At 41.2% G+C, this 49,731-nt stretch carries 45 protein-coding genes, 1 tRNA gene and 2 pseudogenes; 39 read left to right on the forward strand and 9 right to left on the reverse strand.

Features of this window, described 5'->3' with window-relative positions; genetic code table 11:
* Positions 1–114 precede the first annotated feature (114 nt).
* On the reverse strand, positions 115–684 hold the full coding sequence (locus PCORN_RS13750) for a TetR/AcrR family transcriptional regulator (RefSeq protein ID WP_036081792.1): 570 nt from the start codon (positions 682–684) through the stop codon (positions 115–117).
* Between the two features lie 168 nt (positions 685–852).
* On the opposite strand from PCORN_RS13750, the gene PCORN_RS13755 reads away from it, so the two are divergent.
* The 9 genes and pseudogenes from PCORN_RS13755 (at position 853) to PCORN_RS13790 (ending at position 10,127) form a co-directional block, all read left to right on the forward strand.
* Positions 853–1,614 carry an SDR family oxidoreductase gene (locus PCORN_RS13755; RefSeq protein ID WP_036081730.1) on the forward strand — a complete coding sequence of 254 codons (762 nt, stop codon included), beginning with the start codon at positions 853–855 and terminating at the stop codon, positions 1,612–1,614.
* A 176-nt stretch (positions 1,615–1,790) separates the two neighbouring features.
* Positions 1,791–2,210 (forward strand): MarR family winged helix-turn-helix transcriptional regulator, encoded by a 420-nt coding sequence (locus PCORN_RS13760; RefSeq protein WP_420912042.1) that lies wholly within the window; start codon positions 1,791–1,793, stop codon positions 2,208–2,210.
* A gap of 8 nt (positions 2,211–2,218) precedes the next feature.
* Positions 2,219–3,943: an ABC transporter ATP-binding protein gene (locus tag PCORN_RS13765; RefSeq protein WP_036081734.1), complete on the forward strand. Its 1,725-nt coding sequence runs from the start codon at positions 2,219–2,221 to the stop codon at positions 3,941–3,943.
* Positions 3,940–5,781, forward strand: coding sequence for an ABC transporter ATP-binding protein (locus tag PCORN_RS13770; RefSeq protein WP_036081736.1), 1,842 nt, complete (start codon positions 3,940–3,942; stop codon positions 5,779–5,781). The genes PCORN_RS13765 and PCORN_RS13770 overlap by 4 nt, the downstream gene beginning before the upstream one ends.
* Before the next feature lie 444 nt (positions 5,782–6,225).
* Positions 6,226–6,732, forward strand: a pseudogene (locus tag PCORN_RS13775) (shikimate kinase); the annotation flags it as partial.
* 195 nt (positions 6,733–6,927) lie between these two features.
* The gene (locus PCORN_RS20910; protein WP_277620205.1) at positions 6,928–7,053 is read left to right on the forward strand and encodes a hypothetical protein; all 126 of its coding nucleotides are present in this window, start codon (positions 6,928–6,930) and stop codon (positions 7,051–7,053) included.
* A complete protein-coding gene (locus tag PCORN_RS13780) occupies positions 7,004–7,609 on the forward strand; it encodes a L,D-transpeptidase family protein (protein WP_149024368.1) in 606 nt (201 codons plus the stop codon). The genes PCORN_RS20910 and PCORN_RS13780 overlap by 50 nt, the downstream gene beginning before the upstream one ends.
* Positions 7,610–7,744: 135 nt before the next feature.
* A complete protein-coding gene (locus PCORN_RS17540; RefSeq protein WP_051999492.1) occupies positions 7,745–9,385 on the forward strand; it encodes a M6 family metalloprotease domain-containing protein in 1,641 nt (546 codons plus the stop codon).
* A 100-nt stretch (positions 9,386–9,485) separates the two neighbouring features.
* A complete protein-coding gene (locus tag PCORN_RS13790) occupies positions 9,486–10,127 on the forward strand; it encodes a MarR family winged helix-turn-helix transcriptional regulator (RefSeq protein WP_051999493.1) in 642 nt (213 codons plus the stop codon).
* A gap of 98 nt (positions 10,128–10,225) precedes the next feature.
* On the opposite strand, the gene PCORN_RS13795 is transcribed toward PCORN_RS13790, so the two are convergent.
* The 3 genes from PCORN_RS13795 to PCORN_RS13805 all read right to left on the reverse strand — a co-directional run bounded on the left by PCORN_RS13795 (position 10,226) and on the right by PCORN_RS13805 (position 12,185).
* Positions 10,226–10,603 (reverse strand): hypothetical protein, encoded by a 378-nt coding sequence (locus PCORN_RS13795; protein WP_036081737.1) that lies wholly within the window; start codon positions 10,601–10,603, stop codon positions 10,226–10,228.
* Between the two features lie 344 nt (positions 10,604–10,947).
* Positions 10,948–11,883, reverse strand: coding sequence for a flotillin-like protein FloA (gene floA / locus PCORN_RS13800; protein WP_036059155.1), 936 nt, complete (start codon positions 11,881–11,883; stop codon positions 10,948–10,950).
* On the reverse strand, positions 11,880–12,185 hold the full coding sequence (locus PCORN_RS13805) for an NfeD family protein (protein ID WP_036081740.1): 306 nt from the start codon (positions 12,183–12,185) through the stop codon (positions 11,880–11,882). The genes floA and PCORN_RS13805 overlap by 4 nt, the downstream gene beginning before the upstream one ends.
* A gap of 169 nt (positions 12,186–12,354) precedes the next feature.
* Here PCORN_RS13805 and PCORN_RS13810 point away from each other — a divergent pair, with 169 nt between their 5' ends.
* Together PCORN_RS13810 and PCORN_RS13815 are read left to right on the forward strand one after the other, a co-directional pair.
* Positions 12,355–12,687, forward strand: a complete 333-nt coding sequence (locus PCORN_RS13810) for a MerR family transcriptional regulator (RefSeq protein ID WP_036081742.1) — start codon at positions 12,355–12,357, stop codon at positions 12,685–12,687.
* A 3-nt stretch (positions 12,688–12,690) separates the two neighbouring features.
* Positions 12,691–13,149 (forward strand): hypothetical protein, encoded by a 459-nt coding sequence (locus tag PCORN_RS13815; RefSeq protein ID WP_036081744.1) that lies wholly within the window; start codon positions 12,691–12,693, stop codon positions 13,147–13,149.
* 232 nt (positions 13,150–13,381) lie between these two features.
* Here PCORN_RS13815 and PCORN_RS13820 read toward each other — a convergent pair whose 3' ends face one another.
* Positions 13,382–14,008: an FMN-dependent NADH-azoreductase gene (locus tag PCORN_RS13820; RefSeq protein ID WP_036081745.1), complete on the reverse strand. Its 627-nt coding sequence runs from the start codon at positions 14,006–14,008 to the stop codon at positions 13,382–13,384.
* A 173-nt stretch (positions 14,009–14,181) separates the two neighbouring features.
* Here PCORN_RS13820 and PCORN_RS13825 point away from each other — a divergent pair, with 173 nt between their 5' ends.
* The 16 genes from PCORN_RS13825 to PCORN_RS21410 all read left to right on the forward strand — a co-directional run bounded on the left by PCORN_RS13825 (position 14,182) and on the right by PCORN_RS21410 (position 24,419).
* Positions 14,182–14,730, forward strand: coding sequence for a GNAT family N-acetyltransferase (locus tag PCORN_RS13825; RefSeq protein ID WP_036081747.1), 549 nt, complete (start codon positions 14,182–14,184; stop codon positions 14,728–14,730).
* Positions 14,720–15,346: a GNAT family N-acetyltransferase gene (locus tag PCORN_RS13830; protein ID WP_036081750.1), complete on the forward strand. Its 627-nt coding sequence runs from the start codon at positions 14,720–14,722 to the stop codon at positions 15,344–15,346. Before PCORN_RS13825 ends, PCORN_RS13830 begins: the two co-directional genes overlap by 11 nt.
* Before the next feature lie 111 nt (positions 15,347–15,457).
* Positions 15,458–15,547, forward strand: a tRNA-Ser gene (locus PCORN_RS13835).
* 260 nt (positions 15,548–15,807) lie between these two features.
* The gene (locus PCORN_RS13840) at positions 15,808–16,266 is read left to right on the forward strand and encodes a hypothetical protein (protein WP_036081752.1); all 459 of its coding nucleotides are present in this window, start codon (positions 15,808–15,810) and stop codon (positions 16,264–16,266) included.
* A gap of 2 nt (positions 16,267–16,268) precedes the next feature.
* Complete coding sequence (locus PCORN_RS13845) at positions 16,269–16,898, forward strand: hypothetical protein (RefSeq protein WP_036081754.1); 630 nt, start codon at positions 16,269–16,271, stop codon at positions 16,896–16,898.
* Positions 16,899–17,012: 114 nt separating this feature from the next.
* Positions 17,013–17,327 (forward strand): hypothetical protein, encoded by a 315-nt coding sequence (locus PCORN_RS13850; RefSeq protein WP_036081756.1) that lies wholly within the window; start codon positions 17,013–17,015, stop codon positions 17,325–17,327.
* A 2-nt stretch (positions 17,328–17,329) separates the two neighbouring features.
* Positions 17,330–17,641 (forward strand): hypothetical protein, encoded by a 312-nt coding sequence (locus PCORN_RS19080; protein ID WP_036081758.1) that lies wholly within the window; start codon positions 17,330–17,332, stop codon positions 17,639–17,641.
* Positions 17,628–19,097, forward strand: a complete 1,470-nt coding sequence (locus PCORN_RS19450) for a T7SS effector LXG polymorphic toxin (protein WP_051999494.1) — start codon at positions 17,628–17,630, stop codon at positions 19,095–19,097. Before PCORN_RS19080 ends, PCORN_RS19450 begins: the two co-directional genes overlap by 14 nt.
* An 18-nt stretch (positions 19,098–19,115) precedes the next feature.
* Positions 19,116–19,562 (forward strand): SMI1/KNR4 family protein, encoded by a 447-nt coding sequence (locus PCORN_RS13865; protein WP_036081760.1) that lies wholly within the window; start codon positions 19,116–19,118, stop codon positions 19,560–19,562.
* Positions 19,563–19,566: 4 nt separating this feature from the next.
* On the forward strand, positions 19,567–19,992 hold the full coding sequence (locus PCORN_RS13870; RefSeq protein ID WP_036081762.1) for an SMI1/KNR4 family protein: 426 nt from the start codon (positions 19,567–19,569) through the stop codon (positions 19,990–19,992).
* A gap of 12 nt (positions 19,993–20,004) precedes the next feature.
* A complete protein-coding gene (locus PCORN_RS19455) occupies positions 20,005–20,175 on the forward strand; it encodes a hypothetical protein (protein ID WP_159102601.1) in 171 nt (56 codons plus the stop codon).
* Positions 20,151–20,627, forward strand: coding sequence for an immunity protein YezG family protein (locus PCORN_RS13875; RefSeq protein WP_036081764.1), 477 nt, complete (start codon positions 20,151–20,153; stop codon positions 20,625–20,627). The genes PCORN_RS19455 and PCORN_RS13875 overlap by 25 nt, the downstream gene beginning before the upstream one ends.
* Positions 20,628–20,639: 12 nt before the next feature.
* Positions 20,640–21,110 (forward strand): SMI1/KNR4 family protein, encoded by a 471-nt coding sequence (locus PCORN_RS13880; protein WP_036081766.1) that lies wholly within the window; start codon positions 20,640–20,642, stop codon positions 21,108–21,110.
* Positions 21,111–21,158: 48 nt separating this feature from the next.
* Positions 21,159–21,557, forward strand: a complete 399-nt coding sequence (locus PCORN_RS13885; protein ID WP_051999495.1) for a DUF4274 domain-containing protein — start codon at positions 21,159–21,161, stop codon at positions 21,555–21,557.
* Between the two features lie 584 nt (positions 21,558–22,141).
* The gene (locus PCORN_RS13890; RefSeq protein WP_036081768.1) at positions 22,142–24,298 is read left to right on the forward strand and encodes a hypothetical protein; all 2,157 of its coding nucleotides are present in this window, start codon (positions 22,142–22,144) and stop codon (positions 24,296–24,298) included.
* Positions 24,240–24,419, forward strand: coding sequence for an LPXTG cell wall anchor domain-containing protein (locus tag PCORN_RS21410; protein ID WP_077913921.1), 180 nt, complete (start codon positions 24,240–24,242; stop codon positions 24,417–24,419). Before PCORN_RS13890 ends, PCORN_RS21410 begins: the two co-directional genes overlap by 59 nt.
* A gap of 237 nt (positions 24,420–24,656) precedes the next feature.
* Here the strand turns inward: PCORN_RS21410 and PCORN_RS13895 are convergent, their stop codons facing one another.
* Positions 24,657–25,475: a LysR family transcriptional regulator gene (locus tag PCORN_RS13895; RefSeq protein WP_051999496.1), complete on the reverse strand. Its 819-nt coding sequence runs from the start codon at positions 25,473–25,475 to the stop codon at positions 24,657–24,659.
* A gap of 77 nt (positions 25,476–25,552) precedes the next feature.
* On the opposite strand from PCORN_RS13895, the gene PCORN_RS13900 reads away from it, so the two are divergent.
* Positions 25,553–26,545, forward strand: coding sequence for a YeiH family protein (locus PCORN_RS13900; protein WP_036081770.1), 993 nt, complete (start codon positions 25,553–25,555; stop codon positions 26,543–26,545).
* Between the two features lie 54 nt (positions 26,546–26,599).
* Here PCORN_RS13900 and PCORN_RS13905 read toward each other — a convergent pair whose 3' ends face one another.
* Together PCORN_RS13905 and PCORN_RS13910 are read right to left on the reverse strand one after the other, a co-directional pair.
* Positions 26,600–28,372: an ABC transporter ATP-binding protein gene (locus PCORN_RS13905; protein WP_036081772.1), complete on the reverse strand. Its 1,773-nt coding sequence runs from the start codon at positions 28,370–28,372 to the stop codon at positions 26,600–26,602.
* Positions 28,372–30,093: an ABC transporter ATP-binding protein gene (locus tag PCORN_RS13910; RefSeq protein ID WP_036081774.1), complete on the reverse strand. Its 1,722-nt coding sequence runs from the start codon at positions 30,091–30,093 to the stop codon at positions 28,372–28,374. The genes PCORN_RS13905 and PCORN_RS13910 overlap by 1 nt, the downstream gene beginning before the upstream one ends.
* A 353-nt stretch (positions 30,094–30,446) precedes the next feature.
* On the opposite strand from PCORN_RS13910, the gene PCORN_RS13915 reads away from it, so the two are divergent.
* Both PCORN_RS13915 and PCORN_RS13920 read left to right on the forward strand, forming a co-directional pair.
* Complete coding sequence (locus tag PCORN_RS13915; RefSeq protein WP_036081776.1) at positions 30,447–31,310, forward strand: GRP family sugar transporter; 864 nt, start codon at positions 30,447–30,449, stop codon at positions 31,308–31,310.
* A 124-nt stretch (positions 31,311–31,434) separates the two neighbouring features.
* On the forward strand, positions 31,435–32,166 hold the full coding sequence (locus PCORN_RS13920; protein WP_036081778.1) for a WxL domain-containing protein: 732 nt from the start codon (positions 31,435–31,437) through the stop codon (positions 32,164–32,166).
* A gap of 96 nt (positions 32,167–32,262) precedes the next feature.
* Here PCORN_RS13920 and PCORN_RS13925 read toward each other — a convergent pair whose 3' ends face one another.
* The gene (locus PCORN_RS13925; RefSeq protein ID WP_077913922.1) at positions 32,263–33,801 is read right to left on the reverse strand and encodes an AcpB/EbpR/MafR family transcriptional regulator; all 1,539 of its coding nucleotides are present in this window, start codon (positions 33,799–33,801) and stop codon (positions 32,263–32,265) included.
* A gap of 1,212 nt (positions 33,802–35,013) precedes the next feature.
* Between PCORN_RS13925 and PCORN_RS13930 the strand changes: the two genes are divergently transcribed.
* The 9 genes and pseudogenes from PCORN_RS13930 (at position 35,014) to PCORN_RS13965 (ending at position 49,663) form a co-directional block, all read left to right on the forward strand.
* Positions 35,014–39,813 carry an immunoglobulin-like domain-containing protein gene (locus tag PCORN_RS13930; protein WP_159102602.1) on the forward strand — a complete coding sequence of 1,600 codons (4,800 nt, stop codon included), beginning with the start codon at positions 35,014–35,016 and terminating at the stop codon, positions 39,811–39,813.
* Positions 39,814–40,053: 240 nt separating this feature from the next.
* Complete coding sequence (locus PCORN_RS18670; RefSeq protein ID WP_149024369.1) at positions 40,054–40,365, forward strand: DUF4352 domain-containing protein; 312 nt, start codon at positions 40,054–40,056, stop codon at positions 40,363–40,365.
* 36 nt (positions 40,366–40,401) lie between these two features.
* Positions 40,402–41,685: a nucleotide sugar dehydrogenase gene (locus tag PCORN_RS13940; RefSeq protein WP_036081784.1), complete on the forward strand. Its 1,284-nt coding sequence runs from the start codon at positions 40,402–40,404 to the stop codon at positions 41,683–41,685.
* Between the two features lie 112 nt (positions 41,686–41,797).
* Positions 41,798–42,934 (forward strand): glycosyltransferase family 4 protein, encoded by a 1,137-nt coding sequence (locus tag PCORN_RS13945; RefSeq protein WP_159102603.1) that lies wholly within the window; start codon positions 41,798–41,800, stop codon positions 42,932–42,934.
* Between the two features lie 10 nt (positions 42,935–42,944).
* Positions 42,945–44,242: pseudogene (locus PCORN_RS13950) on the forward strand (glycosyltransferase).
* Complete coding sequence (locus PCORN_RS13955) at positions 44,239–45,372, forward strand: phage tail tape measure protein (RefSeq protein ID WP_036081788.1); 1,134 nt, start codon at positions 44,239–44,241, stop codon at positions 45,370–45,372. The pseudogene PCORN_RS13950 and the gene PCORN_RS13955 overlap by 4 nt, the downstream one beginning before the upstream one ends.
* Positions 45,369–47,312 (forward strand): CgeB family protein, encoded by a 1,944-nt coding sequence (locus PCORN_RS13960; RefSeq protein WP_051999499.1) that lies wholly within the window; start codon positions 45,369–45,371, stop codon positions 47,310–47,312. The genes PCORN_RS13955 and PCORN_RS13960 overlap by 4 nt, the downstream gene beginning before the upstream one ends.
* Entirely contained in the window at positions 47,270–47,518 is a 249-nt protein-coding gene (locus PCORN_RS18675; RefSeq protein WP_051999500.1) for a hypothetical protein, read from the forward strand. Before PCORN_RS13960 ends, PCORN_RS18675 begins: the two co-directional genes overlap by 43 nt.
* A 12-nt stretch (positions 47,519–47,530) precedes the next feature.
* Entirely contained in the window at positions 47,531–49,663 is a 2,133-nt protein-coding gene (locus tag PCORN_RS13965) for a glycosyltransferase (RefSeq protein WP_036081790.1), read from the forward strand.
* Positions 49,664–49,731: the final 68 nt, after the last annotated feature.

The following is a 49,731-nucleotide window of genomic DNA, read 5'->3' on the forward strand; positions in this document are numbered from 1 at the left end:
TCCTTTTTGATTTTGTTTGGCTCGTACCTAACATTATATCAAAAATGGGGAGGTTCCTCTTTTTTGTTGCTTTAAATCTCTTGAGCCGCAAGGCTTAGGAGTTATGAAATTAGTTCAAGTAGTAAAGGAAGTATCAGAATGTACGATTTGGAGTAGTTGTTCGGACATATAAGCAGGTGTGTATTCAAAGTCGGATTGTGCCCAGTAAACAATTAATCCAAAAATGGCGTGCGCTTGATAACTTGCATGGAGTTCCGGATTGGCACTCGAATTTTTTAAAACGTTGGCAAAATCACGAAGGGCAATGCGTTTTATCGCGTCGCATAGTTGGTTTTGAAAACCTGGTCGGAATTTATCATCGATAGCTTGTTTGTAGAATAGTTTTTGTGTGTAGACATGATCGAAAATTTTGACCATTGCTGGTGTCATTTTTTCAACAGAGAAAGGCGTCATTTTTTCATAAGGCTCTCGATAGGCAACATCTAAATCAGCCAGTACGTCGGCGATGACTTCATCCAGCAAATCTTCTTTTTCTTGGTAGTGCTTGTAGAAGGTTCCGCGGTTGACGTCGGCGCTTGTGACGATATCGGTGACGGTGATTTTCTTGAACGGTTTTTCATCTAGAAGTGTTAGCAGAGCTTGGGCGAAAGCGAATTTCGTTTTTCTGATGCGGCGGTCAGTCATTTTGTCACGTCCTTTTTCTTCGTTAGTATACATATACCGCAAAAGTGTCGCCAAAGCAACAAAAACCGCTTTCATTACCTATTGAAGTTAAACGATAAAGGGCTATACTGAGTGTATGGGGTCGCATGGAAGGCTCTAGCACAATCTAAATTCGAGGAGGAATAAATCATGGGTAAATTAGCTGGAAAAGTAGCAGTAGTAACTGGTGCAGCATCAGGAATGGGACGTCAAATTGCTTTACTTTATGCAAAAGAGGGTGCGAAAGTAGTCGTTGCAGATATTCAATTAGAAGCTGCTGAGGAAACGGTGACGGAAATCAAAGCTATCAATGGGGAAGCTTTGGCGGTTGTTGCTAATGTAATGAAGGAAGACGACGTGCAGGCGATGATTGATAAAGCGGTCGAGTCTTATGGCACGCTCGATATACTCGTAAATAATGCGGGAATCATGGATAATTTTGTTCCAGCTGGGGAAATGACGGATGAGCTGTGGGATCGCGTTTTTGCGATTAATACAACAGGTGTGATGCGCGCTACGAGAAAAGCATTGTCGATTTTTGAACCGAAAGAAAGTGGTGTGATTGTGAATATTGCTTCAGCGGGCGGTTTATTTGGCTCACGTGCTGGTGCAGCTTACACAGCTTCGAAACATGCGGTTGTAGGCTTCACAAAAAATGTAGGCTTCCAATACGCAACGAAGAATATTCGTTGTAATGCGATTGCGCCAGGTGCGGTTGAGACGAATATCGGGACAACACTCAATGCGCCAGATCCATTTGGTCAAGCTCGGGCAACGATTGGTATGGGAACGAATCCACGTGTTGGTCAAGCTTCAGAAATAGCAAAAGTCGCGTTATTCTTAGCATCGGATGATTCTAGCTTTGTAAATGGTACAGTTGTGACGGCCGATGGTGGTTGGACGGCGTATTAATATATCGAACGAAGAGTGGCTCCTAGCTTCATTGCTGGGAGTTTTTTTTGTGATGGTTTATGCTTGACTTTCTATATAAGAGTAATATACTTAGTTAAGTAAACTAAATAAAAAGGGGATGCAAGAGAGTGTACAATTCGGAGGAAGATTTAGGCCAATCCGTTGTAAAAGCTTTTATGAACTTTAAGCGGGCTGAACTGCAAAATTTTAAGGTTGCTGGTTTAAAACGGTCCGAAACACGATTCTTGTTTATGTTACACCAAGGGTTACGACATGCAGATCATGAACAAGGCATGAAAGTATCGGATGCAACCGCGATTCTCAGGGTATCAAAACCGAGTGTGACGCAACAAATCAATGCGTTAGAGGAGAAGAAGCTAATCATCCGAAGCCAGGATCCAGTGGACAAACGAGCCGCATATATTCAGCTTACGGAACAGGGCAAGAAGGTAGTAGAAGAAATTATTTCAACTTTTCACAAGAATTTTGAGGATATGACCTTGTTTTTGGGTAAAGAAGAAATGGAGAGATTGATTTCACTACTGGATAAACTAACAGAGTATCTCAACAAAAAAGCTGAGAACGAGGAGGTATAAACAATATTATGATGAGATTAATGAAGCGAATGGGTGCCTATAAATGGGGCATCGTACTAGTTTTAGTACTAACATTTCTGCAAGTACTTGGTCAGTTGTATTTGCCGACATTGATGGCAAACATTATTGACAAAGGTGTTGCGAAGGGTGACACGGCCTACATATGGAAAGTCGGATTACAGATGTTAGGTATTTCTGCGCTTTCAGGAGGGCTTTCCGTTATTATCGTGTACTATGCATCCAAAATTTCGATGGGATTTGGACGCGATTTGCGGGATAATATTTTTGGTCGGGTAGAGAATTTTTCGTTGCAGGAATTTGACAAAGTGGGGACAGCATCTTTGATTACGCGCTCGACGAATGACGTGGTGCAAATTCAAAATGTGTTGTACATGATGTTACGAATGATGGTAATGGCGCCAATTATGTTGATTGGTGGTGTAATCATGGCAGTTGGTAAAGATGCCAAACTGTCGCTTATTTTTGTGGTCGTATTACCGATTTTACTCGTATTGGTCGTGCTTATCGGTGGAAAAGCGATGCCGATGTTTAAATCACTGCAAAAGAAAATGGACAAACTGAACCAGGTCATTCGCGAAGGTTTGACGGGGATTCGAGTGATTCGTGCGTTTAACCGCGGCGATGATGAGTTGAAGAAATTCGATGTTTCCAATGAGGATTATGCGAAAACGGCGGTTGGTGTGAATAGACTGCTTTCCTTGATGAGTCCGATGATGATGCTGATTATGAACTTGACGACTATCGCGATTATTTGGATTGGTGCGAAATTTGTCGGTGACGGCAGTATGCAAGTCGGGGATTTGATGGCATTTATTCAGTATGCGACGCAAATTATGATCGCGTTTATGATGGTTTCTGCGGTATTTATTATGATTCCCCGTGCGGCGGCTTCGGCAGAGCGTATCAATGAAGTGCTGGAAATGGACACGGAAATTCATGACCCACAAGATGCAAAAAACGCGATGGCTCCTGTTTCGTTGGAATTTGATAACGTTTCTTTCCGCTATGCAGGTGCTGAAAAACCAGTCATTGAGGGGATTTCCTTTAAGGCGAAAGCTGGCGAGACAATCGCGATTATTGGTAGTACGGGGGCTGGGAAGTCAACGATTATCAATATGATTCCGCGTTTTTATGATGTGGCGGAAGGGTCTGTTCGCGTGAATGGCCTTGATGTGAAAGAAATGACGCAGGAAGATTTGCGGATGAAGGTCGGTTTAGTTCCTCAAAAAGCGATGTTGTTTACTGGTGATATTGAGGAAAATATGCGCTATGGTAATGAAACAGCGACGGAGGAAGAGCTTTGGGCGGGATTACGAACGGCTCAAGCGGAAGATTTTGTTTCGAAATTGGAGGATGGCTTAAACAGTCGTGTCGAACAAGGCGGAAATAACTTCTCGGGTGGTCAAAAGCAACGTTTGGCGATTGCGCGTGCGTTGATTCGGAAACCGCAAATTTATATTTTCGATGATAGTTTTTCAGCGCTCGATTTTAAAACGGATTCGTTGTTGCGTGCGGCCTTAAAACCGGAAACGCGTGAGTCAATCACGATTATTGTGGCGCAACGGATTACGTCGGTTGTTGATTCGGACCAAATTATTGTGGTCAACGAAGGTAAAGTCGCTGGAATTGGGACACATGAAGAGTTGAAAGAATCGAACACGATTTACCAAGAAATTATGAGATCACAATTGTCAGAGGAGGAGATAGCATGAGTCCAGGACCAGGATCAGGTGGACATGGCGGCGGCCCAGGTGGCGGAAGAACCGTGATGCCAGCAGCCAAGCCTAAGGAATTTAAAAAGTCCTTATTTCGCCTATTAGGATATATGAAACCGCGTGCTATCTCACTCATTGTAGTGCTCTTACTCGCGATATTGTCGACAATTTTCAACGTTATCAGCCCGAAAGAACTTGGGAAGGCAACGACGGAAATATTCGCTGGTGTGATGACGCCGGCTGGAATTAATTATGATAAGATTTTTGATATATTGTTTATCGTATTGATGCTTTACTTAGGTAGCTCGCTCTTTAGCTTCCTACAACAATATGTGATGTCGAGTGTGGCGCAACGTACGGTGTATGATATGCGTAAGGAATTGAAGGCCAAACTGGGTCGTTTACCGCTACGCTATTTTGATACGCGTTCGAATGGTGATATTTTAAGTCGTTCTGTGAATGACATGGATAATATCGCGAATACGTTGCAACAGGCATTGACACAAGCGATTACGGCGGTTGTACAAATTGTTGGCGTTCTGATTATGATGCTTACGATTAGTTGGCAGATGACGCTCATTGTTGTCGCGACGGTTCCGCTTAGTGTGTTACTCGTAGCCATCGTTGCAAGCCGTTCGCAAAAGTATTTCGGCGCGCAACAGAAAAACCTGGGTGTGCTAAACGATCATGTGGAAGAGACATTTGGCGGACACACGGTTGTGAAGGCATTTGGACAAGAGAAGAAGACGCTTGGGAAATTCGATGTGGTGAATAACGATTACTACGTCGCTGCGAAAAAAGCGCAATTCATCTCGGGTATCATGATGCCGTTAATGCAATTTGTCGGTAATCTTGGTTACGTGGCGGTCTGTGTTGGTGGTGGTATTTTTGTAACGAATGGTACGCTAACAGTTGGTAATATCCAAGCGTTTACGCAATATGTGCAACTGTTCTCCCAACCGATTTCAAGTGTGGCGAATATCTCGAATGTCATTCAATCCACGATGGCTTCGGCAGAACGTATTTTTGAAGTGTTGGATGAAAAAGAAGAAGAGGATATTATCCCTGAAAATGTAGAACACCGTGCGGGAGAGTCGGATCGGATTGTTTTTGATCACGTGAAATTTGGTTATACGCCAGATAAACCGCTGATGCACGATTTGAATATTGATGTCAAAGAAGGCCAGATGGTGGCAATTGTTGGTCCGACTGGTGCTGGTAAAACTACAATTATCAACTTGCTGATGCGTTTTTACGATGTGGAAGGCGGCGGCATTCGTCTTGGCGGTGTTGATACGCGTGATATGACGAAAAACGATGTACGTGATAAATTCGGGATGGTACTTCAGGATACGTGGTTATTCAACGGTACAATTGCTGAAAATATCGCGTATGGTCGAGATGACGCGACGACGGAAGAAGTTATCGCGGCGGCAGAAGCGGCTTATGCGGATGAGTTTATCAGACGTTTGCCAGATGGTTATGACACGATTCTGAATGAAGAAGGCTCAAACATTTCGCAAGGGCAAAAACAATTATTGACGATTGCGCGCGCGATTCTTTCTGATCCGAGCATTTTGATTTTGGATGAGGCGACGTCGAGCGTGGATACGCGGACAGAACTTAACATCCAGCTAGCGATGGGGAATTTGATGGAAGGCCGGACGAGCTTTGTGATTGCGCATAGATTATCGACAATTCGTGATGCGGATCTGATTCTTGTTATGAATCACGGGAATGTGATTGAGCAGGGAACGCATAAAGAACTGCTTGCTGAAAATGGCTTCTATGCGGATCTTTATAATAGTCAATTCTCAAACGACCAAGCCGTCTAGGTCTCTCAGGCGGACGACAAACGCTCAGCTGCGTCGTTAAAGCTGTGCGCTCATGTACAAGTCGTACATTCCGCTCCGTTGCTCGGCTTTGCCTAGCATCTAAGCATTTGTCGTCCGCCTGAGGTGTAGCGGTGTTTTCGATGCTTGGCGTGAAGAGATTAGAGAGTAAGAATTTTTAGAATCAGGAAAAACCGCTTTACATGATATTTCACCGAACCTCAGCGTGCCGACACATGCTTAGTTTCTAGGCAAAAGCGAGTACCAGGGCGGAGCGTACTAGAGTACGTGAGCACTGGAACGGAGCTTTTAACGACGAAAATGAGCATGTGTCGGCACGCTGAAAGAAGTGCTATTGGCTTCGGCTGGTGGTGCTTTTTTGTGATATCATGGTGAGGAGATTACTTTCATGAGGAGGAAATAGTGGATGGTTAGAATTCATGTGATGGGGCGTCGGGAGCTGGGACTTCAACACTTGGTAGGGCGCTGGCTGATAGGCTTGGGCTGGCTTTTTTTGATACGGATGATTATTATTGGGAGGAAAAGTTTTCTGTCAAAAGGGAGATTGAGACGCGATTAGCGATGATGGAGCGGGATTTTGTGGCACGTGAGGATTGGGTGTTGTCGGGAGCTCTTTCTAATTGGGGAACGCCGCTGGAGCCGCTTTTTGATGTGGTTGTGTTTTTGGAGGTTCCGCGGGATGCGCGATTGGAGCGTTTGCTGATTCGGGAACGGGCGCGGTATGGTGAGGCGATTTTGCCTGGAGGAAGCAGATATCAGGAGCATTTAGAATTTGTTGCATGGGCATCAAGATATGAGGACGGGGATGTGGATGTGAGAAGCAAGAAATTGCATGAGACCTGGTTTCAAAGTCTTAAATGTCCTGTCTTGCGGGTTACAGGAGATATGACAGTGGAGGAGGAAGTGAAGCTGATTTTGGCAGAACTAACCTGAGATATTGCGGCACTGATTTTGCTACAGAAATGCTGACGGGAGGTGGATTTAAAGTAAAAGAATACGCTAGAAATGAAAAAAGGTTAGAGAAAGCATCACGTGTTGAGAATTGCTTTTCCTAGCCTATTTATGTAGGGAAATGTTTGAAAACTGGGAAATGTGGAACCTTATAAAGATAGTTAGGGGGATTTTGTTGTGAAAAAAATATTTTGGAGTTTGGCTGTTGTTTTTCTAGCGTTTGGGATTGTTTTTGCAGTTGGGGGCAAGGCGGATGCGGCGACGAATGATGCGCAGCGTTTTAAAAACAGTTGGGGCCAATAAGCAACTGATTTTGGTGACGACGCCAGGTTATAAGTCCAACAAGGCGACGATTCAGACGTTTGAGCGGGATAGCAAGGGTATTTGGCAGCGCAAGGCGTTGATGTACGGCTTTATCGGCCGGGATGGTTTTGCGACGACGATGCGGGAAACGGTCGTTCAAAGTCCGCGCGGGAAGTTCACGCTAGGCACGGCATTTGGTCGCTATGCTAATCCGGGGACGAAGATGCCTTACCGCAAAACGAGTACGCGCGATGTTTGGGTAGATGATGTGAAATCGAAGCTCTACAATTCGTGGCAAGTTCTGCCGGTCAACAATCGCTGGAAATCCGCGGAAAAATTGTATCAATCCGCGTATAATTATGCATTCGTGATTAACTATAATCCACTGAGAAAACCAGGCTGGGGCTCTGCAATCTTTTTCCACGTGTCAAGTAGCTACACGATGGGTTGCACGGGAACAAGCCAAGCGAATGTTGTCAAAATTCTGAAATGGCTTGATCCGAAGAAGAAACCGGTGATTATTCAATCGCCACGGACGGAATTGAGTCGATACTAAGCGTGGGAGCCTTCCAAATTCGGAAGGCTTTTTTGATTGCTCACCTATGCGCATCGTTTAACCTTTTTTAAATACGGGTATTAATTACCAATCAAGAAGCGGTGAATTTTGCCGAAATTAAAGGAGGAACAAATCATGCGGCCTATTCTAAAATGGATGGCGCTGATAGTCATGATGGTTCTATCGATATGTACCGCAACGATAGCACAAGCAAGTTCCGCAGATTCCTTACAGGCAGCAAATCAAAAAACGACCCCCGTTACGGTAAGTAAATATCCGAGCGCATCATCTCTACCAGCGCAGGCACCAACGACGGCGATTCCTAAAGTGAGCGCTATGCCAACGACGAACCGCGTACTAGTTATTTTAGTGAGTTTCAAAGACGTGGCAATCAAGCAGAGCGAAGCAAGTTGGAATCAGAAGGTTTTTAGCACGACGAGTAAATCGGTAAGACTTTATTATGCACAAGCGACGAATGCCAAAATAAATCTCGTTCCTGCAAGCGAAACATCGGGGACAGTAAATAATGGCGTGGTTCGTGTGAAACTGAACCGCAATCATCCTCGGACTGGCACGGCGATTGATACACGCAACCAATATATTGTTCGGGATGCGTTGATTGCAGCGAATGGCTTTGTTAATTTTGCGCAATACGATACAAATAGAAATGGTCGCATCGATGCTGGGGAACTCCATGTGATGACGATTATTGCTGGGCAGGAGCGAGCCTATACGAATACGACGCTCTCAGTTTGGGGACATATGTGGGGCATGAACGCGAATATGACGCCGAAATTGGATGGAAAAACGTTCTTCACGTACACACAGTTCGGCGAGATGCACGGCACGCATATGGCAACAATTGGCGTTATCGCGCATGAATTGGGTCATGATTTAGGCTTGTCGGATCTCTATAACACGAGTGGCTCAGGAAGCGGGCTTGGCACCTACAGTTTGATGGCAAAAGGCGCTTGGGGAATCCAGCCTGGCGATAGCTATCCAGGTCAAACACCGGTACTTTTAGACGCCTATTCCAAAGTCAAAATTGGTGCTGTGACACCGCGAGTCGTGAGCACGACAACATCTTCCGTCCAGACGGTTTACACAGGTACGACAATTTTGCGTGTGAATACGAGCTCACCAAAAGAATATTTTTTAATTGAGAATCGGCAATTTATCGGCTTTGATCGCTCGCTGATTGGAAAAGTGTACAAAGGCGGCATCGCGATTTATCATGTGAACACGAATTATGGTAGCAATCAAACAGTCGGCAAGCAACTCGTCACCTTAAAAGAGGCAAATCAAGGTATTGCCGGCTACTCTCAACTGAACGGCGGTAGCACAGCAATGTCTGACGCTTTCTACTATGTCGGCACGGGATCTCGAGGAAAAGCGCAACAAATCTATTTGACGAATCGCACAAATCCATCGAATCGTCTCAGCAACGGAGCCTATCCGAATTTTTCATTTAAAGTTAATTCGAAACCAGGAACCGCGATGTCTGTCACGATTGGCCCAGCTTATCCAGTGTCCGCAATCGCACTCAATCGCAGCGGGATCTATCTCAAAAAGAATGCTTTCTTCCAGATGAGCGCAACCATCACACCAGCCAATGCATCAAATAAAGGAATCGCTTGGACGACCTCAAATGCAAAAATAGCGACAGTAGATGCAAAAGGTAAGATAACCGGTAAAACAGTTGGTACAGCTACCATCACAGCTCGAACATTGGACGTCTCTAAAAAGGATACAGTGCTCATTAAAGTAACCAATTAAATCAGCTTGACAAAATAGAAAGGTGCCTTTATAATATAAAACAAAGGTACCTTTTTATTATGCTTTATGACGAAAAAACAAGCAAACGGAGGAATTACAAATGAGCGAAACAGAAAACAATTTGATGAAACAGTTTATCCAATTTAACCGGATGTTGCACCATTACCAAATCCATAATTTAAGAAGTGCAGGACCATTTGGCAACCCATACAGAGGTCAAGGCCGCGTTTTGTCTATTTTGAAAATGAAACCAGAGATTACGCAGAAAGAATTGGCGTATCTTCTTGATATGCGCAATCAATCATTGGGCGAGTTATTGGCGAAACTGGAAAAAAGCGAATACATTACACGTGAACCATCAGAAGCAGATCGTCGTGTGATGAATGTGAAGCTGACGGAGGCTGGCGCTGAGGCAGCAGAGCAAAGCAAGGACAACCAAACCGATTATAACAAGATTTTCGATGTATTGAATGATGAAGAAAAGGCTAATTTGCATGACTATATGCATCGTATCACAGATGAACTTGACAAAGAGTTGGGTGATATCGGCGGTGATGAAGCTTTTGAAGATCCACGGATGCAAGGTAGAGGCGGCTTCCCAGGTTTTGGCGGTGGCAGACCACACGGCGGCGGACATGGACATCGAGGTTATCACTGTGACCCCAGATTTTCACGTGGCGGATATCCGGATTTCGGCGCTATGCGTGATGTAGATCATTTCGGGCATGAGAAACACAGATAATAATGGATGGGACTCTTGATTTAGTTCAAGAGTTCTTTTTTAGGGCAAAAGAAAAACCAGTAAATGCGCTGCGAAACGCGACGTTTACTGGTCAGTCCTTATTTTTCCTGTCTTAGAGAAACAGGTTTATCTAGAATTTCTTTCATGATAATAGCTTCCTGCATTTTACCGCGAACCCGTTTTTTGGTAACGGTATGGTGATGGTGCATGCGCGTCACGTTTGTATCGGCATTCGTGATGGCATCTTTAATGACAGTGTCTTTGTATCCTGATTGTTGCGGTTTTTTAGTAGGTGTTTTTTTAGATTGGGAGTGATTTTGGGGACGTTGTTTCGGAACTTTTGGAAGGTTGGATTTCTCCTCGTCCTCCTTCTCGCTCTCAGCCTTCTTGAAATAGCTGATGAGGCCGAACAGAATCCCGATGATAACAACGGCGGTGCCAAACCAATCGCCAATATTTGCAAAAATACTATCCATTTTCGTTACACCTTCTTTCTGAGTTACAGCATTAATATGAGTGAAGAGAATATTCTATCCGCTAACCAGCGACAATGTGCACGAAACTTATTTGTCTTCTTTAGCAATAGCTTCCCTCATTGTTGAGGCTGTTCGAATAAAATGAGTTACAGCATCAATATGGATAGGAGCGAAGAGAGTATCCTATCCGCTAATAACGACAATGTGCACCAAACTTATTTGTCTTCTTTAGCAATAGCCTCGCGCATTGTTGAGGCTGTTCGAATAAAATGAGTTACAGCATCAATATGGATAGGAACGAAGAGAGTATCCTATCCGCTAACCAACGACGATGCTTACCAAACTTATTTATCTTCTTTAGCAATAGCCTCGCGCATTGTCGTATCCGCTTGAACATTATCCATCCGGTAAATATCCATTGCGCCAAGGTTTCCTTTTTCAAGCGCTTTTGCAAGGGCTCTTGGAACTTCGGCTTCGGCAGCAACTACGACTGCGCGGTTTTCTTGTTCTAGTGCAATCGCTTCTGCTTTACGTTTTGATGCTGCGGCTTGCGCAACTTCCATATCTGCGTTGGCTTTTTCGATGTCTAGTTTGGCTTTGATGTTATCGCCAATACGCATTTCGGCGATATCAATGGATAGAATCGTGTAGGCTGTGCCATCGCCCAGACCTTGTTCTTGTACTTTTTTCGAGATGCTGTTTGGGTTTTCGAGTACATCGGTATGCTCGCGCGTTTCACCGACTGTGGAGACTACGGCTTCACCGACACGGGCGATAACGGTATCTTCACCGGCACCACCGACGATACGGTCAATATTGGATTGCACGGTAATTTGTGTGATAACTTTTACTTCGACACCATTTTGAGCAACACCAGTAAATTCAGGTGTGCGGATAACTTTTGGTGTAACAGAAGTTTGAACGGCTTCTAAAACGTCACGTCCTGCAAGGTCAATCGCTGCGGCACGGCTGAAATCAAGTTGAATGTTGGCACGGTGCGCGGCAATCAAAGCATCGACCGTTTTATCCACATCACCACCAGCTAAGTAATGGCTTTCCAGTTGGTTTACTTCTAGGTCAAGTCCAGCTTTTACGGCTTTAATCAGTGGTTTGACAACGCGGGAAGGCGTTACGCGACGTAAACGCATGCCGACAAGTGTTCCCAACCCTACGCGAACTTGCGCGGAAATGGCGCTGATCCATAGGCCTACTGGTACTAGTGTGAAAAATATAATCAAAACTACAAGTACTAAAACTGCGATAATAATTGGTCCAATCATGAATTATCTTCCTCTCTTTTTAGGTCTTCATTTACTAAAACATAGCCAATATCAATGCCAACAACGACGATAGGGGTTCCTATGTCTAAATAGCCGTCTTTTAGCCTAGCGTCGTACCATTCGCCATCAATGATAACTCTACCAATTGGTTTCAAAGTTGTTCCGGCTTTTCCATGCTTGTCCATCACTTTATCTCGTAGCGCTTTCATTCGTTCAATCTCGCTGTCCGCTAGAAAGCCGCGATGTACAAGTCCCCAAGATTCGCCGTATACAAGGTCGTCTTCTGTATATTCTCGCGACATTATGTCTCACCATCCTTACAATAATATTAGGCTCTCTTCTAGTATAACCTATTTTACGTTAGGTGTGGTAGGTAATGTGGAAATAGTATGAAATTTTTTTCACGAAAGTTCGTTATTGACACGGTGGTGCGCTACATGGTTTATACTGGGGGATGAGGAGGGGGAAAACATGTATCGAATTGGGGAATTTGCAGAAATGACTGGACTTACGAAAGAAACTTTGCGATATTATGCGCAGATAGAGTTGCTAACGCCTGTATTTGTAGAACCTCGAAATAAGTATAGTTACTATGATAATAACTCGTTTTTGGTGGCGAGATTGCTCGTTTATTTACGCCGATTCGATTTTTCGATTCAGGAAATGTTGATGGTGGTGCATGATCGGTCACTGGATGAGTTGGAGGAAATTTTGAAGGAGAAAAAGGTGGCTTTGCGTCAGCAGATTGTGGATACGGAAGCGATTATTAGCGAAATTGACGGATTTTTGGAAATGGAGGAATGACAGATGGTGACGTGGCATGAAGAAATGGAGATTAAGGCGAATATTGAAGTGATCTGGAATTTATTTGCGCTTGAAAATATGCAACGAGTGATGCCTCAAGTAGTGGAAAATGAAGTGATTGAGATGAAGGAAGGTATTGTGGGCTCGACGTATCGGCAGAAATATCAGGAAGGTAAGCGGGTGGAGACGTATATTGTCGAGGATTTGGAGCACGAGAATACGCCGGAACGCAAACATAATACGAGTGGGTTTGTGTTGGCAAAGGCTTTCAAAATCGAAACGTCTATCACGCTTGAAAAAATCGATGAGAACACGACACGTTTTATTTATTACGGCTCGAATCAAGGGGTTAATTTTTTAGGGAAAACATTGATGAAGCTCGGTGGATCTAAGAATAATGATAAAGTTGTGGGTGATTTTATGAAACGTGTGGAGTCGGAGGCTTTGAAGGATATATCATAAAAAAATGAGTCTTGGACATGACCCAAATAAATCGGCGACAAGCGTTCGCATTCAGGGGATTTGGTGGACTTCCGGTTCTCACATACACAAGTATGCTCCGCTTCCGGCTTCCACCAAATCCCCTGAATACAAACGCTTTCGCTCGATTTGTGTAAAGCATTATTATCGTCTTACCCAAATAAAAGGAAAAGCGATTTTATCTTGTTGGAGTTTTGTCCTAGTCTGATTTAAATTAAAACTTAGTTGCTAATTCGCCAGCTTCTTTAACACCTGCTGCGATTAAATCTTGCGCTTGGTCTGGTGCTGCATTGTGACCTTCTACAACAACGGTTTGTGGATTCGTGATACCGAAGTGAGTCAAGATATTTTTCACGTAGTTAAGGGACATTTCCCAGTTTGCCATTGGACCGTCTGAGTATACGCCGCCACGTGCGTTTAGTAATACGACTTCTTTGTCTGTTACGAGACCAACTGGACCTTGTGCTGTGTATTTGAATGTTTTGCCAGCTTGGTTTAAGTAGAAGAGGTACGTTAGGAATTGTGCTGGGATGCTGAAGTTCCACAATGGGAATGCCATCACAACTTTGTCTGCTGCTAAAAATTGTTCTAGGTAGCTGTTGGCAACTTTTGCTAGGCGAGCTTCGTCTTCTGTTAATGTTTCACCTGTGGATTCTTTGAAAAGGCCACTCATCATAGTTGCGTCATAATAAGGAAGATCTGCTTGGAACAAATCAAGTTCTGTGATTGTGTCGCCTGCATTGCTTGCTTTATAGTTTTTCAAGAATTCTTCGTATAATTTCACACTTACGGAACGTTCCGCTGGTAAACCGTTTGCTTTGATAAATAATACATTAGCCATTTTATAAATTCCTCCAATATGTTTTGATTACTTTTACAGTGTATAATATTGTACGCCACACTTCAAGTAATATGCTTACAAAAAATTAGCTTGTTGTAAAAAGTAAGTGAAAACGTTTTCGTGAACAATTAGACGCATTTTGTGCTAAAATAAAGGAGAATGGGGGTGTCGGCATGGAATTGAGGGAAATTAAGGATTCTGAGATTGAAAAAGTGAAGGAATTGCGCGATTATGCGTTTCGAGTACCTGCATCTGGCGGGGAAGCTGATTTTAATTATTGGGTAGAAAATGCACGGCGTCTGGGGTTGTTTTATGGCGAGCATTTACTAGCACAGGTTTTGACATATCCGCTCAGTGTTTCGATTTTGGGCGAACGTTTTTCGATGGGTGGCATTGCCTATGTAGCGAGTTTTCCGGAGTATCGGAATGCTGGCTTGATTCGCCAACTGATGGAGGAATCGCTTGTGAAGATGCGTGAGGCTGGGCAACTGGTTTCTTATTTGAGTCCCTTCTCAATACCGTTTTATCGGAAATTCGGGTATGAGGTTTTTACGGAAAAAGTGGCGTTGGAAATCCCAAGCCATGCGTTGCCCAACATGGGGGATGTGCCGGGGCGCGTGATGCGGTTTTCGAGTGAAGATGGGACTGGTATTTCGGTCGTTCGCGAATTGTATAACCGCTTTGCGTTGACGAAAAAAAAGTGGCATGTTGATGCGAGATGATGCGTGGTGGCTGCGACTGGCGCGACGCGGATACACGAAGGAAATCGCGGTGTATTGCGATATGAATGGGATTGCGACGGGATACATGTTATATGGTCTAGACCACGAAGTTTTGAAAATTCACGAAATGATTGCGCTAGATTACGAGGCTGAAAAAGGCTTGTGGCGCTTTGTTGGGACGCATGGCATGATGGTGGACCGGGTTGTTGCAAAAAATGTAGGCTCTTTACGTGATGTCGCACTTGCTTTCCCATCGCCAGACTTTGAAAAACGTGAAATCCTAGACTTTATGGTGCGGATTGTGGATGTGGAGCCGTTTCTTGAGAAGTACCGATTTGATCGCTCTGACACAACCCTGTATCTCCAAGTGGAGGACGAGACGGCACCTTGGAATGAGGGACTTTTTGAAATACGGGGTAGCTTTGTGAAGCGCGTAGAGAAGACAGAGGGCGGAATTTTGACGATTTCGATTCAAGGGTTAAGCCAAATGTTGATGGGATTTGTGCGACCGTATGACCTCGTTTATTACGGAAAAGCAACGGCAAGTGACATAACTATCGCAGCCTGGGAAAAAGTTATACCACACGTGCGTAGCGATTTTTATGATGGGTTTTAAAGAAGTGGAGAAAACACTGGATTTTTATCGAAAAATGCATTAGAATAAAACTTGTGATTGTTCAGGGTGCGACATTTGATGCACCATTCATTGGACGAGCATCTGCATGTTGGGGAAATACCCAAGTCCGGCTGAAGGGGACAGACTCGAAATCTGTTAGGCGGTTCCGGCCGCGCCGGGGTTCGAATCCCCGTTTCTCCGTTTTTAGGAAATGAAAAAGCACCATAAATCGCTGATAGTAAGCGATTTATGGTGCTTTTTTGTCCTGCAGAAAAAGTAGTGAAAGATTATATTGAGTAATACAGTAAAAACATGTATAATTAAACAAAAAAAAGGGTGATAACTATGCTTAATGATTTTTTTTAGTAATCCATTGGTCCAAAGAGTGCTTACCGACATATTGCTAATATCAATCGTAGGATTTATTTTTAACAGGAAGCTAGAGAAATATAAATCTGAGAATGCAAAAAAAACTTCAAATTGATAATTTCTTTAGACAAATTAGTGGAGTTAAGATTGAAGAAACTTTTGATCATTGGTCTAATTTATTAATGAATACGGAGGAATTCAGCAAAAGTACGACGGTGGAGGCTATGAATGATATGCTAAAGAAGATTGTAATGTATGGGTCCGAAGAAACTGTAAAGATTGCTTCATTATTTCAGCAGTATAATTATAAATACAATTCAGCAGAAAAAAATGAAGATTCAGAACGAGTTGAGGCAAGGACTATGTTTACACTGCTTTTTTTAGCTGCGGAGACAATTTGTTCTTTAAAAAATGATTTCACAGGTCATAAAATTAATGTAATGGACTTAATGAGGATGAAATTAAACGATACATATAAAAAAGAGGTATACGATGAACTTGTTATGGCGGAGAAAGCTGCTCGAAGTATAATACGAAATGGGGTTCATTAATTATGGAACTCTATAAAATTCTTATTTCTTTAATAGCCTTACTCATCGCTTTTTTAGCAGGGTTCTTTTCTGACTACTGGCAAAGAATGGCTAGCACAAAGAATGCTAGAGCTATATTGTTGAAGACAATATCTTATTTAGTACTACACTATAAGTTTTTGCAACATAAAGCAACCACAAAAGCCTCAATTGAAAATGTAACACTGACTATGAATTCTATAAAAAAGGCTATATCTATTCTAGATGAAATTGATATTAACAAGCTGAATAAGGAGTTTTTCTTCACATATCATATGATTAGAACGACTATTAACGATATGCTTTTTATTACTGAGGATGAGTTAGCAAAAGCCATAAAACAGAATAAATTAGCTGGGAAGAAATATGAACATTATAAAGTGGTTGAACAACAGTTATTTGTAATTCCTAAATCTAATTCAGGATTTATTGGGTGTACAAGAGAAATATGGGGCACTCTAGAAGAGATGTATAATCGTTTGGGCTATGCAAAAACGTATAAGCCTGATGAGTTTTATAATGGTATTGGTATGAAAGTAGAGGAAGTAGTTGAGAAAATAAGCGAGTATTCATTTGACAAAAAAATATATGTGATCTTGTCTATTAGTGTGTAACAAAAAAGTAGAAGAGCATACTGACTTATAGAAATAGATATATGCATACTTAGAGTATAATTATAAAATACGGTATAGTTAATAAGAAATAACAATGGAAAGGGGTGGATAAGCATGGCGAAAAAGATACAATTGCCGAGCGGTCGAATAGCGGAACATGCGAATGCGATTCAAGCGACGACAAATACGTTAAAGTTACAACCAAAGCCAAGTGTATCCTATTCGACAGGTAGCGCGCGACAATTGGTAGAAGGTGCGATGGAATTTGCGCAAATGACAGCATCCACTCCCGCTGCGTTTCAAAAAGATACAGTGAATTTGAAAAATGTGGAGAAAGTATTTGTTGCCTCAGAAAAAGCGCTGGGCGATATGCTACACAAAGGAATTGAATGGGAGGGAAGTAAAAAAATAGATAAGGGGGATACATAGCAATGCAACCAAGACAACGGGAAGAAGACGCTTGGAAAGAACAAATCAAGAAGGAGCGGCAGTTTGAAGAGTTGGAGCAATTGTTTTCGAAAGCGAAACGGGCACAAGAAAATGTGCTACATACTTTTCAGGATGCGTGGCAGGGGAACCGTTCACGACAGCGATTAGGACTGGTCGAGGAAACCATGACAGAAGAATGGCAGAGACGGAAAAAACAGATGTATGCCGTGGATGATGCGATACAGGAATCGCGTCGAGCGCACCAACGAGCCAAATTTGCATCGAAGGAGGCTGATGCGCATGCCACGGATTGAGATTGGGGAAGTACGCTATTTTGTGGAACAGTTTCTAAGAGAAAGTAAACGATTACGGGATGCCATGCGGGATTACCGGAAAGTCATCGCGAAATTATTGGCGGATGATGAGATCCAAGGTGAGTTTGTCGATAGCGCGAAAAGCTATTATGAAACGGTGCACTATCCCATCGTAGACACGACCATTGAATGCTTGAGTGAAGCAGATCGGATTTTGAAAAAGTATGTGCAGGACTTTGAAACGCAGGTGGATGATGCGTTTGACTCGCGATTGGATTCGGATAAATTGGATGCGCTGTATGCCGAAATCAGGCGGTCGGAGAATTTATTGGATGATTTCACGCATGCGATGGATTCGATGACGGGGAACTTGAACCTCGGACAACAGATAGGCATGAAGCTGGGGCTGGAAACGTCGATGATGCAAATCAAAGAAGAAATCAAGATTTTAGAACGGTATCTGGATTTTGAACATACTCATACGAATGTGATGCACAACGTTTTATCGCGGATGTATCAAGTCAAGACTGGCGTGAATGAAATCATGGCAGGAAAAGCATTCAATGCCACAACACACACCTATGATTCCAGCAAAATGCAACTGGGTTGGCTGAATCACCTAGTACCAGAGAAGAAACCAAAGAAAACGTATAATTTCGATGACTATACGAAGACGTTAGAAGGTAGCTATTGGGTCTTAAGCAAAAATGGCGTGACAGACCAAGAATCCGCAAGAGCAACAATTGCCTACAATGATGGCTTAAAAGATGGTACAATTAAGCGCGAAGTCGAAGACGCGGATATCGATTTTGAAACAGAATACATGCTAGCTGCAATGGAAGGCTACAATCTACTCACAGGAGAACCAATCACCAAGGCGCAAAGCTTTTCTATCATATCGGCAGTACTGCTCGGCGCTGTCGCAATGAAAGGCAGAGGTATTAAAGTTCCGAAGAGCAGTTTCAGCAAGATACAAAGTGACTTGAAAATCAAAGCAACCAAAGATTTAGAAATGAAAAACATTAGTAAGAAAATCATGGCGACGAAGCCAATGAACTCCCCAGTACCAGAGAAATGGATTAAAAAAGGCGGCAGTATTTCTATCGATAGTAAAGGCACATGGAGTTATACCAACAAGAACGGTCAGACGGTGAGATACCCAGACGGTTATCCTGATTTTACGGATTATAGTCACCCGAGTATCAAGCCTGTTCAAATAAAAGTAATGAGTCCTAAAAATCCACAAGCTGATTTTAAAGCAGCTAATGAATTGGCAGGACTAAACAAAGATTCAAATCCACCTGTGCCAACTCTTTCCAGAGCTCCAGAAGGGTATACTTGGCATCATCATGAAGACGGTACAACAATGATTCTTGTTGATTTTGATGTTCATCAACAATTTAAACATATAGGTGGTCAATCGACTATAAATGGGAAAAATCAATGGAAAAAGTAATGAAGGAGTAGATTAAAAATGTTTGAAATGATAAGCCCGAATGGCAAAAGCACGGAACAAGATATTCTAGCATTTGAAAAAAGACATAATATTGGGTTGCCAAAGGATTATATTGATTTTTTGTTAAAATATAATGGGGGATACTCTAAGCAAGCTGTATTTAACATATCCTCTGAGAATGGTAACAGTCTAGTTAATAAATTTTATGGTATTGGTGATATGCAAGGCAATCTAGATAGAGTTATTGACAATTTAGATGGCGAACTCCCAGACGGATTTATTTCTATAGGATACGATCCAGCGGGAAACGAAATTTGCCTAGGTACTAAGAATAGTGAGTATGAAGGTCAAGTTTATTTTTGGGTACATGACATGGAGTCGGATTTAGAAATGGATAATATGTTTTTATTAAGTCCTGATTTTAATTCATTTTTGGATAATTTATACGAAGATGATGAAAAGTAAGTGAATGAATAAAATAACTAGTAATGACATTGAATTATTCGAGGCTAAATATAAGTTACAATTACCACAAGAATATAAGACTTTCTTGCTTGAATTTAATGGTGGGTACCCTGAAAAATCTAATTTTATAATATCAGATGATGAAGGCGTTAGTTTAGTTAATAAATTTTATGGTATTGGAGAAGAGTCAGGGGATCTAGGTGAGACATTTGAAATATTGGATGGTGAAATACCAGATGGTTTCATTTCTATTGCTGACGATCCTGCTGGAAACGAAATCTGCATAGGAACAGGGAAGAGCGAGTATAAAGAAAAAGTTTATTTTTGGCGACACGATATGGAATCTGATTCGGAAATGGATAATATGTTTTTGCTTGCTGAGGATTTGAAAACATTTTTGAATAAATTGTATGGAGATAATGATGAATAGTGAGTACTTGTAATGATAAAAGAATTTGGTAAGGCACAGGCAGGGGATATAAAAGCTATGAAAAAAGCGATAGGATATCAATCTGCCATAGGATTTTATATAGCTTTTCTAGAATTGTCCAATGGTGGCATAGTAGATAAGTCTGAAAGGAACCAAGTATGGAAGCTTTGTATCAAGAAATAGCTAATCAAGTGAATAATGTTATTCCAGAGGACTGGAGCCGACTCTTACTTTACTCTGAAATGGATCAATATAGAGGAGCAACTTTCTTTTATTATTATCCAGTTGAGGGTAAAGATCCCATCTATAGTTTGGATATTGAAGACATGGAGCACATTGATATGGATGAGGTTCAAAATGGACTAAGCAATTTAAATGGATTATTAAGAGATTTATGGTTCTTGTTTATTGATAATAAACAAGAACCATGGAAAAGTTTAAATCTAAGTCTGGATTCTGAGGGCAAGTTCAATATTCAATATAGCTATGATGACTTGGAGAAAGATGGCTATGATTATATTGAACGGGCTAAAATTTGGAAGTATGAAAAACTAGGTATCCTGGCTAACATTAAGGATGTAAGTGATTGCAAGTTAATTGAGAAGTATAAAAAAGATGCAAGCAAGAAAAAGTGAGTGGAGTATAAAATGCGCATAGAAAAAGGTTCAATCGTATTGCCATTACCTACAGAAGACATAGTAAGCAACGAGGAAAATATGTGGGGGATTAAACTTCCAACAAAATACAAAGCTTTGTTAATTGAAAATAATGGCGGAATCCCAATCGAAAAATCATTTGTGGCTAATAATCATTCATATGCAATTGACCGATTTTTATGTGTATTGGAGGATACTGAGGGTAATGATCTAGGAGAATATGATATAGATGTTACGCTCACAAGAATCGAAGAGAGGCTAACAGATAATGAGGATTTAGTAGGTGTAGGCTTGTTGCCAATCGCGATACTATTTGCTGGAGATTATCTATGTTTGGACTACAGAGAATCAAAAGATACACCCAAATTATGCGTTTGGAATCATGAAGAATCTGGAGAATTAGATCCAGTAGTATACTTTGCGGCGAGCAGTTTTGAAGACTTTATTGACAGCCTAGAATAGTACTAATGAAGGTTTATGGAGAAGATATTATGCACGGAGGACTCGATAGTGAAAAAAATTAGTTGTATAGAGACAATTTTGTATTATGAGGATTTGAATGAAGCCACAAAACAAGTGGCGAGCATTGGAGATTCAGAAATGCTTTATGTACTTGCAGCAAATTATAATTGGGATAACGGATTTAGTATACCTAGGGCGATAATTGCTAATAATAACTGTGATATGTCCACGGGTTTAATGATGTTCTATTTGTCTGATGGTATTAAACTGCTAAGTGACAAAGAAAGTGTTGAACAATCGGGACTGGATGAGTGGCGTAAATTTATAACGGAGGTTTATTCCAAACTTGAGATGGATGTTTTCAAGCGCAGCAGTATTTCATATTACCCAGAGCTGACTAAGGTACAACTATTTAAATTGAAAAAAATCGAATCCAAATATACCTGATTTTTTCTTGGATGGTATAGAGGAAAATGATACTGAGATTCCTAAGATTTAGAGTACCTCAAAACAGAAGAGGGTTAGAACCTCTTCTGTGGATAAGTGAGGAATAATATTTTCAATTGTAATGGCTGTGAAGAGAAAAAGTCAGCGCACAACAAAGAAGATGGTGAACAAAACCCTCGCCATCTTCATAAAATTATTTGCCACAAAATTGCCACACAGCCAACATTATAAGTGTTGAAACCAGCACCACGAATACATTTCATCCAACCATCAGAATCCCCGTTTCTCCGTTTTTAGGAAATGAAGGAAGAAGAGAAGACACTGTAAATCGTTGGTATATGATTTATAGTGTTTTTTTGTATGAAAAAGTATTTATCAGAAGAGACTTTTGACATAATTTGCACCACGATTTTTAAATTTAACATAAAAAAGTACATATACAGCTTTAAATGTGAACAAATTGTCACAACATGGAGACTTGATGTCGCATTTTAGTAACCATGAGGTATATGCTGCTTAAATGAATGAGTCTATAATAAACTGGTATGCATAGATAAATTTTGAGAAAACTTAGGGGGATGAAAATGAATAACAAAGTAGTAAAAGGTTTTATGGTTATATCATCTGTAGCAGTATTAGCGCAAATGCCAAACATGATGGAAGTGGTAGCAGCAGATAAAGCTGATATGACGTCAAGCGCAACGTCTAAAAAGAAGACAGAGGCAATTACACCCTTTACGATTATGCAGTTTGATGTAAACAACGAGGATGGTTTCAACGTGGGTCTAGTAGGTAATTTCCGTATTTTCGACTTGACTAGTAGATTACAGGCAGATTATATGAATAAGAATGAATTTGGCGATAAGTTGACGTATGAAATAAGAGATTTTGCGAATGCGAGCACCGTTTTAAAGGCGGAAACAGAGATAGATTATGCGGGAACTATTGATATCTCAAACCTTTCAGATGGTAAATACTATATCGTGTTGAAGAGCTATAGCGTGTTTGGATATGATACTGGAACGATGATTGTAAATGTGCAACATGTCGTAGCTACTGTCGGCGTAACTGGTGAGCATGGCAAAATTAACCCAAACAAATTGACAGCTGGATCGGATAAAGCAAATGCAGAAACGGCTTGGACTATCAAGGATGCTAATGGAACGGTCATTGAAACCGGGGCAGGTAGTATTCCAGACAGCGTTCTCAGTGGTTTAAAGGAAGGTTCTTATACGATTGAGAACACAGCAACGATTGTGACGGAGTATGGTAATACGGTAGCAAATACAGCAACGGATACCTTCCTAATCCGCCATCCAGAATCAACAACGACAGTAGATAAGGCAATCAATCCGAACGGGATTACAGGTGGTCAAAAGATTGCCGATTCGACACTGAGTTGGGAGATTAAAAATAGTGATGGAATCGTCCTTGCGACAGGTTCAGGAAAAGACGTGCCCAAAGCAACAATTACTGGACTGGCAGAAGGAAGTTACACAGTATCCTTCACAGAATTAAGTCCAGAAGGAGAAACCCACGAATCCACTGGAAGTTTCCTAATCCGCCATCCGGAATCAACAACGACAGTAGATAAGGCAATCAATCCAAGCGCGATTATAGGTGGTCAAAAGATTGCCGATTCGACACTGAGTTGGGAGATTAAAAATAGCGATGGAACCGTGATTGCGACAGGTTCAGGAAAAGATGTACCCAAAGCAACAATTACTGGACTGGCAGAAGGAAGTTATGCAGTATCCTTCACAGAGTTAAGTCCAGAAGGAGAAACCCACGAATCCACTGGAAGTTTCCTAATCCGCCATCCAGAATCAACAACGACAATAGACAAAGCGATCAACCCAAGCGCGATAACAGGCGGTCAAAAAATTCCAGAGTCAACGCTGAGTTGGGAAATTAAAAACAGCGATGGAACCGTGATTGCGACAGGGATAGGAAAAGATGTACCAAAAGCAACGGTTACTGGATTGGAAGAGGGAACGTACACAGCATCCTTTACAGAACTGAGTCCAGAAGGAGAAATCCACGAATCCACTGGAAGTTTCCTAATCCGCCATCCAGAATCAATAACAACAATAGACAAAGCAATTAACCCAAGCACGATTACAGGCGGTCAAAAGATTCCAGAGTCAACGCTGAGCTGGGAGATTAAAAATAGTGATGGAGCAGTGATCGCAACAGGAGCAGGAAGAGACGTGCCTAAAGCAACAATTACTGGACTGACAGAAGGAAGTTACACAGCAACTTTCACAGAGTTAAGCCCAGAAGGAGAGACTCACGAATCCACCGGTAATTTCCTAATACGTCATCCAGAATCAACGACGACAGTAGACAAGCCAATTAATCCTGAATCGATCACAGGCGGCCAAAAGATTCCAGACTCCACGCTAACATGGGAAATCAAAGATAAAGATGGTGCTGTGGTGGTTAGTGGTGATGGGGCAATGGTTCCTAAGCTTATCATTGATAGTTTAAAGAGTGGTGACTACACGGTGGAGTTTGCCGAATTAAGTCCAGAGGGAGAAATTTCTATTTCATCAGGCCAATTTACAAGGAGCAGTATAGTAGATCCTGCGCCAGTTAATCCGAATATCCCTGGGAAAGTAAACCCAACAAATCCATCCCCAGCACCATCTGTTATTGATAATACTGATCCAGAAAACACGAATGCAAAAGAATCAGGAGCGGTTAATCAAAAAAGCACAAAAACAAGAAAATTCTGCTGAAAAAGTGGTAGCATTACCGAGTACTGGCGACAACAACAGCCTTTTACTAATGCTATCAGGAATGCTCTTGATATTTGTATCTTTTTTTGGATTTAAAACGAAAAACCCAAGAAGAAAATAGTATGGTAACAGCAATAAATGAATCACGTTAAAAAGGCATTCCTAGAGTTGAAATAACTTTGGGAATGCCTTTTTTAATGGCTAACATGGTTATCACGTATATGTTGAATTCATAATGATGCAATGGAATCAAATTTTGGAGGATAGGCCCCTCATTTGATATTATTATTTCTGATGAAAAGTATTTAAAATATCTATTTTACTTATTGCTTAATTCCCTGTATCCTAAGAGTATAGATTACTGAAACATTTCTAGTAGTAACTTGTATAAGGCGATTTGAAGCTCATCTTGTGGGAATTCTGCATGATGAATTTGAAAGAGCGGTCGAGTAATCTTTTCGGGTGGCGGGATACTCGGTAAATCTCGGATACTTAAATCAGACAAGAGCGTTTTTCCAATGCCTTGCTGTAGCATATTTAAAATAGCCTCGTTGCTCGCAATTTCCATTTTTTGTTGCGGAATAATATTTTGATGTTGAAAAAATTGCTCCGTATAGGCACGAATTCCCGATCCAGCTTCACGCAAAAGCCAGAGTTCACTTTTAGGGTTCCCAGCTAGAACAAGGGAATCATAAGCGAAAATGGCTCGCTCGATTGTCGGGGCAATCATTGGTGACTCTACCAGACCAACGTTGTATTCATGCATTTCAACTTTGCTGAAAATAGTAGTAGAGTTCGCGATATGAATGACAAAATCGTAATTTGGGAAGGTTGCTTGTAGTTGCGGTAACACATGGGGTAGTAAGTAGACACCAATTGTTTGTGAAGCGCCGATAGGATAGCTTATACGTGTGTTGCCTTGTAATTGTTTTATTTCGCTTAAACTGGTTTCCCATAGTGAATCGAGTTGTTTCGCACGTAAATAAAGCAATTCTGCGCTTTCTGTTGGTACGGCGTGATTGCGACCATTACGAATGAAGAGTTCCGAGCCTGTGAGTTCTTCCAATTTTTGAATATGTAGGGAAACGGTTGGTTGGGAGATAAATAAATTTTCAGCGGCGTGTGTGAAATTTTTTGCTTCAAAAACAGCCATGAACGTTTGGAGCCATTGGAACATCTCGCGTCCTCCTTTACATAAAATGAGTTTGACTTAAGTATACTATATTAGAACAGGAATTAGGAGATGAATGTAGGATGAAATGGAGAGAAAAAGGATTTTGGATAGGTGTAGCTGTCACGCTCGCCTGTTCATTAGCGGGGAAATATTTAGCACAAATACCGGGTTTGCAGCTTGTTGGTGCGCTAGTTATCGCATTAATACTTGGAATGCTGGTGCAAGTGAGCCGGACGCTTGTCGTCAGCGCGCAACCTGGAACGAGCTTCATATCGAATAAATTTTTGCGGTTAGGGATTATTTTGTTAGGATTCCGGCTGAACTTGAAAGCATTGGCTGATTCTGGTGTGAAAACGATTGTCCTCGCAATTGTAGTCGTTGCGTTCACGATTGTCACGGTATATTTCCTCTGTAAATGGCTAAAAGTAGACAGTACACTTGGCATGCTCACAGCTTGTGGTTGTGGAATTTGCGGGGCGGCTGCGGTCATGGGTGTATCGCCACAATTGAAGGCAAAAAATGATGACGCGGTGCTAGCTGTTGCGGTTGTCTGTATCCTTGGAACTGTATTTACGCTTATCGAAGTTGGACTTATGCCTGTTTTAGGTATGACGCCAACGCAATTCGGGGTCATGGCTGGTTCGTCGCTACATGAAATTGCGCATGCAGTGGCAGCTGGAGGCGCAGGAGGAACACAGGCGCTCGATGCTTCTATTATCATGAAATTATCTCGCGTCCTGCTACTCGCACCGGTCGCCTTAATAGTAGGAATCATTGCACAACGCAAAACACGAGGAACATCAGATGAAAAAGCAAAATTACCGATTCCATGGTTTATGGGCGGATTCCTCTTAACAAGCGCGATCGGCACGTTCATCGCGATGCCAGCAAGCTTATTAGACGGCCTTGTTTCGCTAGCATATCTTTGCCTCGGAATGGCTATGGCTGGACTAGGCATGAGTGTGAATTTCCAAGTGATTATCCGTCGTGGTGGGCGGGTATTCTTGGCAGCGACCATTGGCTCCATGGCATTACTTGGATTATCCATTGCGGCTAGTAAACTATTCTTTTAATTACCAACAAAACAGCGCATCCCGCGAAGGATGCGCTGTTTTCATAGAAAAAATTTATTCAATCACAAACTGATTATGGTACAACTCGGAGTAGAATCCTTCTTCTTTTAGCAATGATTCATGAGTTCCTTGTTCAATTACTTCTCCTTGATGCAAGACCACGATATGATCGGCGTCAAGAATTGTTTTCAAACGGTGGGCAATCACGAAACTAGTACGACCAGAGATAACGTTATCCATCGCTTTTTGGATGCGGCTCTCGGTTACGGTATCGACATTACTTGTCGCTTCATCGAGAATGAGAAGGGACGGATTCGTAATGATGGTACGTGCGATACTAATTAATTGCTTCTGACCAACACTGAATATGTTGTTTTCATCGGTTATTTCTGTTTCATAACCGTTTTCAAGCGTCATGATAAAGTCGTGAATGTTCGCTTGTTTCGCGGCGTCTGTCACTTCTGCATCTGTTGCTTCTGGATTACCGAAAACGATATTATCGCGGATTGTGCCAGAAAACAGAACAGAATCTTGCAATACGATACCCACTTGTTTACGAAGGGACGCGAGTTTGATGTCACGAATATCCACATCGTCAAATAAAATCGCGCCATTATCCACGTTGTAGAAACGGTTTAGCAAGTTCATGACAGTCGTTTTACCAGAACCGGTTGGACCAACGAGGGCAACCATTTTACCTTTTTCAACGTCAATCGAGACATTTTTGAGGACTGGTTTTTCTGGTGTATACGCGAAGTCCACGTTTTGTAGTTTCACGCTTTTGTGAACGCCGTCGATTGTTTTCAAATCTTTACGCTCAATTTCTTCTTCTTCGTCAAAAATTTCACTCACACGACGCGCACCAGTGATGGCAAGTTGAAGCATGCTGTACTGGGATGAAATTTGTGTCAGTGGCATATAAAATTGTTGCGAATACTGTACGAACATAACGATCAAACCAAGTGCTGCGGCGCGTTCGATACTACCATCAAGCGCTAGGTAACCACCGAAGAAAATAACGACAGCCGTATTAATCAGCGAAATACCTTGCATCATCGGGAAAAGTAAACCGGAGTAAACTTGACCTTTAAATGTTGCTTCTTTCACGATGTTGTTATGTTTCACGAAGCCTTCGATAGTTTCTTCTTCCAAGCCGTTCGTAATCACGATTTTTTGACCAGAAATTTTCTCATCGATGTAACCGTTTAGTTCACCGAGACGATCTTGTTGCAGATCCACATATTTACGCGCTTTGCGGATGATAAGGGCGGCAATAATAATCGCAAAGGGCGCCAGAATCAGCGTGACAGACGCGAGCTTCACGTTTTGTTGGTACATCATGATAATAACACCGATCATTAATGCAACGTTAGATAAAACTTGTACGAGCGCTTGGTTCAGCGTGTTCGAGATATTATCTAGGTCACTTGTAAAACGACTCAGCATTTCGCCATCTTTATGCCCATCGAAGAAACGAATCGATAATTTCTCCATTTTGCGGAACAAACCGATACGCATTCGGTTCGTCGCGCGACCAGAAACACCAGCCATCAAGATGGTTTGAATAAATGTTGCTGCGGCAAGTAAGACATAAAACAGGACGAGCATCCAAATAATATGAACGAAATCCGATTTGTCATCCACACCAGTCGTGAAGAGGCGTTGCGCATACGTTGCCAGTTCTTGAATGGCTTTCCCGATATATTCAGGAGCCTTGACTTGTAAATAAGTAGCACCGATAATCGCGATAATAATCACGGTCAGTTGCAACTTGTAAGCTTTTAGATAGTGCCAGAAAAAGCGGCAGGTACGTTTAAATTCAGTCATTACGCATCAACCTCCTTTCCCTTTTGTGTGTCATAAATTTCTCTGTAAGTGGCGCTTGTTTCAACAAGTTCTTTATGTGTTCCAACGCCAACAAGTTCACCAGCATCAAGCACGAGAATCTTGTCTGCATGAATAACGGACGAGATTTTTTGAGCGATAATGAATGTCGTTGTGTCGCCGAGCTCATTGTTTAAAGCTTCTTTTACGAGTTTCTCACTACGCGCATCAAGGGCACTGGTGGAGTCATCGAGAATCAAGATCTTCGGTTCACCGATAATACCGCGTGAGATGGATAGGCGTTGTTTTTGCCCACCAGAGAAGTTATTACCACGCTCAGCAATTGGCGCTTCATACACATCAGCATGGCGTTCGATAAACTCTTTCGCCTGCGCTATGCGTGTCGCTTTCTCCATATCGTTTGACGTTGCGTCTTTCTTACCATGACGTAAGTTCTCAGCAATCGTGCCTGAAAATAGAATCGCACGTTGCAATACTAAGGAAACCGTATCACGTAACGTTTGCTTGCTCAATTTCTTCAAGTCCGTTCCACCAATCAAAATTTCACCCTCGGTTGGGTCATATAATCGTGGAATCAGTTGTGCCAGCGTTGATTTCCCTGATCCAGTTGCCCCAACGATACCAACCATTTCACCAGGTTTCGCTTCGAAGGAAACATGTTTCAGCGCTTTGGTTTCATCGCCTTCATATTGGAAACTAACATCGCGGAACTCCACGCTACCAACTAAATCTTGTTTTGACGCGTTTTCGTCGTACGTGATATCAGGCTCTGTATCCAGCACTTCGCCGATACGTTGAAGCGAGATCATCGCACGTGACGCCATCATCATCAGCATTCCGCCAATAATAATCGCCATCATAATTTGCATCAAGTAGTTCATGAAGGACGCAATCGCACCGATAACTTCAGGATTATCTTTGACTAAATCACCAGCAAAATAAATTGCGGCGACAACTGCCATGTTTGAAACGAGCATAAATGCTGGAATCATAATCGAGAATAGCTGTCCAACTACGATGGTGTGATGCGTTAATTTATCACTTGTCTTCGTGAAGCGCTCGAGTTCATTATCTTCTTGTACGAACGATTTCACGACGCGCATACCAGCTAAATTTTCCTTTGCAATGGCATTGACACGATCAATGAAGCCTTGAATTTTGCCGAAATGTTTACCCATTCTTCCAAAAATAAGGAATACAATAAGGAAAACAAGGACAACGAGCACGATAATAATCCACCAAAGTTCAGGCAGGGTATACATCGCTAAAATAAAACTACCAATAAACATAATCGGAATTCGAGTTAGTGATTGTAAAGAAAGCATCACTAAGTTTTGCACTTGCGTAATATCATTCGTTTGACGAACAACTAGATTTCCTGTAGAAAGTCTCTCGATATTGCTGAATGAGAATGTTTGAATTTTGCGGAAACTAGTTTCACGAATATCGGCTCCTACACCTTGTGCCACTTTTGCGGAGAGGATGGTGTTAAGGATACCAGCGATAAGTCCGACAATGGCAATAACAATAAGTAAAATACCAATTCTTGTAATCTCGTCCATCTTATCATTAATAATTGCTTCCAGTACTTCCTGTAATAATTTCGGCTGCCATAATTGTGAGATAACCATGACGACGATGAAAAGTGTGGAAAGCGTGGTTTGAAGCTTGTATTTCTTCAAATGTTGAAATAAAACTTTCATTATATACCTCCTTGTATATGCGTTAAAAACCAGCACGAACATATATTCTAAACCAAATTGTCGCTATATGCAAGGGAAAAATGAAACTTTATTCTAGTAAATAATACTTGTCATAAAATGTTCACAAAATGTAGCAAAGTACAAGGGACTCTAGGACTAGTTGTCATCAAGCTTTAGGCTGATTGGATACAAAAAATACTAAAAAGAGCATAAAAAAGCTTGCTATGAAACGGCTTTCATTTTGTATAATAAGAAATAGGAATATCGACATATCAAATGGAATGTGGGATAATCAATTTTTAAGGGTTACAGTACATAATTAGGTTTGATAACGAAGGGAGAAAAAGGGACAGATGAATATTTTGATAGCGCTTATACCAGCTTTACTATGGGGATTCATGCCGTTACTTATCACAAAAATTGGCGGTACGACAAGGCAGCAAACGACGGGTATCACATTTGGGGCGCTTATTTTTGCGTGTGTTGCGTTCGTCTTTACAGATCCGGTTTATACAATGGAGACAGTGATTATTAGTTTTTTGACGGGGTGTTTGTGGAGCGTTGGGCAGATGTTCCAATTGAAGTCATTTAAGCTGATTGGTGTTTCAAAGGCGATGCCGATTTCGACGGGAATGCAACTTGTTGGGACGACGCTTTGTGGGGTGTTGCTATTTCATGAATGGGATACGACATTCCGAATCGTTTTTGGATTTATCGCGTTGGCGCTGATTGTTATCGGTATTTTTATGACATCCTACGCGGAAAAAGAAGAAGCAGGACAAGCGACGTTGAACCGCGGACTGCTCGCGCTAGCCATTTCGTCGGCTGGTTACGTTAGCTACGTCGTGATTATCCAAGGGTTTGCGATCAATGGATTGGATGCGATTTTGCCACAAGCGATTGGGATGGTGATGGCGGCTTTGATTATGACGGCGCGTAGTAAGGACGACAAAGAAAGCCGTTTCATTAAGAAAACAGCCTGGCTTGCGATTCCCGGCATGATTTGGGCGATGGGAAATGTGGCGATGATTTATGCGAATAGTCTTGTGGGTGTCGCGACGGGATTCTCCCTATCACAACTAGGCGTCGTTATTTCGACACTAGGCGCGATTCTTCTATTAAATGAACGGAAAACACGAAAAGAAATCATTTTTGTCATTATCGGTGTTATTCTTGTAGTAATCGGTGGAATAATGATTGGCGTGACAAAAGCTTAACCACTTTTCATTTTTTTTCTAGCTTTCGATAGTTTTTGACATAACTCCTGAAGCTCGTCTTTTGTGTAGTATTCTTATGTATGTAAGGGACACACAATAAAAAACGAGAGAAGGAATTGATAATATGAAATTAACGAAATTCGCGATCGTAAGTATGGTAACAGTGGCAACCTTAGTAGGAACAGGTACAGGAACAATAGCCCAAGCAGCAGACGGTGGGACATTGAGCTCCAAAGCAGATATAAACTTTATTCCTAATGATACAATCACAAACCCAGTTGATCCAACAGATCCAGGAAATCCAGATGTAGTTGCGCCAGTTGATCCAGATCATCCGGCAGGTACAGCAGGACCTTTAAGTATTGATTATATCTCTAATATTCACTTCGGCGATCAAAAAATATCCGGTAACAATGAAGTTTACTCCGCACAACTTGATCAAATTAAAGTAGGCGCATCAGAAACGGTAAAAGATATTCCAAACTATATCCAGATTACGGATAACCGTGGTTCTAACGCTGGTTGGCATCTAACAGTAAAACAAGATGGTCAATTTGTTAATGGTACATCTGAATTACTAGGTGCCGTGTTAAGTTTTGAAAATCCAACAGTGAACTCCGCATCAGAAAGTGACGCACCAACAGCAACAGGATTCTCACTTGATCCAGCTGGGACGTCATTGGATGTTATGAGTGCAGAAGAAGACCAAGGTATGGGAACGTGGGTTGATATGTTTGGAGCGGATGCAACAGAAGCCGCAGACAGTATTAAACTTAGCGTACCAGGTAAAACTTCGAAAATTCCAGGTCAGTATGAAGCAACACTAACTTGGGAATTAACTGATACACCAGCATAAAAAAGGATACACTAGTTTTGTTTAAAGTATGATTTTCGTCCTACCCGAAAAAGTAATGGGTAGGGCGGTTTTTTGTCTGGAGTTTTATCTAGTTTTTTATTCCGTAAAGCTCTCATTCTTTCTATTTAAAAATACATCCAGTTGTTCAAAGTCTTTTTTTACAGGGGGCATGTTCCAGACGAGGGTGTCTGCCGTAATACCTGTTTCTTCATAAAATGGGAAGTCACTAATAATGAGGTCGATGTGTTGCATGTGTTCATGGGAATGCAATTCATCGCAAATAATGATTTGTTCCTCTGAATATCGCTTGCGTAATTCAGTGCGCAGATATTCTTCCCAAAAATAACCGTTCTCTGAAACAATTTTTACATGAAGTATCCGATATTGTTGTTCTTGTTGAATTACGATGTTGTAGAAATCCGTCAAATAGTGGATCATCATGGCCTTGTTAGAACGAATATAACGATGATTCCGATCCGATTCAAAGGTATTTAGCACAGCTCTGATCTGTTGGCTGAGTTCGTGTTTATCAGGGGCTACGTTCGTATATGGAATCTCTGGCAAGTTATTCATTTTATCAATAAAGAGGAAGCGCGTTAGAAAATCGACAGTTTCCGCTAAAATATGAGTAGTGTTATGAATATGATACTTCCCTAAAAGTTCCACCAAAGCCTGGGCAAGTTCATGCTTATGAGGGTTAACACTTTTACTATACTTCACGCGAACATCCGCTTGCCCTTCATCGACGTAAGAAAATTTTGTCCAAAAGCACATCAAGACATTGATATAACATTCATGTTTCGGCAATGAGAAGCCAACAATCTCTCCTAAAATCGAATAATCAACGGGGTGGAATTCACGTTGCGCCTCGGCAATACTATTCCAAGAGTGGAGGTCAGCCTCAGACATAGAATAGCGATAACCTTGCTTCACACGCTCCAAACAAACGGCAATGGCAATCGCATAATTTATCCGGGCAGACAGCGAGAAATAAATCCCAAAACAGCTTTCTATGGTCTTTATAAAGGCATTTACCTGCGCATACGGAATCTCTGGGAACGGCCATTTAGTATAAGGATATGACCGGCTGTAAATCTGGAAATAGTAAAAACGCAAGCGAATCTCAGACCCCTTAATATCGAGTGGCGTAGTCTCTAAAACGAGTCGGCTTTCGGCAAGATACGTATCAATCTGGCGAACTCGGCGGTACATCGTTGGCAAACTACTGAAATTCTCTTCCGCCCAATCCATTAAATTTTGCCGTTTTCCCGCAAAGATATCTTTAGAAATCAGATACATATACGAATTACTCACAGTCATAGCGTATAAATAGGAGAAATTGATTTGCTCACCGACATCGAATAAAACATAATACTCATCCTCATGAACATAAGCAATGGCTGGATCAAAAATCTCTTGCAAGCTTTTAATATCGCTATCCAGTGTCTTAATAGAACAATGTAGCAAACCAGCAAGCTCCTTCTTTGTATAGTTCTGTTCTGCTGTAAATAAGATATGCAACAGTCTTAGCTTCCGATATTCCGAAGCAATAACAAGATTTTTCATACTAAAACACGCTCCTAAAGCACGATTTTCTATTATGCTCAATATAGCACCATAAATTCCATTTGTCATTTTTTTTTCACCAACTAATGTCAAAAATTTCTCGATTGGAGAACTTTTTGATAATAATCGTGTTTTCGCATTTTTATGTAGTATTCTTATAACTGTAAGAGGCACCGAGAACGGAATGTATAAAGAAAAAAAGGCATTCTAAATCTCAGGTACCTATCGAAAAATTCTTCCTCTGGTCATCCCCCGACCAACCCAAGTAAACCGGCTGCATCCCGCAGTCAAGCTATCTCTTCTAAGTTCCCCAGAAACCAACTTCACAAACCAAACCAATACCCGTAATACAACGAATAGCTTAAAGACAATGAAATCCCATTCTTAATGAAAATCAACGGATTCCCTCAAAAAACATCTGAAAGGAGGTGAGGCCACCCGCGGCAGCACAGCATCCAGAATGAACAGTCAGTGATGTATGACCATTCAAAAAGTAAGCAAGATAAGTTACATCAAAATGTGATAAATCTGCAAATTTAGAGTATAACAAGCAAGAATACCCTAAAAGAAGTGAAATTTGTTACCAAAAAAAAAGGCGTTTATTTTGGTCCATAGAGTAGCCAAAGTAAAAGGAAGCAAGACGAAAACAGAAAAATAAAGGAACAAACGCAAGAAAATATTTATTTTACACCATGTTATTAGGAGCTGGAAAGGCGTTGTAACTTAGTAATATGTAGTATAAGCAAGATGAATTAAATGCATTCCAGAGTTTTCATAAATATTAATCAGAATTTTTTAAAACAGTCAAACTCTAATTTTGCTAGATTTAACAAAGGTTTCACCCAAGCGCTACAAAAGTAAAGTATTTTACAAATTAAAATGGATATATCGTCCAACTACATTTCTTTTTAGAAGAAATTGGCGATTTACAGAAAAAAAACATCGCAAAGTGACTCTAAAATATTATGATATAATCCAATCAGCACGAATGAAGTAATGAATTTTACTTTGAACAAATGACTGCAGGGACTTATTCCAAAACATAAGTAAGCACTACTTCAGACGATTCTATATTTTTAATAAATATAAATGAGAATACAGTTTTTGTTGCAACTTAGGGGGTGTTTATTATGTGACGGCAACACGGTTCACGCAGGAAAGCAAATAGACAAATAAACAGTTTAAGGAAGAAGGAGAAAAATAAACATGAAAATCGAACAAAAGGGACCGTTTAACGTTCTATCTATGAAGTCAGCTAAAAAAGCTGCCAAATCACTATTAGTGGCAACAGTTCTTGCCAGCCAAGTATTAACAGTATTACCAACAGGATCATTTGCAGCAGAAGCAACTGGCCAAGAAGTAACTAACCCAGCGCTACCAAGTGCAGATGCAGCAGCGAGCAAAATCGCGATTGAACCGATGTCACTAGCTCTAGACAATGGCGTAACAGAGAAAAGCATAGAAGTTTCAACATTTGCAGATTTTAAAACAGCAGTAGAATCTAAAAACTTCAACGTTATCAAAATCACTGGTAACTTCCAATTCACAAGTGACGTAGCAGTCGACAGCAACATGCGCATTGAAGGTAACGGACATGCAGTAACTGCTGGTAGCTACCAAATGGTTATGCGTTCTACATCTACCATCGATGTAGAAGACTTAAGCATCACAAACGTTGGGTCAAAAGGTGTATTCAGAGGTTATAACGCAGCTGCAGCACCCACTGTTAATTTGACGAACAACGTACAAGTATTCGGAATGATTATGGGTGGATTGGGTAAACTTTCCCTATCTATCGCTGGAACAAACAATAGGATTGTCAGCCCAGACAAATATGGTATGGAGGTTGATGAATTAACTATCGCAGACGGCACACGCATCGAAGAATTATCAGCTCTCGATACTGCAGTTAAAGTTCGTTCATCCGGCGCAGTAGGTATTGGCGATAATGCTTATATCAACATGAACTCAAGCAAAGGTTACGCATTTGACGTATCAAATAGTGCTCTGGTTATCGGTGAGAACACTGTTTTGAAATCAGCATCTAAATTCGGTACTGTAAGCGCAGCAACATTAGTCGTTAAAAATGGCGCCGATTTAACATTTGCTTCAGGCGATAAAGGTAACGGTATCTACGTATCTGGAAATATCACAATTGGTGATGACGTAAAACTTAAAGCAACTGGTACAGGTACTGCCGTTTACGCGTACAACACAGGAGCTGCAATCGTTGTAGGTAAAAATGCCGACATCGATATCGTAAGTGATAGCGCCTATGGTATCTACGGAAATGCATCTATCACATTCGGTGATGGTTCAGCTTTAAAATTAAGAACACAAAAAATAGGTATCTACTCAGTTGGTTCAGCAGCAATTCGCTTTGGTTCAATAACTAACCAACCAAAAGCAGCAGCAGATCGCGTAAACATTGATATTGATTCCGCTGATTCCCAAGGTATCTACTCAACTGGTGGGCAAATTTTATTCGGTGATGACACAGAAGTAAATGTAAAAGCAAAATACGATGCCATTTACACATCAGGAAACTCACGCGTAAACTTTGGTTCAAACACAAAAACTACAATTTCATCTTCATCTACTAAAGGCATCAATGCTGGTGGAGTAGTAATCGGTGACGACTCAACGATGGATATTAATGCTTATGTGGATGGTATTTACACTGCAGATACAAGTGGTGAAGGTCTAACAACAGGTAAAAACGTTAACTTGAACATCACAGCATCTACTCATGACGGTATCTACACTTATAAAAATACAAATTTTGGAGAAAACAATACAGTTGCTATTAAAGCATTTGCTAGTCATGCGATTCACTCACTGTATGGTTCATCAATTAACATTGGTGCTAACTCTAACTTTGATCTATCTGGAACAGACGGTGTTAGACAAGAAGCTACTTCAGCATCAGCGCTTAACGTAGGGACAAACTCAACACTTAAAATTGCAGCAGAAAGTTATGGTATTTACACTTCTGGTTCTGTAACATTTGCTAATGGCTCAAAAGCTAACATCCGTGCTGCATCAAAAACATCATCCCCAGCAATAAAAGCAAACGGTGTTGTAACATTCCAAAAAGATTCAATGGCATATGTTGAGTCACTTTACCCATCAACAACAACATCTGTATTTGACTTAAGCGGCGCAGCAAACTCTAAATTAGTGCTTAACAGCCCTAAATTCATTGATTTCCGTCAAAACAACAATGATGCAACGAAGAAAACCGGTCATATTGTTAAAGGTTATACAACAGCAACAGTTGCCAGCCAATCACGCATAGAACTCAACAACGTAACGAACCTGATGGCGTGGAACCATGGATCTGACTGGTCTAAAGCAGCAAACAGCTCATGGACCAATATTGACTCAGGCCGTGTTAATCTATCAAGTAAAAACGGTACAGCAACAACAACCTACTATGGTGGTGTTCCAACAGGAATTGAAGGATTTAGCATGTTCAGCCTATTCGATTACACGCGTCTTTCAACAGAAGGATCAAGCTCTATCGCTCGTCCAGCAGTTAACCCAATCTACACTAACTCAAAAACAGTAACTGGTACTGGTGTAGCAGGTAACGAAATTATTGTTACATTCCCTAACGGAACAACTGGAAAAACGACAGTTAAACAAGATGGCACATGGTCATTAGATGTACCAGCAGGTGTTACTCTTACTAAAGATCAATCTGTAGTTTCATACCAAACAAATGGTGTAAACAACAGTCCAAACATAACATCAAAAGTAATTGAAGACTTGCGTGTACCAGTAGCACCAACAGTTAAACCTATCAAAGAAGGCGACACAACACTTACTGGTAACGGTGAACCAAACAAGGACATCACAGTAACACTTCCAGATGGTTCCAAAGTAACTGGTAAAACAGATGCTAATGGTGACTTCTCCATCCCGATTCCAGCACAAAAAGAGAATGCTGTAATTAAAGTAACGCAAAAAGGTGACAATGGTCTTGAAAGTCCAGAAAAATCAGTCATCGTAGCATCAAACCAAAAACCAGTTATCACAGCTGGCGATCAAACTTTCCGCGTTGGTGAAACATTCAGCCCACTTGCTGGCGTAACAGCAACGGATAAAGAAGACGGTTCACTAACTAGCAGCGTAAAAGTGAAAAGCAGTAACGTAGACATGACTAAAGTAGGCAACTACACAGTTGTTTATACAGCAACAGACAAAGACGGTAACACAACTGACAAATCAATCACAATCAAAGTTATCGCAGCGACAGCAGGAACAATCACAGCAAATGACTTCACAATTGGTACAGATAACTATGTAAGTGGAGACTGGACTGGCGATGTAGCTCAATTCGCATTAGAAATTGATGGTAAAGTAGTAGGAAACAAAATTAATATTACAAAACCAGGAACATACCAATATTATGCAAAAGGCGTAATTACAGATCCGACAAAACCAACTTACATCATTGCTTATGATAAAGACGGTAAAGTACTACAAAGAACCAAAGTGAACGTTATTGCAACGACAAAAGGAACAATCACAGCAGTCGACTTCACAGTTGGTAAAGATAACTATGTAAGTGGAAACTGGACTGGCGATGTAGCCCAATTCGCATTAGAAATTGATGGTAAAGTAGTAGGAAACAAAATTAATATTACAAAACCAGGAACATACCAATATTATGCGAAAGGCGTAATTACAGATCCGTCAAAACCAACTTACATCATTGCTTATGATGCAGCAGGTAAAGTACTACAAAGAACCGAAGTAAACGTTATTTCAGCAACAGTAGGAACAATCACAGCTGATACTTTCTATCTTGGTACGGATGGTTATGTTAAAGGTGGCTTCACTGGTGACGTGGCTAAAGTTAGTGTCACTATTGGCAATACAGAATTAAAAACAATCAACATAACTGATCCAACAACATACAAATATTATGTTGGGGGCCAAATTAAAGATTTAACAGATACAGTAGTAGTAACAGCATATGATGCATCAGGGAAAAAATTAGCTTCACAAAATGTAACAATAGCAAAAGACAATGGTAAGGCAGGAGAAGTCTTTGCCAATACCTTCAAACTTGGTAAAGATAGTAGTGTAATAGGAAACTTTACTGGCGATATCGTAAAAGTAGAATTACAAGTAGCTGGTCAACCAGGACAACGTATTGATATCACTACTCCGAACCAAATTAAGTACTACGCTAAAAACTTAATTAAAAATAATACAGATGAAGTAACCTTAATAGGATATAACTCAGCAGGCTTCCCTATTAGCACGAAAGTTGTAAAAGTTATCACTACTGAGGGAACAATTTCAGCGAATCCATTTGTTATCGGTACAGATTTAAGAGTTACTGGTAAGGTTACAGGTGATGTAGCTAAAATCTCAATGACAGTTAACAACGATCCAAAATCAACTATCCCAGCAACGGGAGACTACTTGTATTATGCTGCCAATCTCATCAAAAATGTATCAGATACGGTTATCATGACAGCATATGATGCTACAGGAGAAGTGCTTGACACAGTACAAGTAACTGTTAGTCAAGCAGCTCCTGTCGTAACAGTAGGAACAGTTACACCTAGCAGCTATAAAGTGGGTACAGACAGCCGTGTTACTGGTACGTTTACAGGTGATGTAGCTAAAGTACAAGTGAAAGTGAAAGACGGAGCTGTTGAAAGAGTAGGTAAATCAATTAATGCAACGGCAAATATTAACTACTATGCAGGCGATCTTATCAAAAATGTAGGCGATGTAGCCACAATATACGCATATGATAAAGATGGCAAACTACTAGATAGTAAAACGATAACATTATCAGGCGCAGTAGGAACAGTTACAGCGAATGCCGTTACTTCTACAGATAGAACTTTAACCGGTTCGGCAACTGGTGATGTAACAAAAGTAACGATAAGCATCAATGGTGCTCCATCAAGAGCTAGCCTTGCAGTTGTATCACAACCCGCAGGCACTTACTCGTACTATGCTCAAGGTCTATTACAAGCGGGAGATACCGTAAAAGTAATCGGACTTGATAGTCAAAGTAGAGAAGTCACTTCTACTACGATAACTGTCAACTAAGATAAATCACAATGATATAACAAAACATAGAGGGGAATAGCAGTATTCCCCTCTAATTATTAAATGAATGAGGTGTACTAAACAAATGAAAAAAAGTTTTAATCGCAGGAATCACAGCTTTAACACTCGTTTTTGTGGGAGCATGTGGTAATGAATCAGCAAACAATGACAAAGAAAAAACAGCAGAAACAGCAAAACAAGAGTTCAAGACAAAAACAGTCAAGAACATCGATATGAAAATTGGTACTATTAAAACAACGGAAAGCACAAAAAAAAGACAAGAATATGGTCAGCATCGCGATGTCATTCTTAAACAATGACAATGGACCTGTAGGCGTCGGCGCATTTGACTTCAAAATAAAATCAGGCGGCAAAACATATGACGTTTTCCCACAAGGAAATAACTTTGGTGATGAGTTCAAACCAAACGAAAAACTAGAAGGAAAAGCATATTTTGAACTACCAACGAGCGTTAAAAAAGGCACACTTGTATACGCACCAATGGATAAAGAGCTTGCAAGCTGGTCCATCGTTATTCCAGAAGCCAAGTAAGAAATTAAAAACCAAACCAGAAAGGGTTGTCATAAATTGAAATTAGTTGTTATGGGATTAGGATATATTGGACTTCCAACCGCAATCATGTTCGCCAATCACGACCAAGATGTACTAGGAATCGATGTGAACGAGAAAGTTATTAAGGAATTAAGTACAGGCAAGATTCACATTGAAGAGCCAGGATTGCAAGCGGAACTCGATAGAGCCATCCAAAATAATAAATTTAAGGCAGGTTTGGTCGTAGAGCCGGCAGATGCATTCATCGTGTCTGTTCCTACACCAAACAAGAATGATGCATTAAAATCATGTGATTTAAGCTACGTTTTATCCGCAGTAACAAACATTTTACCAGTTCTTGAAAAAGGAAATACCATCATTATTGAATCTACTATCGCTCCCCGCTCGACCGAAGATCACATTTTACCACTGGTTGAAAGCACAGGCTTAATCGTAGGCGAGGACGTATTTTTAGTTCACTGCCCGGAACGCGTACTACCAGGTCAAATTATTCACGAATTAATTTACAATAACCGTATCATTGGCGGCGTAACACCAGCATGTACGGAAGCTGGCAAGAAAATCTATAGCGTTTTTGTACAAGGCGAATTAATTGAATCCGCGGCATCAACAGCTGAAATGTCCAAATTAATGGAAAACACATACCGCGACGTGAATATCGCACTAGCAAACGAACTCGTACACATCTCAGCAAAACTTGGCATCAATGCACTAGACGTCATCAGCATGGCAAATAAACATCCACGTGTAAACTTACACCAACCAGGACCAGGCGTTGGCGGTCACTGTCTAGCTGTTGATCCTTACTTCATTGCAGCGGCAGCACCAGCAGAATCACACTTAATTCAGCGCTCGCGTCACATCAACTCAACGATGCCAAGCTTTATTGTGGAAAACACAGTAGCTCTAATGAACAAATTACAAGGTAGAAAAATCGCGGTTTTTGGACTCACATACAAAGGTGACATCGATGATATTCGTGAAAGCCCAGCCTTAGAAATCTATCATGAATTGGAAGCAATGGGACAATATGACGTTGTAGCGTATGATCCACACGTGGTCGCCGGTTTTGTAGAACATGACATGGCCGTTGCAACAGCAGATGCTGATCTTGTATTAGTGTTAGTGGACCATTCGGAATTCCGTGACATTACGCCTCAAAGCTTGACAAACATGCGCGAAATAGCTGTTCTAGATGCGAAAAATATTGCGACACAATGTGCAGACATGGAAAAATATTTCAATCTTGGAACTCTTTCGAAAATTGGCGAGTTAAAAGAAGTTAGCGTAACCGTTTAACATAGCAATTAGCTAAAGCATGTGATCAAAATTAGAAATGTGGATGATGATGAAAAAGATACTTTTAATATCGCAAAATTTCTATCCTGAAATTGGAAGTGCCGCGAATCGAATGAAACAACTCTTTCGACTGTTCGGAAAGAGCTATGACACAACTTTATATACGACAGAGCCGCAATATCCGAACCGCGACATTTACGAACAGGAAAAATTTTGGGATGCAGACCTAAAGGAAGAAAAGATTGTTCGCGTGAAGACACGGACGAGCAAATACGAAACGAAGATGATTTTTCGCTTTCTTCTCTATTTGGAAACACTGTGCCGCTTTATTTTGAAAATTTTAAGGGCTAAAGAATCTTTTGATGTTGTCTATGTATCGAGTCCACCTATTTCAATTGCGCTCGCAGGACTAATAGCGAAACGGAAGTTTAAAGCAAAACTGATTGTCGATATTCGCGACTTATGGCCAGAATCGCTCAAGGGAGTAGGGAAATTCAATTCACCAATCGTTCTATGGATTGCTTATAGGTTCGAAAATCGGATTTATAAGCAGGCGGATCAAATTATCGTCAACAGTGAACGATTTGCAGACTACATCACGGAGAAAGGCATTGACCCCAAGAAGATTACCTTTGTTCCAAACGCCCTAACGTCAGAAGAATTAGAGTTAGGAAGCACGAAACGACCGATTATCAACGAACCTATCACGGTTATCTATACTGGGAATATCGGTCTGGCACAAGAATTAGCAAGTTTTATCCGCATGGCCGCCTATTTTGAAAAGGACCCCGCTGTTCAATTCAAAATGATTGGCTATGGCGCGAATTATCAAAAACTGATTGATTCGGTGAAAGAACAGGAACTAGCCAACATCATTGTGAGTCCACCAGACACACGAAGTAATGTGTTGATAAAGCTAGCTGCGGCAGACGTTGCTTTCGTTAGCCTGGTGCCACACCCTGTTTTTGAAACGGTCATTCCAGGTAAAATCGTCGACTACATGGGCATTGGATTACCGATTATCGGTATGGTTTCCGGCTATTGTAAAGACGTCATTTATGCATCCAACACAGGCTTTATTTATGGACATGATCAGGAGCAAGAAATGTACCGCGGTCTGACACACTTGATTCAAGATCATGAACTCCGCGGTAAGCTGAGACAAAATGGCTTACAATACGCGAAAGCAAATTATAACTGGCAAGAAAATTTTAAACGGATTGAAAAATTGATATCCGATTTTGAATGAGGTAGGAAGTATGTCAAAAAAAATCGCTGTATTCGTCTGGAATCACTTTACGAATGATGCAAGGGTGATGCGAGAATGCACCGCCTTACAAGAAGCGGGGTATCATGTCGACTTAATCGCTATCCAAGATGTCAAACAGCCAGACCTTCCACTAAAAGAATCCCCCGCTAAAAATTTCACGGTATATCGTGTGAAAACAGGTTATCCAGATTTCTTTAAACCACTAATGACCGGTATGCGTTACATGAAACGAAGCAAACCAAGCCTGCTATTAATAAGCATTATCTTTCTATTATTACTCCTGTTTTCCCCCCTCCCAACGCTTATCGTTAGTTTGATGGTAGCTTCTATTTTCCTCAAAAAAGTGCAGACACTCGTTCGACGCATCCTTATTTTTACACGAATGGTGCGTCAAGGACTTGCTAGACGCTATGATATTTACCACGCTAGCGACTTGAATACATTGCCGCAAGCCACTATTTGTGCCAAGGTATTTCGCAAAAAAAAGACTCGTCTATGACTCCCACGAAGTACAAACAAGCAGAACAGGTTATAACAATCCGATGTATGGCATCAGTGAGAAATTTCTGCTCCGCTTCACCGACATTTGCATCCATGAAAACGAGACTCGAGCCGCTTATATTGAAAAAAGGTATCACTTCTATCCAAAAGTAGTACACAATTATCCGAATAAAGTATACCCAGAAAAAAAAAGCTGGTGTGGATTTACATGCCTTGCTAAACATTCCAGAAGCAGAACCGATTTTACTCTATCAAGGTGGCGTTCAAACGGGGCGCGGATTGGATAAACTCATCGAAGCAACAGCACTTTTTGAACGAGGTGTGGTCGTGATTATCGGCGACGGTCGGATCAAAGCAGAACTACAAGAACGTGTTGTGAATGCGAATTTGGAAGAGAAAATCAAGTTTTTACCGAAAGTACCATTGCAGGATTTACTGGCCTATACGAAAAATGCCTATCTAGGATTTCAAATTTTGAATAATGTTTGTTTTAATCATTACTCTGCATCGTCGAATAAGTTGTTTGAATATGTGATGAGTGGTGTGCCAGTGATTGGTAGTGATTTTCCAGAGATACGGAAAATTGTGCAGGGAGAGCAGGTTGGGATTGTTGTTGATTCACACGATCCAACAGCAATAGCAGCAGGTGTGAATACGCTACTTGCTGATTCAGCGTTGCATGAAACATTACGCGAAAACTGCTTCCGAGTAAGAGAAATTTATAATTGGGAACGTGAAAAAGCAATTTTTCTAGAAATCTATAAGGAATTAGAGGATGGAACATGACAAAGAATAAAGCCCTTTTGAAACTAAGTGATAATGTGAAATTGAATATGAATAATGATGCGGTCATAGCAGAGATGGTACAGACACAAGACTACTATCAAAAAGCTATCTTAGCGGAATTTGCGGCATTTATCCCAACGAAAGCGGTCATCTATGAGATGGATAGCCGGTTGGTGAGTCATGCGATTTACTTTTCGAAGTATCGCGATGCAAGCAAGGTTTACTTTTTTGAAACGAACCAAGCGAGGTTGCGAGATGCGCGAAATGATGCAACACGGAACAAGTTTTTACAGATTGAGTGTTTGAAGCCTGATTGGAAAAATAATCGTTTTGTCAGGTTAGAAAAAGGCAAGTCCGTGCAAGCGAATATGATTGCGCCACACGTTATCCACGCAACGGCGGGAATGCTTGAAACTGGTACATTGGAATGGTTAACAAAACAATTACAAGACGTGAAGCCGGTTCTTTGGTTAGAAACGGACGGCGCGAATTTTGCAGAAATAGCTTCACTTTTAGAGGAAATGCAATATCAAGTGAGGCAACAAAACGGGAATAACGCGGTGTATACGTTCCAAGAAGCTGTGCTAGAACCCGTAGAAAATCATGAACTGGAAGAAAAAATACTAGAACGACTGGATACGTATAAACGCCAAATCGATCGGATGAAGCAGGAATACGAGGAAGAAGTCGTTATAATTCAAATAAAACAAGATAAGGAAATGCTTGTTTTGGAAGAGAAATATCGCGCCATCGAAAAAAATTGGATGGAGCAAGGGAAGCAACATGCTGAGAAGTCGAGACAACACCAGCAAGAAAGCAAAGAGGCAAAGCAACTTGTACAACAAATATCGGATGCCTTTAATGCGGAAAGAACAGTAAACAACGACTTAAATAAACATATTTTCAGCTTACTAGAAGAAGAGAAACCGTTGCTGATGACCATGAAAAAACGGGATGCGCAACAAGTGAAAGAACTCAACAACTTGAAGAAAGAAAACGCAACGTTAACTAGAAAATTAAGCCAAATGACGGAAAAATACGACCGTTTGAACAGTACGAAAGTTATTCAGATGATGCGGAAGTATTGGAAGCTAAAAAAAAAAAGCCAAAGATTGAGGAATGAAACGTGAAAAAGATTGAGAATTTATATCATGAAATTGAGTATTTACAAAAGAAAATTTTAAGCAATATTCAGCCTGAAGTAATTGCTTCGAAGGATTTCACAAACGCAGAGAATTGGCATAGTTCAAATGATGATTTGTCATTCGAGCAACAGGGCGAAGAAGTCATGGCTACAAATAGCAGCGACATATATATTTACTTTTCTTACTTGGAGACGAATCTTTTGTTTAGCCGTTATCCGATGCATATTATCGAGACGGTTCCAGGAGAAAATTTCGAGTTCCAATTTGATATTGAAATGATTGGGAAACAAGAATGTAAAATTGCCGTTATCGAGTATAGTAACAAGAAGCAAATGAAATCGACTTTATTTGATCCGAGTAAGAAACACAGTCTCAAAGTGAGTCAGGAAACAACGCGTCTGCGTATTGCTCTAAAAGTTCCGAGCAAGAGTGTCATTATGATTAAAGGCTGCGAATTTACGCGAACGTTTGATGCGACAAAAGTGACGAAAAAAGCGGGTGCAATGACGGAAGTTCGGGCTGGCTTAAAAGCAATTAAGAAGACATCGGACTTACGTGTGGCCTGCATTTTTGATGAGTTTACGCGGACATGTTACGACAAAGAAGTAAACTTGATTACATTTACGCCGGATGATTGGCAAGAGGTGCTGGAGCGTGAACAACCACATATTTTGATGGTGGAATCGGCATGGCATGGAAATCATAAGGCGTGGGAATACAAGATTGGACGCTATGCAAATCAGGATCGAAGCGCGTTATTGGGGCTTCTTGAATGGTGTAAGCAGAACGATGTACCAACGATTTTCTGGAATAAAGAGGATCCGATTCATTACGATAAGTTTATCGATACGGCGAAATTATTTGACTACATCTATACAACAGATGCAGACATGATTCCGAAGTACAAGAAGGCGGCGGGACATGAGAATGTGTTTGCGCAAAGCTTTGCCGTACAGCCGGAGATGCATAATCCGATTAAATTGTATAGGAAGCGGATTGACAAGATGTGTTTTGCAGGCTCGTATTATGCGAATCGACATGAGGATCGTCGCCGGGATATGGATCAAATTTTAGATGTGACGCAGCAGTATGGATTAGCGATTTATGATCGAAACTTTGAGCGCCACTCACCTGATTTCCAGTTTCCAGAGCGGTTTTTGCCAAGCGTGCTTGGAAGTCTAGCTTATAACGATATGGATATTGCCTATAAAGGTTACAAATATATGTTGAATATTAACAGTATTAAAGAATCGCCGACGATGTTTTCACGCCGTGTGTTTGAAGGTTTAGCCTGTGGAACGCCGATTATCAGTAGTTATTCGAAGGGAATCAAGCGGATGTTTGGGGACCTGGTGCTGATTGCGGAAACGGAAGATGCATTACGGGAAAAGATTCAAGAGATTACGACGGATGACGCATTGTATCAGCAGAAATCGTTGGAAGGGATTCGTGAGGTATATCACCACCATACGTACAAACATCGGTTGCGGATGATGCTTTCTAATATGGGTATCATGCTAGATGTGACAGCAAAAGTGGTGACGGTGCTATCGGTCGTACATTCGGAGGCGGATATTGAAGCGGTAAAAGCGAATTTTGATCGTCAAACGTATCCGAATAAAAAGCTTGTCTTGTTTGCCTCGATGTTTGATGGGGTGACGGACTTGATGAATACGTACAATACGGAGGACGTGAGCATGTATGCGATGACTTATGTGAATCACTATCAGAAATTGCAAGATATTATTACGACGGAGTATATGAGTTATATGGCTGGCGAACATTTTTATGGCGAACAGTATCTCGCAGATTTATTTTTAGCCACGGAATATACGAAAGCCGATGTCATCGGGAAGAAAATATTTTTGAATGGGAAAATGGTGTGCTACAAGAAGATGGAGCACACGAAGATTATGAGTTTGTGAGTGGCTTGACGTACCACAAAGCGTTGGTGAAAACGGCGATACCGATGATGGGAACCGTGCCAGTACTACTAGGAAACATGGAGAACGATGGATCCATGGCGCATTATTTCCGACAAGGGATGTCCTTGTTTAGCGCCGATAAGTTCAACTTTGTAGCTTATGGTGCAGAAGCCCCGCAAGACGATTTGACTAAAGTAGAAATATAGGAGCGATGACTTTTGAGACAGTTAAAAATCTTAGTCTATGGTGACATGGATTTGAATATTATGGACGGTTCAGCGGTTTGGTTAACATCGATGGCATCCATGCTGGCAATTAATCCGAGTGTAAAAACGGATGTGTTGTTAAAAGCGAAAAAACAGAATACACGATTGACGGGCGGTATTTCTAATTTTGATAATGTGACGTTACTGGACCCATTTGAGACATTTCCAGGTATGCCTTTTGTAAATGGAAATCGGATTCAAGTAGCGGAAGCTTTGGCAAGGATGGAAGTTTTGAATAAGAAAAATGAGTACCATTTGATTATCATTCGCGGGTTTGCGCTTGTGAAAGAGATGATGAAGCATCCAGATTTGATGAAGAAAACGTTGCCTTATATCACGGATTTCAATCATGATCCGAAGATAATCTCTGATACCGAACGTTCGGAATTACGTCAAGTCTATGATAGCTTTCCGAATATGTTTTTACAAACCGAGGCAACACGCGCGATTTTTAGCGAACTGATGGATGTGAGTGGGGATAAAGTGGCGATTCTGTCACCCATGATTCCCGCGCAACCGAATGTTCCAGATTATCGTAATCGGAATAACCAATTGATTTACAGTGGGAAATTCGCGGTGGAGTGGTATACGGAAGAAATTATCCGCGCGGCGCGAAAAATCGAAGACACGGACATTACATTTCGCATCGTGGGCGACAAATTCCAAGGGGATCTGCGTGCACGAAATGGCAAGATTAAACAAGCGTTTCAACAAACGTCGAACATTGATTGGGTTGGCGCAGTGTCCCGTGCGGAGTCGCAAGAATATATTGCGTCAGCAGACGTCGGCATTAGCTGGCGCAGCGAGTTGATTGATAATGATGCTTCGGTAGAATTGTCAACAAAATTGTTGGAATACGCCCGACTTGGAAAACCAGTTTTATTACGGCGCACGAAAATGCATGAACAACTACTAGGCAGTGATTACGAATTATTCGTAGACACTGAGGCTGAATTTTTAGAAAAGACACAATTGGTATTAAATGATTCTGCAATCTACAAACGTGCTGCAAAAGCGATGTATCGAGCAAGTCAGAAATTCACTCTGGAAGCTTCTTACAACCGTTTGAAAGACATTTTATGGAGCTACAATCAAGAGCCGATGAATCTCTTATTTGCAAGTCATGATTTGAAATTTATGACTGATATTATCGATTACCTTGAACATCAACCGAATATCAACGTTAAAATAGATCACTGGACGAATCATACGGAGCACGATATGGCGAACAGTAAAGCGATGCTCGACTGGGCTGACATGATTTACTGCGAATGGGGCCTTGGCAACGCGGTTTGGTATTCCCAAAACAAAAAGCCAAATCAAAAGCTCATTGTTCGCGTCCACGCACAAGAAAAACGTACCCCCCATCCTTTCAACTATAACCTCGAGGCCATCGATCATATCATCGCGGTGTGCCCGTTCATCATGGAAGAAATGCACCGAATTTGCCAGATTCCCCGCCACAAGATGATCCTGATAGCCAATACGATTGACACGGAAAAACTGGATCGTCCGAAAAAAGCGAATATCGACTTTAACCTCGGCATTTGCGGCGTGATTCCAAAAATTAAAGGGCTAGACAAAGCACTCGATATTTTTGAACAACTATGGCAACAAGATAAGCGTTACACCTTATTTATCAAAGGACAGCTACCAAAAGATGTCGCTTGGTTAATGGGACGCAACGCAGAACGGGAATATTATGACGCAGTATTTGCACGAATCAGAGCAGCGGAATGGAAAGACAGTGTCGTGTTCGATAAACAGGGCAATGACGTTCACGAATGGTTACAGAAAATAGGTTACCTTTTATCAACGAGTGAATCCGAAAGTTTCCATACTGTTTTAATGGAAGGTATGGCGGCCGGCTCTACACCGTGCTTACTCAACTGGCCAGGCGTGGAAACCGTCTACCCAGCCAGCTCTATTTTTGAAACACCAGCAGCTATCGTGGACTTTATTGCGAACAACGAATTAAACGAAACCGACCAACAAAGCTATAAAAACTACGCCTATAAATATTTTAACAAAGCAAAAATTTGTCACGAAATTGAGAACTTATTGACCGCAACATTTGCGGGCTAGGTTCTGGACACGAGGAGAGAAATTATGATAAGCGATATCATTATTGAAAAACTGACACATCCCACCTA

This window comes from Listeria cornellensis FSL F6-0969 (assembly GCF_000525855.1).
GTDB lineage: Bacteria > Bacillota > Bacilli > Lactobacillales > Listeriaceae > Listeria_A > Listeria_A cornellensis.

Bases quoted from the DNA above. Each gene is read 5' to 3' on its own strand.
- PCORN_RS13750 (WP_036081792.1), bottom strand. From the start codon at position 684: ATGACTGACCGCCGCATCAGAAAAACGAAATTCGCTTTCGCCCAAGCT.
- PCORN_RS13755 (WP_036081730.1), top strand. From the start codon at position 853: ATGGGTAAATTAGCTGGAAAAGTAGCAGTAGTAACTGGTGCAGCATCA.
- PCORN_RS13760 (WP_420912042.1), top strand. From the start codon at position 1,791: ATGAACTTTAAGCGGGCTGAACTGCAAAATTTTAAGGTTGCTGGTTTA.
- PCORN_RS13765 (WP_036081734.1), top strand. From the start codon at position 2,219: ATGATGAGATTAATGAAGCGAATGGGTGCCTATAAATGGGGCATCGTA.
- PCORN_RS13770 (WP_036081736.1), top strand. From the start codon at position 3,940: ATGAGTCCAGGACCAGGATCAGGTGGACATGGCGGCGGCCCAGGTGGC.
- PCORN_RS13780 (WP_149024368.1), top strand. From the start codon at position 7,004: ATGCGGCGACGAATGATGCGCAGCGTTTTAAAAACAGTTGGGGCCAAT.
- PCORN_RS17540 (WP_051999492.1), top strand. From the start codon at position 7,745: ATGCGGCCTATTCTAAAATGGATGGCGCTGATAGTCATGATGGTTCTA.
- PCORN_RS13790 (WP_051999493.1), top strand. From the start codon at position 9,486: ATGAGCGAAACAGAAAACAATTTGATGAAACAGTTTATCCAATTTAAC.
- PCORN_RS13795 (WP_036081737.1), bottom strand. From the start codon at position 10,603: ATGGATAGTATTTTTGCAAATATTGGCGATTGGTTTGGCACCGCCGTT.
- floA (WP_036059155.1), bottom strand. From the start codon at position 11,883: ATGATTGGACCAATTATTATCGCAGTTTTAGTACTTGTAGTTTTGATT.
- PCORN_RS13805 (WP_036081740.1), bottom strand. From the start codon at position 12,185: ATGTCGCGAGAATATACAGAAGACGACCTTGTATACGGCGAATCTTGG.
- PCORN_RS13810 (WP_036081742.1), top strand. From the start codon at position 12,355: ATGTATCGAATTGGGGAATTTGCAGAAATGACTGGACTTACGAAAGAA.
- PCORN_RS13815 (WP_036081744.1), top strand. From the start codon at position 12,691: ATGGTGACGTGGCATGAAGAAATGGAGATTAAGGCGAATATTGAAGTG.
- PCORN_RS13820 (WP_036081745.1), bottom strand. From the start codon at position 14,008: ATGGCTAATGTATTATTTATCAAAGCAAACGGTTTACCAGCGGAACGT.
- PCORN_RS13825 (WP_036081747.1), top strand. From the start codon at position 14,182: ATGGAATTGAGGGAAATTAAGGATTCTGAGATTGAAAAAGTGAAGGAA.
- PCORN_RS13830 (WP_036081750.1), top strand. From the start codon at position 14,720: ATGCGAGATGATGCGTGGTGGCTGCGACTGGCGCGACGCGGATACACG.
- PCORN_RS13840 (WP_036081752.1), top strand. From the start codon at position 15,808: ATGCAAAAAAAACTTCAAATTGATAATTTCTTTAGACAAATTAGTGGA.
- PCORN_RS13845 (WP_036081754.1), top strand. From the start codon at position 16,269: ATGGAACTCTATAAAATTCTTATTTCTTTAATAGCCTTACTCATCGCT.
- PCORN_RS13850 (WP_036081756.1), top strand. From the start codon at position 17,013: ATGGCGAAAAAGATACAATTGCCGAGCGGTCGAATAGCGGAACATGCG.
- PCORN_RS19080 (WP_036081758.1), top strand. From the start codon at position 17,330: ATGCAACCAAGACAACGGGAAGAAGACGCTTGGAAAGAACAAATCAAG.
- PCORN_RS19450 (WP_051999494.1), top strand. From the start codon at position 17,628: ATGCCACGGATTGAGATTGGGGAAGTACGCTATTTTGTGGAACAGTTT.
- PCORN_RS13865 (WP_036081760.1), top strand. From the start codon at position 19,116: ATGTTTGAAATGATAAGCCCGAATGGCAAAAGCACGGAACAAGATATT.
- PCORN_RS13870 (WP_036081762.1), top strand. From the start codon at position 19,567: ATGAATAAAATAACTAGTAATGACATTGAATTATTCGAGGCTAAATAT.
- PCORN_RS19455 (WP_159102601.1), top strand. From the start codon at position 20,005: ATGATAAAAGAATTTGGTAAGGCACAGGCAGGGGATATAAAAGCTATG.
- PCORN_RS13875 (WP_036081764.1), top strand. From the start codon at position 20,151: ATGGAAGCTTTGTATCAAGAAATAGCTAATCAAGTGAATAATGTTATT.
- PCORN_RS13880 (WP_036081766.1), top strand. From the start codon at position 20,640: ATGCGCATAGAAAAAGGTTCAATCGTATTGCCATTACCTACAGAAGAC.
- PCORN_RS13890 (WP_036081768.1), top strand. From the start codon at position 22,142: ATGAATAACAAAGTAGTAAAAGGTTTTATGGTTATATCATCTGTAGCA.
- PCORN_RS21410 (WP_077913921.1), top strand. From the start codon at position 24,240: ATGCAAAAGAATCAGGAGCGGTTAATCAAAAAAGCACAAAAACAAGAA.
- PCORN_RS13895 (WP_051999496.1), bottom strand. From the start codon at position 25,475: ATGTTCCAATGGCTCCAAACGTTCATGGCTGTTTTTGAAGCAAAAAAT.
- PCORN_RS13900 (WP_036081770.1), top strand. From the start codon at position 25,553: ATGAAATGGAGAGAAAAAGGATTTTGGATAGGTGTAGCTGTCACGCTC.
- PCORN_RS13905 (WP_036081772.1), bottom strand. From the start codon at position 28,372: ATGACTGAATTTAAACGTACCTGCCGCTTTTTCTGGCACTATCTAAAA.
- PCORN_RS13910 (WP_036081774.1), bottom strand. From the start codon at position 30,093: ATGAAAGTTTTATTTCAACATTTGAAGAAATACAAGCTTCAAACCACG.
- PCORN_RS13915 (WP_036081776.1), top strand. From the start codon at position 30,447: ATGAATATTTTGATAGCGCTTATACCAGCTTTACTATGGGGATTCATG.
- PCORN_RS13920 (WP_036081778.1), top strand. From the start codon at position 31,435: ATGAAATTAACGAAATTCGCGATCGTAAGTATGGTAACAGTGGCAACC.
- PCORN_RS13925 (WP_077913922.1), bottom strand. From the start codon at position 33,801: ATGACAAATGGAATTTATGGTGCTATATTGAGCATAATAGAAAATCGT.
- PCORN_RS13945 (WP_159102603.1), top strand. From the start codon at position 41,798: ATGAAACAACTCTTTCGACTGTTCGGAAAGAGCTATGACACAACTTTA.
- PCORN_RS13955 (WP_036081788.1), top strand. From the start codon at position 44,239: ATGACAAAGAATAAAGCCCTTTTGAAACTAAGTGATAATGTGAAATTG.